General features: G+C 69.6%; 52 protein-coding genes and 2 tRNA genes (2 of these 54 running past the window's edge). 10 read left to right on the top strand and 44 right to left on the bottom strand.

Features of this window, described 5'->3' with window-relative positions; translation table 11 throughout:
- The 6 genes from ppk1 to VFE82_RS07005 all read right to left on the bottom strand — a co-directional run.
- Positions 1–260 carry the 5' portion of a polyphosphate kinase 1 gene (gene ppk1 / locus VFE82_RS07030; RefSeq protein WP_324999543.1) on the bottom strand. The gene continues 1,846 nt to the left of window position 1, outside the view, so only the first 260 of its 2,106 coding nucleotides appear in the window; its start codon is at positions 258–260; its stop codon lies off the left edge, out of view.
- A gap of 33 nt (positions 261–293) precedes the next feature.
- On the bottom strand, positions 294–1,388 hold the full coding sequence (locus tag VFE82_RS07025) for a glycosyltransferase family 1 protein (RefSeq protein WP_324999542.1): 1,095 nt from the start codon (positions 1,386–1,388) through the stop codon (positions 294–296).
- Positions 1,385–2,254, bottom strand: coding sequence for a UDP-2,3-diacylglucosamine diphosphatase (locus VFE82_RS07020; RefSeq protein ID WP_324999541.1), 870 nt, complete (start codon positions 2,252–2,254; stop codon positions 1,385–1,387). The genes VFE82_RS07025 and VFE82_RS07020 overlap by 4 nt, the downstream gene beginning before the upstream one ends.
- 7 nt (positions 2,255–2,261) lie before the next feature.
- On the bottom strand, positions 2,262–3,083 hold the full coding sequence (locus VFE82_RS07015; RefSeq protein ID WP_324999540.1) for a GNAT family N-acetyltransferase: 822 nt from the start codon (positions 3,081–3,083) through the stop codon (positions 2,262–2,264).
- A 94-nt stretch (positions 3,084–3,177) separates the two neighbouring features.
- Entirely contained in the window at positions 3,178–3,933 is a 756-nt protein-coding gene (locus VFE82_RS07010) for an alpha/beta hydrolase (protein WP_324999539.1), read from the bottom strand.
- Positions 3,930–4,952 carry a M14 family zinc carboxypeptidase gene (locus tag VFE82_RS07005; RefSeq protein ID WP_324999538.1) on the bottom strand — a complete coding sequence of 341 codons (1,023 nt, stop codon included), beginning with the start codon at positions 4,950–4,952 and terminating at the stop codon, positions 3,930–3,932. Before VFE82_RS07005 ends, VFE82_RS07010 begins: the two co-directional genes overlap by 4 nt.
- A 75-nt stretch (positions 4,953–5,027) precedes the next feature.
- Here VFE82_RS07005 and VFE82_RS07000 point away from each other — a divergent pair, with 75 nt between their 5' ends.
- On the top strand, positions 5,028–5,162 hold the full coding sequence (locus VFE82_RS07000) for a hypothetical protein (RefSeq protein WP_324999537.1): 135 nt from the start codon (positions 5,028–5,030) through the stop codon (positions 5,160–5,162).
- Here the strand turns inward: VFE82_RS07000 and VFE82_RS06995 are convergent.
- From VFE82_RS06995 to VFE82_RS06975, 5 genes are all read right to left on the bottom strand, one after another.
- On the bottom strand, positions 5,159–5,704 hold the full coding sequence (locus tag VFE82_RS06995; RefSeq protein WP_324999536.1) for an MOSC domain-containing protein: 546 nt from the start codon (positions 5,702–5,704) through the stop codon (positions 5,159–5,161). The genes VFE82_RS07000 and VFE82_RS06995 overlap by 4 nt on opposite strands.
- Positions 5,704–7,038, bottom strand: coding sequence for a phosphoglucosamine mutase (glmM, locus tag VFE82_RS06990; RefSeq protein ID WP_324999535.1), 1,335 nt, complete (start codon positions 7,036–7,038; stop codon positions 5,704–5,706). The genes VFE82_RS06995 and glmM overlap by 1 nt, the downstream gene beginning before the upstream one ends.
- Positions 7,035–7,892, bottom strand: a complete 858-nt coding sequence (gene folP / locus VFE82_RS06985) for a dihydropteroate synthase (RefSeq protein ID WP_324999534.1) — start codon at positions 7,890–7,892, stop codon at positions 7,035–7,037. The genes glmM and folP overlap by 4 nt, the downstream gene beginning before the upstream one ends.
- Positions 7,893–7,969: 77 nt before the next feature.
- On the bottom strand, positions 7,970–9,880 hold the full coding sequence (ftsH, locus tag VFE82_RS06980; protein ID WP_324999533.1) for an ATP-dependent zinc metalloprotease FtsH: 1,911 nt from the start codon (positions 9,878–9,880) through the stop codon (positions 7,970–7,972).
- A gap of 142 nt (positions 9,881–10,022) precedes the next feature.
- A complete protein-coding gene (locus VFE82_RS06975; RefSeq protein WP_324999532.1) occupies positions 10,023–10,697 on the bottom strand; it encodes an RlmE family RNA methyltransferase in 675 nt (224 codons plus the stop codon).
- Positions 10,698–10,733: 36 nt separating this feature from the next.
- Between VFE82_RS06975 and VFE82_RS06970 the strand changes: the two genes are divergently transcribed.
- Positions 10,734–11,207: a YhbY family RNA-binding protein gene (locus tag VFE82_RS06970; RefSeq protein ID WP_324999531.1), complete on the top strand. Its 474-nt coding sequence runs from the start codon at positions 10,734–10,736 to the stop codon at positions 11,205–11,207.
- A 3-nt stretch (positions 11,208–11,210) separates the two neighbouring features.
- On the opposite strand, the gene VFE82_RS06965 is transcribed toward VFE82_RS06970, so the two are convergent.
- The 20 genes from VFE82_RS06965 to rpsB all read right to left on the bottom strand — a co-directional run bounded on the left by VFE82_RS06965 (position 11,211) and on the right by rpsB (position 31,936).
- Positions 11,211–11,660, bottom strand: coding sequence for a DUF4149 domain-containing protein (locus tag VFE82_RS06965; RefSeq protein WP_324999530.1), 450 nt, complete (start codon positions 11,658–11,660; stop codon positions 11,211–11,213).
- A 2-nt stretch (positions 11,661–11,662) separates the two neighbouring features.
- Positions 11,663–12,145, bottom strand: coding sequence for a transcription elongation factor GreA (gene greA / locus VFE82_RS06960; protein ID WP_324999529.1), 483 nt, complete (start codon positions 12,143–12,145; stop codon positions 11,663–11,665).
- 119 nt (positions 12,146–12,264) lie between these two features.
- Positions 12,265–15,516, bottom strand: a complete 3,252-nt coding sequence (gene carB, locus VFE82_RS06955) for a carbamoyl-phosphate synthase large subunit (RefSeq protein ID WP_324999528.1) — start codon at positions 15,514–15,516, stop codon at positions 12,265–12,267.
- A gap of 2 nt (positions 15,517–15,518) precedes the next feature.
- Complete coding sequence (gene carA / locus VFE82_RS06950; protein WP_324999527.1) at positions 15,519–16,688, bottom strand: glutamine-hydrolyzing carbamoyl-phosphate synthase small subunit; 1,170 nt, start codon at positions 16,686–16,688, stop codon at positions 15,519–15,521.
- Between the two features lie 178 nt (positions 16,689–16,866).
- Entirely contained in the window at positions 16,867–17,631 is a 765-nt protein-coding gene (locus VFE82_RS06945; protein ID WP_324999526.1) for an RNA methyltransferase, read from the bottom strand.
- Complete coding sequence (gene rnhB / locus VFE82_RS06940) at positions 17,628–18,218, bottom strand: ribonuclease HII (protein ID WP_324999525.1); 591 nt, start codon at positions 18,216–18,218, stop codon at positions 17,628–17,630. Before rnhB ends, VFE82_RS06945 begins: the two co-directional genes overlap by 4 nt.
- A 73-nt stretch (positions 18,219–18,291) precedes the next feature.
- Complete coding sequence (gene lpxB / locus VFE82_RS06935; protein ID WP_324999524.1) at positions 18,292–19,428, bottom strand: lipid-A-disaccharide synthase; 1,137 nt, start codon at positions 19,426–19,428, stop codon at positions 18,292–18,294.
- 5 nt (positions 19,429–19,433) lie between these two features.
- Complete coding sequence (gene lpxA, locus VFE82_RS06930) at positions 19,434–20,225, bottom strand: acyl-ACP--UDP-N-acetylglucosamine O-acyltransferase (protein WP_324999523.1); 792 nt, start codon at positions 20,223–20,225, stop codon at positions 19,434–19,436.
- Positions 20,226–20,230: 5 nt separating this feature from the next.
- Positions 20,231–20,668, bottom strand: a complete 438-nt coding sequence (gene fabZ / locus VFE82_RS06925; RefSeq protein WP_324999924.1) for a 3-hydroxyacyl-ACP dehydratase FabZ — start codon at positions 20,666–20,668, stop codon at positions 20,231–20,233.
- 68 nt (positions 20,669–20,736) lie between these two features.
- Positions 20,737–21,705, bottom strand: a complete 969-nt coding sequence (lpxD, locus tag VFE82_RS06920) for a UDP-3-O-(3-hydroxymyristoyl)glucosamine N-acyltransferase (RefSeq protein WP_324999522.1) — start codon at positions 21,703–21,705, stop codon at positions 20,737–20,739.
- Positions 21,706–21,711: 6 nt separating this feature from the next.
- A complete protein-coding gene (locus VFE82_RS06915; RefSeq protein WP_324999521.1) occupies positions 21,712–22,221 on the bottom strand; it encodes an OmpH family outer membrane protein in 510 nt (169 codons plus the stop codon).
- Positions 22,221–24,515, bottom strand: a complete 2,295-nt coding sequence (gene bamA, locus VFE82_RS06910) for an outer membrane protein assembly factor BamA (protein WP_324999520.1) — start codon at positions 24,513–24,515, stop codon at positions 22,221–22,223. The genes VFE82_RS06915 and bamA overlap by 1 nt, the downstream gene beginning before the upstream one ends.
- 57 nt (positions 24,516–24,572) lie before the next feature.
- Entirely contained in the window at positions 24,573–25,946 is a 1,374-nt protein-coding gene (gene rseP, locus VFE82_RS06905) for an RIP metalloprotease RseP (RefSeq protein ID WP_324999519.1), read from the bottom strand.
- A 19-nt stretch (positions 25,947–25,965) separates the two neighbouring features.
- Positions 25,966–27,156 carry a 1-deoxy-D-xylulose-5-phosphate reductoisomerase gene (dxr, locus tag VFE82_RS06900; RefSeq protein WP_324999518.1) on the bottom strand — a complete coding sequence of 397 codons (1,191 nt, stop codon included), beginning with the start codon at positions 27,154–27,156 and terminating at the stop codon, positions 25,966–25,968.
- A complete protein-coding gene (locus VFE82_RS06895) occupies positions 27,153–28,007 on the bottom strand; it encodes a phosphatidate cytidylyltransferase (protein WP_324999517.1) in 855 nt (284 codons plus the stop codon). The genes dxr and VFE82_RS06895 overlap by 4 nt, the downstream gene beginning before the upstream one ends.
- Before the next feature lie 5 nt (positions 28,008–28,012).
- A complete protein-coding gene (gene uppS, locus VFE82_RS06890; protein WP_324999516.1) occupies positions 28,013–28,729 on the bottom strand; it encodes a polyprenyl diphosphate synthase in 717 nt (238 codons plus the stop codon).
- 46 nt (positions 28,730–28,775) lie between these two features.
- A complete protein-coding gene (gene frr / locus VFE82_RS06885; RefSeq protein WP_324999515.1) occupies positions 28,776–29,339 on the bottom strand; it encodes a ribosome recycling factor in 564 nt (187 codons plus the stop codon).
- 18 nt (positions 29,340–29,357) lie between these two features.
- Positions 29,358–30,077, bottom strand: coding sequence for a UMP kinase (gene pyrH, locus VFE82_RS06880; protein ID WP_324999514.1), 720 nt, complete (start codon positions 30,075–30,077; stop codon positions 29,358–29,360).
- Between the two features lie 101 nt (positions 30,078–30,178).
- Positions 30,179–31,099 carry a translation elongation factor Ts gene (tsf, locus tag VFE82_RS06875; RefSeq protein WP_324999513.1) on the bottom strand — a complete coding sequence of 307 codons (921 nt, stop codon included), beginning with the start codon at positions 31,097–31,099 and terminating at the stop codon, positions 30,179–30,181.
- 84 nt (positions 31,100–31,183) lie between these two features.
- Positions 31,184–31,936, bottom strand: coding sequence for a 30S ribosomal protein S2 (rpsB, locus tag VFE82_RS06870; protein WP_324999512.1), 753 nt, complete (start codon positions 31,934–31,936; stop codon positions 31,184–31,186).
- Positions 31,937–32,117: 181 nt separating this feature from the next.
- On the opposite strand from rpsB, the gene VFE82_RS06865 reads away from it, so the two are divergent.
- Genes VFE82_RS06865 through VFE82_RS06855 form a run of 3 tightly spaced genes read left to right on the top strand, consistent with a single transcriptional unit; the run spans position 32,118 to position 36,186 of the window.
- Positions 32,118–33,455, top strand: coding sequence for an amidase (locus VFE82_RS06865; protein ID WP_324999511.1), 1,338 nt, complete (start codon positions 32,118–32,120; stop codon positions 33,453–33,455).
- Between the two features lie 21 nt (positions 33,456–33,476).
- Positions 33,477–34,748, top strand: a complete 1,272-nt coding sequence (locus tag VFE82_RS06860; RefSeq protein ID WP_324999510.1) for a D-amino acid dehydrogenase — start codon at positions 33,477–33,479, stop codon at positions 34,746–34,748.
- A 16-nt stretch (positions 34,749–34,764) separates the two neighbouring features.
- A complete protein-coding gene (locus tag VFE82_RS06855; RefSeq protein WP_324999509.1) occupies positions 34,765–36,186 on the top strand; it encodes an NAD(P)H-hydrate dehydratase in 1,422 nt (473 codons plus the stop codon).
- On the opposite strand, the gene VFE82_RS06850 is transcribed toward VFE82_RS06855, so the two are convergent.
- Together VFE82_RS06850 and rnr are read right to left on the bottom strand one after the other, a co-directional pair.
- Positions 36,183–36,950, bottom strand: a complete 768-nt coding sequence (locus tag VFE82_RS06850) for an SDR family oxidoreductase (RefSeq protein WP_324999508.1) — start codon at positions 36,948–36,950, stop codon at positions 36,183–36,185. The two genes, VFE82_RS06855 and VFE82_RS06850, sit on opposite strands and share 4 nt — an antisense overlap.
- Positions 36,951–36,969: 19 nt before the next feature.
- Positions 36,970–39,186 (bottom strand): ribonuclease R, encoded by a 2,217-nt coding sequence (gene rnr, locus VFE82_RS06845; RefSeq protein ID WP_414708745.1) that lies wholly within the window; start codon positions 39,184–39,186, stop codon positions 36,970–36,972.
- Between the two features lie 56 nt (positions 39,187–39,242).
- Here rnr and VFE82_RS06840 point away from each other — a divergent pair.
- Positions 39,243–39,327, top strand: a tRNA-Leu gene (locus VFE82_RS06840).
- Between the two features lie 81 nt (positions 39,328–39,408).
- On the opposite strand, the gene rimO is transcribed toward VFE82_RS06840, so the two are convergent.
- From rimO to VFE82_RS06815, 5 genes are all read right to left on the bottom strand, one after another.
- Entirely contained in the window at positions 39,409–40,791 is a 1,383-nt protein-coding gene (gene rimO, locus VFE82_RS06835) for a 30S ribosomal protein S12 methylthiotransferase RimO (RefSeq protein ID WP_324999507.1), read from the bottom strand.
- A 126-nt stretch (positions 40,792–40,917) separates the two neighbouring features.
- Positions 40,918–41,457 (bottom strand): polyhydroxyalkanoate synthesis repressor PhaR, encoded by a 540-nt coding sequence (phaR, locus tag VFE82_RS06830; RefSeq protein ID WP_324999506.1) that lies wholly within the window; start codon positions 41,455–41,457, stop codon positions 40,918–40,920.
- A 209-nt stretch (positions 41,458–41,666) separates the two neighbouring features.
- Positions 41,667–41,743: transfer RNA gene (locus VFE82_RS06825), tRNA-Val, on the bottom strand.
- Between the two features lie 56 nt (positions 41,744–41,799).
- A complete protein-coding gene (locus VFE82_RS06820; RefSeq protein WP_324999505.1) occupies positions 41,800–44,004 on the bottom strand; it encodes a bifunctional (p)ppGpp synthetase/guanosine-3',5'-bis(diphosphate) 3'-pyrophosphohydrolase in 2,205 nt (734 codons plus the stop codon).
- On the bottom strand, positions 44,001–44,903 hold the full coding sequence (locus tag VFE82_RS06815; protein ID WP_324999504.1) for an alpha/beta hydrolase: 903 nt from the start codon (positions 44,901–44,903) through the stop codon (positions 44,001–44,003). Before VFE82_RS06815 ends, VFE82_RS06820 begins: the two co-directional genes overlap by 4 nt.
- A 79-nt stretch (positions 44,904–44,982) precedes the next feature.
- On the opposite strand from VFE82_RS06815, the gene VFE82_RS06810 reads away from it, so the two are divergent.
- On the top strand, positions 44,983–45,753 hold the full coding sequence (locus VFE82_RS06810) for a 3-hydroxybutyrate dehydrogenase (protein ID WP_324999503.1): 771 nt from the start codon (positions 44,983–44,985) through the stop codon (positions 45,751–45,753).
- A 4-nt stretch (positions 45,754–45,757) separates the two neighbouring features.
- On the opposite strand, the gene VFE82_RS06805 is transcribed toward VFE82_RS06810, so the two are convergent.
- The 3 genes from VFE82_RS06805 to VFE82_RS06795 are packed head-to-tail and all read right to left on the bottom strand — an operon-like array spanning position 45,758 to position 48,341.
- Complete coding sequence (locus VFE82_RS06805; RefSeq protein WP_324999502.1) at positions 45,758–46,570, bottom strand: metallophosphoesterase; 813 nt, start codon at positions 46,568–46,570, stop codon at positions 45,758–45,760.
- 28 nt (positions 46,571–46,598) lie between these two features.
- Positions 46,599–47,582: a diacylglycerol/lipid kinase family protein gene (locus VFE82_RS06800; RefSeq protein WP_324999501.1), complete on the bottom strand. Its 984-nt coding sequence runs from the start codon at positions 47,580–47,582 to the stop codon at positions 46,599–46,601.
- A gap of 48 nt (positions 47,583–47,630) precedes the next feature.
- Positions 47,631–48,341, bottom strand: a complete 711-nt coding sequence (locus VFE82_RS06795; protein ID WP_324999500.1) for an SIMPL domain-containing protein — start codon at positions 48,339–48,341, stop codon at positions 47,631–47,633.
- 164 nt (positions 48,342–48,505) lie between these two features.
- On the opposite strand from VFE82_RS06795, the gene ompR reads away from it, so the two are divergent.
- A complete protein-coding gene (gene ompR / locus VFE82_RS06790; protein ID WP_324999499.1) occupies positions 48,506–49,237 on the top strand; it encodes a two-component system response regulator OmpR in 732 nt (243 codons plus the stop codon).
- A gap of 116 nt (positions 49,238–49,353) precedes the next feature.
- Positions 49,354–50,808: a sensor histidine kinase gene (locus tag VFE82_RS06785; RefSeq protein ID WP_324999498.1), complete on the top strand. Its 1,455-nt coding sequence runs from the start codon at positions 49,354–49,356 to the stop codon at positions 50,806–50,808.
- Between the two features lie 90 nt (positions 50,809–50,898).
- Here VFE82_RS06785 and ispF read toward each other — a convergent pair whose 3' ends face one another.
- Both ispF and ispD read right to left on the bottom strand, forming a co-directional pair.
- On the bottom strand, positions 50,899–51,390 hold the full coding sequence (gene ispF / locus VFE82_RS06780) for a 2-C-methyl-D-erythritol 2,4-cyclodiphosphate synthase (RefSeq protein ID WP_324999497.1): 492 nt from the start codon (positions 51,388–51,390) through the stop codon (positions 50,899–50,901).
- Positions 51,387–52,085, bottom strand: a complete 699-nt coding sequence (ispD, locus tag VFE82_RS06775) for a 2-C-methyl-D-erythritol 4-phosphate cytidylyltransferase (RefSeq protein ID WP_324999496.1) — start codon at positions 52,083–52,085, stop codon at positions 51,387–51,389. Before ispD ends, ispF begins: the two co-directional genes overlap by 4 nt.
- Positions 52,086–52,155: 70 nt before the next feature.
- Here ispD and mfd point away from each other — a divergent pair, with 70 nt between their 5' ends.
- Positions 52,156–55,626 (top strand): transcription-repair coupling factor, encoded by a 3,471-nt coding sequence (mfd, locus tag VFE82_RS06770; RefSeq protein ID WP_324999495.1) that lies wholly within the window; start codon positions 52,156–52,158, stop codon positions 55,624–55,626.
- A 73-nt stretch (positions 55,627–55,699) separates the two neighbouring features.
- On the opposite strand, the gene VFE82_RS06765 is transcribed toward mfd, so the two are convergent.
- Positions 55,700–56,516, bottom strand: the end of a protein-coding gene (locus tag VFE82_RS06765) for a carboxylesterase/lipase family protein (RefSeq protein ID WP_324999494.1). It continues 965 nt past the right edge of the window; 817 of the gene's 1,782 nt are visible here — the last part of the coding sequence; its start codon lies beyond the right edge, outside the window — the gene reads right to left on this strand; it ends in the stop codon at positions 55,700–55,702.

Genomic DNA, 56,516 nt, shown 5'->3' with positions numbered 1-56,516 from the left:
GACAGCGCCTCGAAGCTCTGCACGGTGCAGGGGCCCTTGCGTTCGCCGCCTTGCATCGCGGTGAGGTGCGGCGCCATCCGGACCTCGAAGAACTCGTCCAGGTTGCTGGACACGATGCACAGGAAGCGCAGGCGCTCGAGCAGCGGCACGTCTTCGCGCCGGGCCCAGTCGAGCACGCGCTCGTTGAACGCCAGGATGCTGTGGTCGCGATCCAGGAAGGGAATCGTCACCGGATCGGCACTGGTCAGGGGCGGGGTCATCAGACGGTCATGTGACGCAACGATGACAAGTGTTCACTGTCCGGATGACAGCGTCGTGACAGACTGCGCCGCATCCCGGGGCACCGCCTGCCCGGTGCGCGCGGGCACCAGGAAGCCGGCGAACAGGCGCGCAGCCTCCTTCCAGCTGAAGTCTTCCGCCCGCTCGCGCGCCTCGGTCCGCGGCACGCCGAGCGCCCGCAGCGCCGCCTGTTGCAGGTCCTCGTCCAGCACCCCGCCCATCGGCCGGCTGCCGTCCGGATGGGACCGGCCCAGCACCTCCAGCGGTCCGTCGACGGGGAAGGCGGCGACCGGCGCGCCGGTCGCCATCGCCTCGACCATCACCAGGCCGAAGGTGTCGGCGCGGCTCGGGAAGACGAACACGTCGGCGGCCGCATACAGGGTGGCCAGCTCGGGCCGCGGCAGCAGGCCGACCCAGCGCACCTCGGGATGGCGGGCCTTGAGCGCCGCCTCGACCGGCCCCACGCCGCAGACGACCTTGGTGCCGGGCAGCGCCGTCGCCAGGAAGGCGCCGATGTTCTTCTCGTACGAGACCCGGCCGACGAACAACCACACGGGCCGGGGCAGCCGGCCCAGCGCCGCGAACTCGCCCGGCTCGGCAGCGAAGCGGAACAGGTCGGTGTCCACGCCGTGGGTCCACGCCCGCAGGTTGCGCAGCCCGCGTCGCTGCAGCATCTGCAGCACGCCTTCGGTGGGCACCATGACGCCGGACGACGGCCGGTGGAAGTGCCGCATCAGGGCATAGCCCCAGCCCACGGGGATCCGGGTGGCCGCGTGCACGATCTCGGGGAACTTGGTGTGGAACGCGGTCGTGAACGCCAGGCCGGCGCGCAGGCAATGGCGGCGGCCGGCCCACCCGAGCGGCCCCTCGGTGGCCAGGTGGACCGCGTCCGGCGCCCAGGCGTCCAGCCGCGCCGCGAGCTGCCGTCCGGGCGACACGGCCAGCTCGATGCCCGGGTACCCCGGGCAGGGACGGGTGCGGAACTGTCCCGGCTCGATCACCAGGACCTCGTGCCCGGCCTCGCCCAGTTCCCGCACCAGCTCGATCAGGGTCGTGACCACTCCGTTCACCTGCGGCAGCCAGGCGTCGGTGACGAGCGCGATCTTCATGCGTACGACTCCTGCTCCCGGGCGGCGCCGGCCTCGTGTCCGGCGGCACCCCAGTGCACCAGCTCCAGCCGCCCATCCTGGTGCTCGACCAGCGCCGTCCGGCTTTCGACCCAGTCGCCGTCGTTGCAATAGAGCACGCCGCCGATGTCGCGCATCTCGGCGCGGTGGATGTGGCCGCAGACCACGCCCGCCATGCCGCGCCGCCGGGCCTCCTGGGCCACGGCGGCCTCGAAGCTGGTGACGTAGTTCAGGGCCCGCTTCACCTTGTGCTTGAGGTACGCGGACAGCGACCAGTACGGCAGGCCGAGGCGCGCCCGAGCACTGTTGAGATGGCGGTTCAGGCGCAGCGTGAACTCGTACAGGTTGTCGCCGAGGTAGGCCAGCCAGCGCGCGCACTGCACGACACCGTCGAACGCATCGCCATGGATGACCCAGAGACGCCGACCGTCGGCCGTCACGTGCACGGCCTCCTGCAGGACCTCCACGCCGCCGAAGGCATGGCCGGCGAACTGCCGCGCGAACTCGTCGTGGTTGCCGGGGATGTAGACCACCCGGCAGCCCTTGCGGGCCCGGCGCAGCAGCTTCTGCACCACGTCGTTGTGCGCCTGGGGCCAGAACCAGCGGCGGCGCAGCTGCCAGCCATCGACGATGTCGCCGACCAGGTACAGCTGCTCGCTCGGATGGTGCTTGAGGAAGTCCAGCAGGGCCGCCGCCTGGCAGCCGGGGGTGCCGAGATGGAGGTCGGACACGAACACGGCGCGCAGCATCGGGCGGGGCGGATCGTCGTCGACCTCGGCGGCGGGCGGGATCGCGCCCGGGATCCCGGCGCCGTGCAGCCCCGCGAACGCATCGAAGGCGGTCCGCATCCGGGCCTCAGCGTCCGAGGAAGTGCTTGCGGTAGCGCGCCGGCAGGTCGGCGATGCGCATCAGCATGGGAAGGTCCGCCGTGTTGAAGTCCGGATCCCAGGCCGGTGCGCCCAGCACCTTGGCGCCCAGCCGCAGGTAGCCGCGGATCAGCGCGGGCGGCTCCACCGCCAGGCTGCCGTCGAGCTGCTCGACGGGCAGCGGCAGCCGCGGCCGCACCTGGTACTCGATCGGGGCCAGGTGCGTCTGCTGCAGCTGTTGCCAGATGCTGGCGGCCGCATGGCCACTGACCGTGCCGTTGTGCAGCATCGGGATGCTGGCGCAGCCGATCATGGTGTCGAGGCTGTTGCGCACCATGAATTCGGCCAGCGCGCCCCACAGCGCCAGGATGACGCCGCCGTGCCGGTGGTCCGGATGGACGCAGCTGCGCCCCAGTTCCACCATCCGTTCTCGCAGGTGCCGCAGGCGCGTGAGGTCGAACTCGGTGTCGCTGTAGGTGCTGCCGACCCGGCGGGCCTGGGCCGGGGTGAGCACGCGGTAGGTGCCGACCACCTGCCCGGTGGCGGCGTCGCGCACCAGCAGGTGCTCGCAATAGTCGTCGAACAGGTCGACGTCATGTCCGGCCAGCGGCGTGTCCAGGCGAGCGCCCATCTCGCCGGCGAACACCTCGTACCTCAGGCGTTGCGCCTGCCGGACCTCGTCTTGGTGTTCCGCCCAGGCGACCACCACCGCCCCAGTTCCTGCATCAGCAGCAGAAGACGGTCGGTGAAGCGACCCCCGGGGCAGGGAGACGGGGGACAGCGGCAGGGTCGGATTCGGCAGTTCGTTCACGGCAGGCCTCCTGTTCGGTTGGCCGCAGTGTGGAGACGCGCCGTGACTCGACTGTTTCAGTCCTGTGGCAGTTCGATGACGCGTGGCCAGGACATCACGTCCGGCCGCGCACGCGTGTCCACCACGACAGCGCCTCCTGCGCCACCCATGCGGGATCGTCGAGTGCGAGGTCGTGGCCGGCCCAGGGGTGCAGCCGCAGCGGTGCCTGCCACTGCGCCGCCAGCCGTCGCGAGCAGTCCACGTGCACCAGCCGGTCGGCCTCGGAGGCCAGCAGCAGCACCGGCACGGAGGGTGCCTGCGGAGCGGCCCGGTAGCGGGCGGCGGCCCAGAGCTGCCGCACCGCATTGCCGGCACGCACCGGGTGCCGGCGCGCGATCGCGGCCCACTGCGCCGGCGCCGAGGGGTGCAGGCGGGGATTCCCGCTCGTCATGCGCAGGACCGCCTGCTCGCGTGCCTGCACGTCCCGGCCGGGCAGCAGAGCGCCCAGCAAGATCGGCCAGCTGGCAGGCCGCAAGCGCTGCCAGGGCGGACTGCCGCCACCGGCGCTGGTGTTGATCAGCACGCAACCGGCGATGTCGGGCGCAGCCGCACGGCACCACTCGACGGCCACCATTCCACCGAGCGACATGGCCAGCAGCACGGTCGGGCCGGCAACGGGCGGCAGCGCGGCGCGGCAGTCGGCCGCCATCGCGCGCACGTCCGCCGGACTGCGTTCGCCCCAGCGCCGCCCGTTGCCCGGCAGGTCCAGCGGCACCACCCGGCCGCCGCTGCGGCGGGCGAGCAGGTCGGCGAACGCACCCCAGTGTCCGGCCTCCCGCGTCAGGCCGCGCAGCAGCACCCAGCGCGTCATGGGGCCGCGCGGTACCACCGCTCGATGCCGGCACGCCGATGCCGGTCGCGCGCTGCACCGGCGGGCATCCAGCACCCGTGCCCGATGGCGGCACGCACCAGGAAGTCCAGCAGCGGCAGGTGGCGCCGCAGCACCCGCTCCTGTCGATGCGCCAGCTGCGGATTGAAGATGCCGTCGCGGGAGAAGATCTGGCGCGGGTTCTTCTTGACCCACAACCACGAGCCCATCTCCAGCGTGAGCGGCAGCAAGATGCCGGCAGCCCTGTCGAGCGAGCGCAGGTACAGGTGGTCCCAGAGATCGCCGTGCGTGAGGTACTGGCGGCTCTGCGGTTCGATCACGTACGGATGGTGCGGGTGCGACTCGCCGAGGATGCCCGCCAGCGCGTGCAGTTCGGCCAGGTGGGCGATCGGCCGGCGCGTGTGCGCGTACGGAAACCAGAGCCGGTCGCGCAGGCCGAAGCCGGAGTGGCAGTCCAGCACCAGCGCCAGCGGCCGCCCGAGCAGTTCGCGCCCCGCCACCTCGCACAGCGCTGCACTCTCCGGCTCCATGGGCGCGCCCCGGCGGCCCCGAAACCACGGCAGGCCGGCGCTCAGGCGCTGGCCGCCCACCAGCATCGGCACCTGGTCCACTGCCTCGACTGGCGCATTGCGCATCAGGTCGACGCCGGCCGGATTGGCGCGGGTGCCGCGCAGCATGCCGCCGGGGTTCACCAGGGGCATGAAGACCAGCCGTACCTGCTCCAGCTGGAACCGCAGCGTGGTGTCCCAGGGCAGCCGTGCGACCAGGCTGTGCAGCCATGCGATCACCACCTGCGCGCCGATGCGCTCCAGGCCGTGGACGCCGCCGAAGAACCCCACCGCCGGCACGTCGGGCGAGGGATTGCCCAGCGCGATGCTGTAGACCGGGAGCGCCCGGGGGCCCGCCGCCGGCGAGCGGGTGACCTGGAGGTGCGCTCCGCCCGCCTCGATGGCGCGTTCGAGGTCGGCAAGCTCCGGCAGGACGGGGGAAGGCGCGGTCACGGCGCGGCCAGCATACGGCAGGCCTCCTGCCGAGCCTGACACACGATTGCCACACGAGCCGGCTAGCGTGCCGGCATGCGATCGGCCCTGCTCCTCCTGCCGCGCGCCCTGGCCCTGGGCGTGGTCCTGCTCGGCGGCGTGGGCGAACTGGTGACCCTGCAGGCCTGGCGCCTGCGCGACCGGCTCGGCAGCGGACGGCTGCGCGACTAGACCGGCTCGAGCGGCCGCGGCTCCCCGGCCGGCAGTTCGATGGCGATCGCATCACCGGCCGCGACCGGCCCGCCCTGCACCACCACCGCCATGACACCGGCCTTGCGCACCAGGCGGCCCAGCGCATCGCGGTCCAGCACTGCGGCCATCAGGCCGGCCTGGAACCGGTCCAGTTGCGAGCAGGGATTGCGCAAACCGGTCAGTTCGACCACGGCCGCACCGCCCAAACGCAGCCGGGTGCCGGCCGGAAGCGCCAGCAGCTCGACCCCCCGCGTGGTGACGTTCTCCCCCAGATCGCCCGGCCACACGGCGAAGCCTGCCGCCATCAGCTCCTCGAACAACTCGGCGTGCAGCAGGTGCACCTGGCGCAGGTTGGGAGCGCCGGGGTCGCGCCGCACCCGCGATCGGTGGCGCACGGTCGCGCCGGCATGGGCGTCGCCCTCGACCCCCAGGCCTTCGACCAGCGTGATGGCGTCTTCCGCGTGCTTGCTGAAACTGTGGCTGCTGCTGCGGTGGACCGCGGCCACCTGCGGTGCGGGCATCAGCCCGCCCGGATGGCGTCGGCGAGCGACTGCGCGCCGGTGCGCGACAGTGCCTCGTCGTCGGCCTCGACCATCACCCGCACCACCGGCTCGGTGCCGCTCGGGCGGATCAGGATGCGCCCGCGGCCGCCGAGCTGGTGCTCCAGTGCCATCTGCGCCTGCGGCAGGCCGCGGCTCTGCTTCCAGTCCTGGCCGGGCTGCAGCCGCACGTTGACCAGGGTCTGCGGGAACAGCGACACGCCCTCGAGCAGATCGGCCATGTTGCTGCCGCTGCGCACGCACGCCCTGAGCACCTGCAGCGCGGAGATCAGGCCGTCGCCGGTGGTGTGCTTGTCCAGCGCGAGCAGGTGACCCGAGCCTTCGCCGCCCAGCAGCCAGCCGCGCATCTCCAGTTCCTCGAGCACGTAGCGGTCGCCCACCTTGGCCCGCACGAACTCGACGTCGCGGCTGCGCAGCGCCAGCTCCACCGCCATGTTGGTCATCAGCGTGCCGACGGCGCCGGGCACGCGCTCGCCGCCGCGCTGCCGGTCGGCCACCATCAGGTACAGCAGTTCGTCGCCGTTGTAGAGGCGACCGGAGCCATCCACCACCTGCAGCCGGTCGGCATCGCCGTCCAGCGCGATGCCGAAGTCGGCGCCCTGTTCGCGCACGGCCTTGACCAGCGACTCGGGGTGGGTCGCGCCGCAGCCGCGGTTGATGTTCAGGCCATCCGGCGAGCAGCCGATGCAGTGCACCTCGGCCCCCAGCTCGTGGAACACCTTGGGGGCGATGTGGTAGGCCGCGCCATTGGCGGCATCGACGACGATGGACAGGCCCCGCAGGGTCAGGTCGCTGGCGAACGTGCTCTTGCAGAACTCGATGTACCGGCCGGCCGCATCGTCCAGACGCCGGGCCTTGCCGAGGTTGGCCGAATCGGCCCAGGCCGGCGCTTCGTCCAGCGCCGCCTCGACCGCCTGTTCCCAGGCGTCGGGCAGTTTGGTCCCTTGCGCGCTGAAGAACTTGATGCCGTTGTCCGCGTACGGGTTGTGGCTCGCGCTGATCACCACGCCCAGGCTCGCGCGCTGCGCACGCGTGAGGTAGGCCACCCCGGGGGTGGGCAGCGGGCCGAGCAGCACGACGTCGACGCCGGCCGAGTTGAAGCCGGACTCCAGCGCGCTCTCCAGCATGTAGCCGGAGATGCGGGTGTCCTTGCCGATCAGCACCGTGGGCTTTTCCTCGGTGCGCTTGAGGACGCGGCCGACGGCATGCGCCAGGCGCAGCACGAAGTCGGGCGTGATGGGAGGCTGGCCGACCGTGCCGCGGATGCCGTCGGTGCCGAAGTAGCTTCTGTTCATGGTGTGTTCTTCCCTGTCTTGTCCTGTTCCGCGCTGGCCGTCGCCGCCAGCACCTTCAATGCCGCGACCGTCTCGCGCACGTCGTGCACGCGCACGATGCGTGCGCCCCGCTCGACCGACAGCAAGGCCGCGGCGACGCTGGGCACCAGCCGCTCCTGCACCGGCAGCCCGGTCACCTGCCCGAGTGACGACTTGCGGGACCAGCCCGCCAGCCACGCATGGCCGCCACCGAGCAACTCGTGCTGGCGCGCCAGCAGCGCGAAGTTCTGCGCGACCGTCTTGCCGAAGCCGATGCCCGGGTCGAGGACGACGCGCTCACGACCGATCCCCGCGGCGGCGAGCTTGCCCGCCCGCTCCGCGAGGAAGGCCTGCACCTGCGGGACGGCATCGCCTTCCATCGGCGCGCGGTGCATCGTCTGCGGCTCGCCGTGCATGTGCATGAGGCAGACCCCGCAAGACGGATGCCGGGCCACCGCGTCCAGCGCACCCGGCTGCCGAAGCGCCCAGATGTCGTTGACGATGTCCGCGCCAAGGTCGAGCGCGCGGCGCATCACCTCGGGCTTGTACGTGTCGACCGAGACCGGCACGCCAAGGCCGACCGCCTCGCGCAACACCGGGAGCAGCCGTTCGAGCTCCTCGTCCAGCGGCACCGGCGGCGTGCCGGGGCGGGTGGATTCCGCGCCGAGGTCCAGGATGTCCGCCCCCTGCGCCACGAGCTGCTCGCAATGGCGCAGCGCTGCCGAAGCTCCCTGGTAGCGGCCACCATCGGAGAAGGAGTCCGGCGTGACGTTGACGATGCCCATCACCCGGGGCTGCGCCAGGTCGATGCGGAATCGCGCGGTCTGCCAGTGCATGGGCTTGGATTGTGCGTCAGCCCGACAAGCGAAAAGGGCCCGCGAGGGGCCCTTTTGGATCATCGGGAGTGGCTCTTTCAGGCCGCCGTGGGGGACGGGTCCGTCACCACCGGGCTGCCGCCCGAGCCGCCGCCGGAGGACGGCGTGCGCGGGGTGAAATCCTTGGGCGGACGCGGATCCTTGCCGGCCATGATGTCGTCGAGCTGCTCGGAGTCGATGGTTTCCCACTCGAGGAGCGCCTTGGCCATGGCGTGCATCTTGTCCTTGTTGTCCTCGATGAGCTTGCGCGCCAGGGCGTACTGGTCGTCGATGATGCGGCGCACCTCGGCATCGACCTTCTGCATGGTCTGCTCGCTCATGTTGGTGGTCTTGGTCACCGAGCGGCCCAGGAACACCTCGCCCTCGTTCTCGGCGTAGACCATCGGGCCAAGCGCGTCGGTCATGCCGTAGCGCATCACCATGTCGCGGGCCAGGTGGGTCGCACGCTCGAAGTCGTTGCTGGCGCCGGTGGTCATCTGGTTCATGAACACCTCCTCCGCGATGCGGCCACCGAACAGCATGCTGATCTGGTTGAGCATGTACTCGCGGTCGTAGCTGTAGCGGTCCTGCGAGGGCAGGCTCATGGTCACACCCAGGGCACGGCCGCGCGGGATGATGGTGACCTTGTGCACCGGGTCGCACTTGGGCAGCAGCTTGCCGATGAGTGCGTGGCCGGACTCGTGGTACGCCGTGTTGCGGCGCTCTTCCTCGGGCATGACCATGCTCTTGCGCTCGGGGCCCATGAAGATCTTGTCCTTGGCCTTCTCGAAGTCCTGCATCTCGACCACGCGCGCGTTGCGGCGGGCGGCCATCAGGGCTGCTTCGTTGCACAGGTTGGCCAGGTCGGCGCCCGACATGCCGGGCGTGCCGCGGGCGATGATGCTCGCGTTGACGTCCTGGCCGATCGGGATCTTGCGCATGTGGACGTTCAGGATCTGCTCGCGGCCACGGATGTCCGGCAGCTGCACGTAGACCTGGCGGTCGAAGCGGCCCGGGCGCAGCAGCGCGGCGTCCAGGATGTCCGGACGGTTGGTGGCCGCCACCACGATCACGCCGAGGTTGGTCTCGAAGCCATCCATCTCGACCAGCATCTGGTTGAGGGTCTGCTCGCGCTCGTCGTTGCCGCCGCCCAGGCCGGCGCCACGCTGGCGGCCGACCGCATCGATCTCGTCGATGAAGATGATGCAGGGCGCATTCTTCTTGGCGTTCTCGAACATGTCGCGCACGCGGGCCGCGCCCACGCCGACGAACATCTCGACGAAGTCGGAGCCGGAAATCGAGAAGAACGGGACCTTGGCCTCGCCGGCGATGCCCTTGGCCAGCAGCGTCTTGCCGGTGCCGGGGGGGCCGACCAGCAGCAGGCCACGCGGGATGCGGCCGCCCAGCTTCTGGAACTTCTGCGGGTCCTTCAGGAAGTCGACGACTTCCTTGACTTCCTCTTTCGCCTCGTCGCAACCGGCGACGTCGGCGAAGGTGATCTGGTTGTTGTTCTCGTCGAGCATGCGCGCCTTGCTCTTGCCGAACGAGAACGCGCCGCCCTTGCCGCCGCCCTGCATCTGCCGCATGAAGTAGATCCACACGCCGATCAGCAGCAGCATCGGCCCCCAGCTCACGAGCAGCGTCATGAGCAGCGAGCCTTCCTCGCGTGGCTTGACGTCGAACTTGACGCCGTTGTTGATCAGGTCGCCGACCAGCCCGCGGTCGAGGTAGGTGGCGGTGGTGCGCACCTTGCGGTCATCGGTCGTGATGGCCACGATCTCGGTGCCGCCCTGGCCTTCCTGGATGACCGCATTCTTGATGCGGCGGCCGCGGACTTCCTCCAGGAAATCGGAGTAGCCCATGACGCTGGCCCCCGCCGCGCCGCGCGTGTCGAACTGCTTGAAGACAGTGAACAGCACGAGGGCGATGACGAGCCAGACGGCGATTTTCGAGAACCACTGATTGTTCAACTCAGACTCCGAGGAAGAGTGCTTGGGCTAGTTACGGCCCATTCTAGGGGTTTCAAGTCGTGGAATGATGCGGTTTCGCTACGGAAACCGTAGGAAAAAAGGTGACATCCGGTAGTGCCGAGTGCGGAGTCACGCGTCTTCATCACTCGACTGGCGAGGCGGCCTGCTTCAGGCCGATGCCCACCAGGAAGGTCTCCGAGGACTTGTCGCGGGAGGCTTTGGGTTTTAGAGGCTTGACGACCCGGAAAGTTTCCTTGAACAGTTTGACCAGCTGGCTGTAGCCGCTGCCGTGGAAGACCTTGGCCACCAGCGCACCCTCCGGCTTGAGGTGCCCCCGGGCGAACTCCACCGCCAGTTCGACCAGATGGCTGATGCGCGCGGCATCCGCCGATTCGATGCCCGACAGGTTGGGTGCCATGTCCGAGACCACGGCGTCGGCCTTGCGCCCCGCCACCACCTGCTCGAGGCGGGCGAGCACCTCGGGCTCGCGGAAGTCGCCCTGCAGGAACACGACACCCTCGACCGGCTCCATCGGGAGGATGTCGAGCGCGATGATCGTGCCGTCCAGCTGGCCGACGGCCGCGCCCTGCGGCGACAGCTTGCGTCGCACGTACTGGCTCCAGGCGCCCGGCGTCGAGCCCAGGTCCACCACCAGGTGGCCGGGCTTGATGAGGCCCAGGGCATCGTCGATCTCCTTGAGCTTGTAGGCCGCCCGCGCGCGGTAGCCCTCCTTGGCGGCGAGCTTCACGTACGGATCGTTGACGTGGTCGTTCAGCCAGGCCTTGTTGACCTTCTTGCTCTTGGTCTTGACTTTCACGGGGACCCCCTCCGGGTGCGCTGGATAATAGCGGCCATGCCCGCTCTCGAACTCACCATCGCCGAACGCAAGGCGCACCGCGCCGACGCCCACCACCTCGATCCGGTGGTGATGATCGGCAGCGACGGGCTGACGCCGGCCGTCCTCAAGGAAACGAACGCCGCGCTCGACGCCCACGGCCTGATCAAGATCCGCGTGCTCGGCGACGACCGGGCGCAGCGCGAAGCCGTGTACCAGCAGCTGGCCGACCAGCTCGGGGCCGCGCCGATCCAGCACATCGGCAAGCTGCTTGTGCTGTGGCGGCCGATGCCGCGCAAGGTCAAGGAAGCCGACGAGGACCGCAAGCCGGGTCCCCGGGACATCAAGGTGCTCAAGTACAGCAAGCGGGGTGGCCAGCGGCCGGAAGTGAAGACATTGCGTGTGCTGGGCAACCAGCGCCTGACGCCCGGCGGGCAGGTCAAGCGGGCCAAGCCCAAGCAGAAATCGGTCAAGAAGGGCCGCCTGGACTGAGTCCTAGGCATCCTGGCTGGAGATCGCGTCCGGCACAGCAGCCGCGCCCGCGACCTTCCAGAGCACGACCAGGGCGCACACCCACTGCGCGGCGTAGGCCGCGCTGCCCACGCCATGCCACAGGCGAAGGTTCTCGCGGGCCATGATCCGGGGCGCGACCGCGAACTCGGCCAGCAGCGCCAGCAGCACACCCGCGAGCACGAAGCCGATGGCGCCGCGTGCCCAGTCGAGCCGGGGCGCGCCGCCGCGCGGTCTGGACGACAGCAGCAGCAGGACGCCGCAGGCGAGGCTGACCCAGGTCTGCGCGGAGAACAGCTTCGCGGCGGTCTGGCCGGCCAGCGCCGGCGTCGGCAAATGCTTGAACAGCAGCGGCACCACCAGAGACCCGATCGCACTCAGGCTGCCCCACCACAGCGCGGCTGCCAGCACGGGGAACCGCTGCCGCCAGGCCACGATCAGGCCGCGTAGCGGACGGCGACGATCTCGTAGCGCTTGACGCCGCCCGGCGCCTGCACTTCGGCGGTGTCGCCCTCTTCCTTGCCGATCAGCGCACGTGCGATCGGGCTCGAGATGTTGATCAGGCCTTCCTTGAGGTTGGCTTCGTCCTCGCCGACGATCTGGTACTTGACGGTGTCGCCGGATTCCTCTTCTTCCAGTTCGACCGTGGCGCCGAAGACGACCTTGCCGCCCGCGTCGAGCTGGGAGGGGTCGATGATCTGGGCGGCGGCCAGCTTGCCTTCCAGCTCGCGGATGCGGCCTTCGATGAAGCCCTGGCGGTCCTTGGCGGCGTCGTACTCCGCGTTCTCGGACAGGTCGCCCTGCGCGCGCGCCTCCGCGATCGCGTTGATCACGGATGGCCGCTGCACGGTCTTGAGTTCGTGCAGCTCGGCCTTGAGCTTCTCCGCGCCGCGTTTGGTGATGGGGATGGTCGTGGCCATGGTGTTTGTCGCCTCGCGATGAAAAAAGCAACACCGCCGACCGTTGCCGACCGGCGGTGCTCTCGTGGGTGCCGATTATGCCGCGAAGCCCAGCGCGACCGTGCGCGCCGGGGCGGCCTTCAGGCCAGCTGCGCGTGCAGCTCCTGCACCGAATAGACGTCCAGGTTGTCCATGTACTTCATGCCCTCGACGGCGGCCTCGGCGCCTGCAATGGTGGTGAAGGTGGTCACCCGGGCCAGCAGCGAGGAGGTGCGGATCGCGCGCGAGTCGGCGATCGCGTTGCGGCGCTCCTCGACCGTGTTGATCACCATGCAGATCTTGTTGTTCTTGATCATGTCGACCACGTGCGGACGGCCCTCCGCCACCTTGTTCACGCTCTGGCAGGCGATGCCCGCCGCGCCGATGGCGGCGGCCGTGCCCTTGGTGGCGACGATCTCGAAGCCCATCGCGGCAAGCTGGCGCGCAACCTCCACCGCCCGCGGCTTGTCGCTGTTCTTGACGGTGAGGAAGACCTTTTTTGCCGCTTCGCTCGACCGGGGCAGCCGGGTGCCGGCGCCCAGCTGGCTCTTGACGAACGCCTCGCCGAAGGTCTTGCCCACGCCCATCACCTCTCCCGTGGATTTCATCTCGGGGCCGAGGATGGTGTCCACGCCCGGGAACTTGACGAACGGGAACACGGCTTCCTTCACGCTGAAGTACGGCGGGGTCACCTCCTCGCGGATGCCCTGCGAGTCCAGCGTCTGACCGACCATGCAGCGCGCCGCCACCTTGGCCAGCTGGATGCCCGTCGCCTTGCTGACGTACGGCACGGTGCGCGAGGCGCGCGGGTTGACCTCCAGCACGAAGATCACGTCCTGGCCGTCCTTCTCCTGGATCGCGAACTGCACGTTCATCAGGCCGACCACCTTCAGCGCCTTGGCCATCGCGGCCGTCTGGCGCTTGAGCTCGTCGACCGTGGCCTTGCTCAGCGAGTACGGCGGCAGCGAGCAGGCGGAGTCGCCCGAGTGCACGCCGGCCTGCTCGATGTGCTCCATCACGCCGCCGATGAAGGTGCGCTGGCCGTCGGACAGGCAGTCCACGTCGCATTCGATCGCGTCGTTCAGGAATCGGTCCAGCAGCACCGGCGAGTCGTTGGAGACCTTCACCGCCTCGCGCATGTAGCGCTCGAGGTCGCGCTGCTCGTGCACGATCTCCATCGCACGGCCGCCCAGCACGTAACTGGGCCGCACCACCAGCGGATAGCCCAGCGCCTGGGCCTTCTCCAGCGCCTCGGCTTCGGTGCGGGCCGTCGCGTTGGGCGGCTGGCGCAGGCCCAGCTCGTGGATCAGCTTCTGGAACCGCTCGCGGTCCTCCGCGGCGTCGATCATGTCGGGCGAGGTGCCGATGATCGGCACGCCTTCGGCCTCTAGGCCGAGCGCCAGCTTCAGCGGCGTCTGCCCGCCGTACTGCACGATCACGCCGACCGGCTTTTCCTTGTCGACGATCTCCAGCACGTCCTCGAGGGTCAGCGGCTCGAAGTACAGCCGGTCGGACGTGTCGTAGTCGGTGGAGACGGTCTCCGGGTTGCAGTTGACCATGATGGTCTCGTAGCCGTCCTCGCGCAGGGCGAGGGCCGCATGGACGCAGCAGTAGTCGAACTCGATGCCCTGGCCGATCCGGTTCGGCCCGCCGCCCAGCACCATGATCTTCTTGCGGTCGGTCGGCTCGGCCTCGCACTCGTCCTCGTAGGTCGAGTACATGTAGGCCGTGTTGGTGGCGAACTCGGCCGCGCAGGTGTCCACGCGCTTGTAGACCGGACGCACGCCCAGCTTCTTGCGCGTCTCGCGCACGGCCTTGTCGGTGGTCTTGAGCAGCTTGGCCAGGCGGCGGTCGGAGAAGCCCTTGCGCTTGAGCATGCGCAGCGTGCGCACGTCCAGCGACCCCAGGGCGCCCTGTCCCTTGTCGGCCGCCAGCTTGTCCAGCTCGAGCTCGATCCTGACGATCTCCTCGATCTGCACCAGGAACCACTTGTCGATCTTCGTCAGGTCGTAGACCTCGTCGACCGACAGGCCCATGGCGAACGCGTCGCCCACGTACCAGATGCGCTCGGGGCCGGGCTCGCCCAGCTCCTTCTCGAGGACCTCGCGGTCCTGGGTCTTCTCGTTCAGGCCGTCGACGCCCACTTCCAGGCCGCGCAGGGCCTTCTGGAACGACTCCTGGAACGTGCGGCCCATGGCCATGACCTCGCCGACCGACTTCATCTGCGTGGTCAGGCGCGAGTCCGCCTGCGGGAACTTCTCGAAGGCGAAGCGGGGAATCTTGGTGACGACGTAGTCGATCGACGGCTCGAAGCTGGCCGGCGTGGCGCCGCCGGTGATGTCGTTGCGCAGCTCGTCGAGCGTGTAGCCGACGGCGAGCTTGGCCGCCACCTTGGCGATCGGGAAACCGGTGGCCTTGGAGGCCAGCGCCGACGAGCGCGACACGCGCGGGTTCATCTCGATCACGACCATGCGGCCGTCCTTCGGATTGATCGAGAACTGCACGTTGGAGCCGCCGGTGTCGACACCGATCTCGCGCAGCACCGCCAGCGAGGCGTTGCGCATGATCTGGTATTCCTTGTCGGTCAGCGTCTGCGCCGGCGCCACCGTGATGGAGTCGCCGGTGTGCACGCCCATCGGGTCGAGGTTCTCGATCGAGCACACGATGATGCAGTTGTCCGCCTTGTCGCGGACCACTTCCATCTCGAACTCCTTCCAGCCGAGCAGCGATTCCTCGATCAGCAGCTCGTTGGTGGGCGAGGCTTCCAGGCCGCGCTTGCAGATGACCTCGAATTCCTCGGCGTTGTAGGCGATGCCGCCGCCGGTGCCGCCGAGCGTGAAGCTGGGGCGGATCACGGTCGGGAAGCCGACCTGCTTTTGCACCGCCCAGGCCTCGTCCATCGAATGCGCGATGCCTGAGCGCGCCGAGCCGAGGCCGATCTTGGTCATGGCCTCCTTGAACTTCTGGCGGTCCTCGGCCTTGTCGATGGCCTCCGGCGTGGCACCGATCAGCTCGACGCCGTGCTTGTCGAGCACCCCGTGGCGCCAGAGGTCGAGCGCGCAGTTCAGCGCGGTCTGGCCGCCCATGGTCGGCAGGATCGCGTCGGGCTTTTCCTTGGCGATGATCTTCTCGACCGTCTGCCAGGTGATCGGCTCGATGTAGGTGACGTCGGCCGTCGCCGGGTCGGTCATGATCGTCGCCGGGTTGCTGTTGATCAGGATGACCTTGAAGCCCTCCTCCCGCAGCGCCTTGCAGGCCTGCACGCCGGAGTAGTCGAACTCGCAGGCCTGGCCGATGATGATCGGGCCGGCACCGATGATGAGGATGCTCTTGATGTCAGTGCGCTTGGGCATGTTTACTTCTTCTTCTCGTCCATCAGGCCGGTGAACTTGTCGAACAGGTAGCCGATGTCGTGCGGGCCGGGCGACGCTTCGGGGTGGCCCTGGAAGCAGAACGCCGGCTTGTCGGTGCGGGCCAGGCCCTGCAGCGTGCCGTCGAAGAGCGAGACGTGGGTGGGCCGCAGGTTGTCCGGCAGCGTGCTCTCGTCGACCGCGAAGCCGTGGTTCTGGCTGGTGATGGAGACCCGGCCGTTGTCCAGGTCCTTGACCGGGTGGTTCGCGCCGTGGTGGCCGAACTTCATTTTGAAGGTCTTGGCACCGGAAGCCAGGGCCAGGATCTGGTGGCCCAGGCAGATGCCGAAGGTCGGATAGCCGTCCTCGACCAGCTCGCGGGTGGCCTCGATGGCGTAGTCGCAGGGCTGCGGGTCGCCGGGCCCGTTCGAGAGGAAGACGCCGTCGGGGTTGAGCTTGCGGACCTCGGCTGCCGGCGTCTTGGCCGGCACGACGGTGACCTTGCAGCCGCGCTCGGCCAGCATCCGCAGGATGTTCTTCTTGACGCCGTAGTCGAAGGCCACCACGTGGTAGCGCGGCTTGTCGAGCTCGCCGTAGCCGCTGCCCAGGTGCCACTCGGTCTCGGTCCAGTCGTAGGGCTTGCCCACGGAGACGTCCTTGGCCAGGTCCTGGCCCGCCATCTCCGGCGCCTTGCGCGCCTCGGCCACCGCCTGGTCCACCAGCGCGGGGGTGACCTCCTGGCCCGGTTGCAGCGCCAGGATGCAGCCGTTCTGGGCGCCCTTGCTGCGCAGCAGGCGGGTGAGCTTGCGCGTGTCGATGTCGGCGATGCCGACCGTGTTCTCGCGGCGCAGATATTCTGAGAGCGTGACGCTCTTGCGGAAGTTCGAGGCGACCAGCGGAAGGTCGCGGATGATCAGCCCGGCGGCGTGGACCTTGCTGGCTTCGACGTCCTCCTCGTTGACGCCATAGTTGCCGATGTGCGGATACGTCAGCGTGACGATCTGCCGGCAATAGCTGGGGTCGGTGAGGATTTCCTGGTAGCCGGTGATGGCCGTGTTGAACACGACCTCGCCGCTGGTGGAGCCGGGAGCCCCGATCGAAGTGCCAAGAAAGACCGTGCCGTCTGCGAGCGCCAGGATGGCGGGAGGATGGGCTCCCTGTTGAGACAAAAGCACTGGGTTCTCCGAAATGGTGTCGGGTACGCCCAAAACGCGGCCGAAAGCGGATCACTCTCGGTGTTGCTTTTGTTCAGGGGAGGAGCTTGGCGGCGCTAGGCGTACGGGTTTGCGGGAAAGCCTCTGATTATAGCCCGCGGCAGCCGCGAACTCCACGATGCGCGGGCAGCGCCCGTGCTCAGCCGGGCGCGGATGCGGCGCTCGCGTGCAGGCAGATCGCCGCCGCCGCCGCGACATTCAGCGATTCCTCGCCGCCGGGCTGCGCGATGCGCACCAAGAGCGTTGCGCGGTCGGCGATCTCGGCCGAGACGCCCTGCCCTTCATGTCCCAGGATCCAGCCGCAAGGCCACGGCAGCGGCGCCCGGTGCAGCAGTTCGCCGCCATGCGAACTGGTGGCCAGCAGCGGCACGGACAGCCCGTCCAGCAGCACCGGCTCGGCCGCGTCGAACAGCCGCAGCCCGAAATGGGCGCCCATGCCGGCGCGCACCACCTTGGGCGACCACAGCGCCGCCGTCCCCTTGAGCGCGATGACCTGCCGGAACCCGAACGCCGCGGCACTGCGCAGGATCGACCCCACGTTGCCGGCGTCCTGGAGCCGGTCGAGGACGACCGTGGCGGCCAGCGGCTCCACCTCGGCCGGGGCGGGCACGGGGATCACGAATCCCATGCGCGCCGCCGACTCCAGCCCGCTCAGTTCGCGGAACAGCGGATCGGCCAGCACCAGCACCTGCGGCGCAGGCAGGACCTGGGAGGCCGGGCACGACTCGGCCTGCACCGCCAGCAGCGGCTGCACGCCCCGCGCGAGGGCCGCCCGGCAGAGATGATCGCCTTCGATCCACATGCGCGCCTGCTTGCGCCAAGCCGTGCTGTCCTGCGCGAGCTGGCGCAGGGCCTTGAACTGAGGATTGGCGGCCGAACGGATGACGGCTGCGGCGGACGTCACAGCCGCGTGACGGTCACGCCGCCATCGGGCGCCAGCGTCATCGTGGCGGCCACCGGGCTGAAGAACCGGCGGTGATGGCGGCAGGCGCCGTGCGTCTTCAATGCCTGCAGGTGCTCGGGCGTGCTGTAGCCCTTGTGCGCGGCGAATCCGTACTGCGGGAACTCCTCGTGCAGCGTCTTGCAGAGCCGGTCGCGGTGGACCTTCGCCAGGATCGATGCGGCGGAGATCGACTTGATCTTGGCGTCGCCCCCCACCACGGCCTCGGCCAGCACGTCGATGCGCGGAAGCGCGTTGCCGTCCACCAGGACCTTGGCCGGCCTCAGACGCAGCCCCTCGACGGCGCGCTTCATCGCCAGCATGGTGGCGTGGTAGATGTTGAGGGTGTCGATCTCGGCCACGCTGGCTTCGGCGACCGAGACGCACAGCGCCTTCTCGCAGATCTGGTCGTACAGCCGTTCGCGCTGCAGCGGGCTGAGCACCTTCGAGTCGGCCAGGCCGCGGATGCGCCTGCTGTCGTCGAGGATCACGGCGGCGGCCACCACGGGACCGGCCAGCGGACCGCGGCCGGCTTCGTCGACACCGGCCATGAGGCCGAGCGGATCCCAGGCCAGCGTGCCCTGGACCGCGCGGGCGGCTCTGGCGCGGGGGCGGCTCCCCGCCTCAGGAGTGGATGACGGTTTCGATGGCATCGGTCGCGAGTCTTGCAGTGTCGCGCCGCAGCTGGTGGTGCAGCACGGCGAACTTGGCCTGGACGGCGGCCATTCTGGCAGGAGCGCGCAGCCATTCCAACACGGCGCCGGCCAGGGCTTCGGGCGTCGCGTCGTTCTGCAGCAACTCGGGCACCACGAAATCCTCGCTGAGGATGTTGGGCAGGCCGATCCAGGGCTGCAGCGCCTGCCGCCGCATGATCTGCCAGCTGATCGCGTTCATGCGGTAGGCGATGACCATCGGCCGCTTGAACAGCGCGGCCTCCAGCGTGGCCGTGCCGCTGGCGATCAGCGTGAGGTCGCATGCCGCCAGCGCCAGATGGGACTGGCCTTCCAGGATGAGCAGGCCGTCGCGCAGCCCGGCGCGGGCCGCGGCGGCCTCGATGCGGCCGCGCAAGGCCGGCAGCGCCGGCACGACCAGGCGCAGCCCCGGCCGTTCGCGCTGCAGCAGGGCGGCGGCCGCGAAGAACGGGCCGGCAAGCGCCTGCACCTCGGACTGCCGGCTGCCGGGCAGGACCGCCAGCACTTCGTCACCCGGCTGCAGGCCGAGCGTCGCGCGGGCGGCCGCCCGGTCGGGCTCCATCGGGATCACGCCGGCCAGTGGATGGCCGACATAGGTGGCCGCCACGCCACGGCCGTGCAACAGCGCCGGCTCGAACGGGAAGATGCACAGGACATGGTCGCAGGCCCGGCGGATCTTCTCGATGCGCTCGGGACGCCACGCCCAGATCGAGGGGCAGACGAAGTGGACGGTCTTCACGCCCCGGCTGCGCAGCGCCAGCTCGAGGTCGAGATTGAAATCCGGCGCGTCGATGCCGATGAAGGCCTGCGGCGGCGTGGACAGCAACCGCTCGCGCAGCCGGCGGCGGATCCCGACGATCTCCCGGTAGTGGCGCAGCACCTCGACGTAGCCGCGCACGGCGAGCTTGTCGTGCGGCCACCAGGCGTCGAACCCGAGCCTGGCCATGTGGGGGCCTCCGATGCCGAACGCCCGCAGCTGCGGCCAGCGCAACTGCATGCCTCCCAGCAGCAGGCCGGCCAGCAGGTCCCCGGAGGCCTCGCCGGCCACCATCCCGAACGCGGGCGTCATCGCTGTCAGCGCACGATGCCGCGCTGCGGCGACACGCGTCCGAGGAAGTCGAGCATGAGCTGCACGTCGCCGGCGGCATCCGGTGTCGCCTGGGCCAGCGTGCCGATCCGGCCCTTGGCCTCGTCGAATGTCAGTCCGTCGCGGTACAGGGCCTTGTGCATCGCCTTGACCGCGGCGATGCGTGCCGGCGAGAAGCCGCGGCGCCGCAGCCCTTCGAAGTTCATCGAGCGTGCCTGCGCGGGCTGGCCCTGGCTCATCACGAATGGTGGCTGGTCGGCGAACAGCAGCGAGCACATCGCCGTCATGGCGTGCGCGCCGATGCGCACGAACTGGTGCACCACCGTGAAGCCGCCGAGGATCACCCAGTCGCCCACCTCCACATGGCCCGCCAGTTGCGAGTTGTTGGCAAAGATGGTGTTGTTGCCGACGATGCAGTCGTGCGCCAGGTGCACGTAGGCCATCAGCCAGTTGTCGTTCCCCACCCGGGTCACGCCGCCGCCGCCGGGCGAGCCGATGTTGAAGGTGGTGAACTCGCGGATGGTGTTGCGATCGCCGATCACCAGTTCGCAGGGCTCGCCGGCGTACTTCTTGTCCTGGGGAATGCCGCCCAGCGAGGCGAACTGGAAGATGCGGTTGTCGCGGCCGATCGTGGTGTGGCCCTCGATCACGGCATGCGGCCCGACCGTCGTGCCCGCGCCGATGCGCACGTGCGGCCCGATGACGGCATAGGGCCCGATCTCCACCGAGCCGTCGATCTCGGCCCCGGGGTCGACGATGGCGGTCGGATGGATCGCCATGGCCGTCAGCCCACCGTCCGCATGGTGCACATCAGCTCGGCTTCGCAGGCGATCTCCTCGCCGACGCGGCTGACGCCCTTGAACTTGTAGATGCCGGCCTTCGCGCGTTCGAGCGTGACGTCCATCACCAGCTGGTCGCCCGGCTCGACGGGGCGCTTGAAGCGCGCGCCGTCGATGCCCGCGAAGTAGTAGACGGTCTTGTCGTCGGGCGTCACGCCCTGGCTGGCGAACGACAGCAGTGCCGCCGCCTGGGCCATCGCCTCCAGCATCAGCACGCCCGGCATGACCGGGCGGTGGGGGAAGTGGCCGGTGAAGAACGGTTCGTTGATGGTCACGTTCTTGACGGCCCGGATGCTCTTGCCGAGCTCGACCTCCAGCACGCGATCGACCAGCAGGATCGGATAACGGTGCGGGAGGAGCTTGAGGATCTGGTGGATGTCCATCGTCATGGTGTGGGTCGCCGCGGAAGCCGTCCCGGGCGCCGAAGGCGCCCGCGGGAACGGCGTGGGGGTCATGTCTTCTTTTCGAGGGCGCGGATGCGCTCGCGCAGCGTGTGCAGCTGCTTCAGGGATGCCGCGTTCTTCTCCCAGGCCGCATTGTCGTCCAGGGGGAAGACCCCCGTGTAATGGCCCGGCTTGGAGATGGACCGGGTGACGAGCGAGAACGAGGAGATGTGCACGTGGTCGGCGATCGTCAGGTGGCCCAGAATGCCGGCGCTGCCGCCGATCGTGCAGTGGGCTCCGATGGTGGCGCTGCCGGCGATGCCGGCACAGCCTGCGATGGCGGTGTGGCGGCCGATGCGCACGTTGTGGCCGACCTGGATCAGGTTGTCCAGCTTGACGCCGTCCTCGATGACGGTGTCGGCCAGCGCGCCCCGGTCGATGCAGGTGTTGGCGCCGATCTCGACGTCGTCGCCGATGCGCACCGCGCCCAGCTGCTCGATCTTCTCCCAGGCGCCTTGGTTCGGCGCGAAGCCGAAACCGTCGGCACCGATCACGACACCGGGGTGGAGGATGCAGCGCGCACCGATCACGCAGTGCTCGCCGACGCTGACCCGCGACTTGAGCACGGTGCCGGGCCCGATGCGGGCGCCGCGTTCCACCACGCACAGCGGGCCGATCCGGGCGGTCGGGTCGACCACGGCGTCCGGGTCGACGACGGCGCTCGGATGGATCGCCGCGTCGGCGGCTGGTGCGCTCCGGCGCTTCCAGAGCTGCGTGGCGCGCGCGAAATAGAGGTACGGATCGTCGGCCAGGATGGCAGGTCCACGGGCCAGCGCTGCGTCGCGCATGGCAGGCGCCGCGATCACGCACCCGGCGCGCGAGGCGGCCAGCTGCTGCTGGTAGCGCGGATTGCTCAGGAAGCTCAGCTGCGTCGGGCCGGCCGACTCCAGCGGAGCGAGGCCGTCGATGCAGGCCTCGCGATCGCCGTGAAGCTCGCCGCCGAGCGAGTCAACCAGATCGCCCAGACGAAGCTGCACGGGATCTCACTTGGCGGCGTTGAGCGCCTTGATCACCTTCTCGGTGATGTCGTGCTTCGGGTTGATGTAGACGGCCTCCTGCAGGATCAGGTCGTACTTCTCCTGCTCGGCGACCTGCTTGACCACCCGGTTGGCCCGCTCGAGAACCTGCTGCAATTCCTCGTTCTTGCGGGCGTTCAAGTCTTCCTGGAATTCGCGGCGCTTGCGCTGGAACTCGCGATCCTGGTCGATCAGCTGCTTTTGCCGCTGCTGGCGCTGGCTCTCCGACAGCGTGGGGGCCTCGCGCTCGAACTTCTCGGACATCCCCTTGAGCGAGGTGCCCATGTCATTGAGCTCCTTTTCGCGCCGGGAGAACTCCTGCTCGAGCTTGGACTGGGCGGCGCGGGCGCTGTTGGCCTCGCGGAAGATGCGGTCGGTGTTGACGAAGCCGACGCGGAACTCCTGCGCGAACGCGGGAGCGGCCAGAGCCAGCGCGCTCACCAGGGCCCACAGGGAAGGACGGCTCAGGGACTTCATTAGAAGGAGGTTCCGATCTGAAACTGGAATCGCTGGATTCTATCGCCAGCAAACTTGCGGATGGGCTGGGCGACCGCCAGCCGCAGCGGACCGAGCGGCGACAGCCAGGACACGCCGACGCCGGCCGAGGCGCGCAGGTCGGCTGCGCGCACCGGATCGTTCTCACCGAACACGTTGCCGACGTCGGTGAAGGCGAACAGGCGCAGGCTGCGGTCGTTGCCGACCCCCGGGAAGGGCGTGAGCACCTCGGCATTCAGGGTGATCTTCCGCGGGCCGCCGACGCTGGAGCCGGTGACATCGCGCGGGCCCAGCGTGCCCTGCTCGAAGCCACGCACCGAACCCAGGCCACCGGAGTAGAAGTGCTTGAAGATCGGGAAGGGCTTGCCGTTCAGGCCCGCGCCCCAGCCCAGTTCGCCGTTGAAGGCGATCGTGAACGCCTTGCTGAGCGGAACATAGTGCTGGTACTGGTAGTTGCTGCGCCAGTAGTTGGTGTCGCCGATGAGGCCCAATTCGCCGCTCAGGCGCTGCAGCCTGCCCCGCGTGGGCGACAGGGCGCTGTCGCGGTCGTCGCGCGACCAGCCGAGCGTGAACGGCACGAGCGTGCTGGTGTAGCCGACGCTGTCGCCATATGCGAGGTACAGCGCCGGGATGTTGGTGCCCGGGCGGATCTCGGTGCGCTCCAGCCCGGCGCCGAAGAAGACCGTGTCGAATTCGCTGAACGGCACGCCGAACCGCAGGCCAGCGCCGGTGGTGGCCAGCGAGTAGTTGCCGCCCTGCTCGGTGTACGGCCGCGAGTTGCGGTGGTACAGGTCGATCGTGCGGGAGATGCCGTCCTTGGTGAAGTACGGGTCGACCGTGTTGAACACGATCGCGCGGTTGAACTTGCTGGTGTTGAGTTCGGCACCCAGGTACTGCCCGGAGCCGAACGCGTTCTCCTGCCGCACGGAAAAGCCCAGGGCCAGCCGCTCCGCGCTGGAGAACCCGGCCGACAGCTGCAGCGAGCCGGTGGGCTTCTCGGCGACGTTCACGTTGAGGTCGACCTGGTCGGGCGCGCCCGGCACGTCGACGGTCTCGATGTTCACGTCGCGGAAGAAGCCGAGCCGGTCGATCCGGTCGCGCGAGAGCTTGATCTTGTCGCCGTCGTACCAGCTCGACTCGAACTGGCGGAACTCGCGCCGGACGACTTCATCGCGGGTGCGGTTGTTGCCACCCACGTTCACGCGGCGCACGTAGGCACGGCGCGACGGGTCGGCGACCAGGTTGACCGTCACGCGGTTGTTGGTGCGGTCGATGTCCGGCCGCGCCTCCACCTGGGCGAACGCATAGCCGAAGCTGCCGAAATAGTCGGTGAATGCCTTGGTGGTCTCGGCGACCTGGTCCGCGTTGTAGGCCTCCCCCGCATTGATGCGGATCAGGGACTTGAACTCCTCCTCGCGGCCGAGGTAGTTGCCCTCGAGCCGGACGCCGCTCACCACGAAGCGCTCACCCTCGGTGACGTTGATGGTGATGCTGATGTCCTGCTTGTTCGGCGAGATCGCGACCTGGGTGGAGTCGATGCGGAACTCGAGGTAGCCGCGGCTCAGGTAGTAGGAGCGCAGCGTCTCGATGTCCGCATTGAGCTTGGCACGCGAGTAGCGGTCGGCCTTGGTGTACCAGGTCATGAACCCGCCGGTGTCCAGGTCGAGCAGCCCGCGCAGGGTGCTCTCGCTGAACGCCTTGTTGCCCACGATGCGGATGTCGCGGATGCGGGCCGGTTCGCCCTCGGTCACCGTGAACGTCAGGTTCACCCGGTTGCGCTCGATCGGGGTGACGGTGGTGACCACCTCGGCGCCGTACAGGCTTCGGTTGATGTACTGGCGCCGCAGCTCCTGCTCGGCGCGGTCGGCCAGTGCCTGGTCGTACGGGCGGCCTTCGGTCAGGCCGATGTCGCGCAGCGCCTTCTTCAGGTTGTCCTTGTCGAATTCACGGGTGCCGACGAAGTCGACTTCGGCCACGGTGGGACGCTCCTCCACCACCACCACCAGCACGCTCCCCGAGACCTCGAGACGGACGTCCTTGAACAGCCCCAGCGCGAACAGTGCGCGGATCGCGGCCGAGCCCTTGTCGTCGTTGTACTGGTCGCCGACCCGGAACGGCAGCGAGGCGAACACGGTGCCGGGCTCCACCCGCTGCAGGCCCTCGATCCGGATGTCGCGCACCGTGAAGGGATCCACCGCCCACGCATTGACCGCGAATGCCGCGGCCACGACGCCCGAGAACGTGCGCGCGCGCAAGCGCTTGAACTGTTTTTTCATCGATCGAAGGGTGCCCGCGCTGGCCCGGGGCTGGCTGCGGCAAAGCCGTTGTTGTCGTTAACCGAAGAGACGCGTCACGTCGTTGAACAGCGCGATCGTCATCATCACGAGGAGCACCGCCACTCCGCCGCGCTGCAGCCTCTCCATCCATGCGTCCGAGACACTGCGCCCCGTCACCGCCTCCCAAAGATAATACATCAGGTGCCCACCGTCCAAGACGGGCAGCGGCAGCAGGTTCAGCACCCCCAGGCTCACGCTGATCATCGCGAGGAACACCAGGTACTGCACCAGCCCCAGGCTCGCGGATTTGCCCGCATAGTCGGCGATCGTGAGGGGCCCGCTCAGGTTCTTGAGCGAGGCTTCGCCCACCACCATGCGGCCCATCATGCGCAACGTGAGCAGCGACACGTCCCAGGTCTTCACGGCGCCTTGCCACAGCCCCTGCAACGGGCCATGGCGCACTTCCACCATCTCGGGCGCCGCACCCACGTAGGCGCCCACGCGACCGATGCGCCGGTTGCCGTCGGTGGCGACGTCGGGGGTCACATCCAGCTGCAGCGTCGCGCCGCCACGCTCGATGCGCCAGGTCACGGGCGCAGGGTTGCCCCGCTCGGCCTGGGTCCGGATCCATTCGCGCAACTGCTGGCCGTCGGTGACCGGAAGGTCGCCCACGCGGAGCACGAGGTCGCCCTGGCGCAGGCCGGCCCGGTCGGCAGCCCCGCCCGGCACGACATCGCCCAGCACCGGCCGGGTCAGGGGCCCCAGCACGCCGATGCGGCGGAACAGCTGCGCATCGGCGTCGGGCGACTTCACTGCGCTCAGGGGCAGCACCACCTCACGGCCCGAACTGCGCCCCGGCTCCACCACCTCGAGCCGGACGTCGCGGCCATCGAGGGCGCCGCGCGTCAGCAGCCAGCGCACCGACTCGAACGAATCCACCCCGGCCAGCGGCTCGCCATCGAAGGCGGCACGCTCCACGCGCTCGCCACCGGACAGGCCGGCCTGCTGCGCGACGGACCCGGCCACCGGGGGCGCGAGCACGGCCACCGGCTCCTGCACGCCCCACCAGTTGACGGCGGCGTAGAGCAGCACGGCCATCACCAGGTTGGCGGCAGGTCCGGCGGCGACGATGGCCGCACGCGATCGGAGCGGCTGCGTGTTGAAGGCCAGGTGCCGCTCTTGCGCAGGCACGGGCGCCTCCCGCTCGTCGAGCATCTTCACGTAGCCGCCCAGCGGAAACGCGCCGATCACGAACTCGGTGTCCTGCCCGGGGCGCTGCCGCCGGGGCTTCCATCGGTACAGGGTGTGGCCGAAACCGACCGAGAAGCGAAGCACCTTCACCCCGCAGGCGACCGCGACGCGGTAGTGACCCCACTCGTGGACCGCGATCAGCAGTCCGAGTGCAACGACGAAGGCAACGACTGTGAGCATGGCGGCGGCTCCTGTGGACTCAGCCGACCCGGTCGATCGCATCCCTTGCGGCGGCGCGGGCCCGGGCATCCAGCGCCAGCAGGTCCGCGAGCGCCTGGGGTTTGGAGGGCATCACCCCCTCCAAAGTTGCAAGGTTCACGGCATGGATGTGGTCGAAGCGGATCCGACGGTCGAGAAAGGCGGCCACCGCCTCCTCGTTGGCGGCATTGAGGACCGCCGTCGTGCCGGGGGGCGCGCGCAGCGCATCCCAGGCCAGCTGCAGGCCCGGAAAACGTTCCCGGTGGCCGTTGCTGTCCAGCGACTCGAAGCTCATGTCGGCCAGGCTGGAAAAATCCAGCGCGGACGCACCGGATGCGATCCGCTCCGGCCAGGCCAGGCCGTACGCGATGGGCACGCGCATGTCGGGCGTCCCCAGCTGCGCCACCACCGAATGGTCGCGGTACTGGACCATCGAATGGATGACGCTCTGCGGATGGATCACCACCTCGAGCCGCTCGGGCGGCAGGCCGAAGAGGTAGCGCGCCTCGATCACCTCGAGCGCCTTGTTCATCATGGTCGCCGAGTCGACCGAGATCTTGCGGCCCATCACCCAGTTCGGGTGGGCGCACGCTTCCTCCGGCGTCACGTCGCGCAGGCTGGCCGGCGCGCGCTTGCGGAAGGGGCCACCGGAGGCGGTCAGGATGATCCGGTCGACCCGCTCCGTCCAGGTCGCCGGATCCTGCGGCAGCGACTGGAAGATGGCCGAATGCTCGCTGTCGATCGGCAGCAGCGTGGCGCCGCCTGCCCGCACGGCTCCGAGGAACAACTCGCCGCCGACCACCAGGGCCTCCTTGTTGGCGAGCAGGAGGCGCTTGCCGGCGCGGGCGGCAGCCAGGCACGAGGACAGGCCTGCCGCGCCGACGATCGCCGCCATCACCGTGTCGACATCCTCGCCGGCCACCAGGGAGTCCAGCGCCTGAGGCCCGGACAGCACACGCGTGGGCAGCGACTCGGCGCGCACCCGGTCAGCCAGCTCGCGTGCCGCGCCCGGGTCCGACATGACGGCGTGGCGGGGGCGGAACTGCGCGACCTGCGCCAGCAGGGGCTCGACCCGCGAACCCGCACTGAGGGCGGCGACCTCGAAGCGGTCGGGATGCCGGGCGATCACGTCCAGCGTGTTGGCTCCGATCGATCCGGTGGAGCCGAGGACGGCGACGCGTTGGCGGGTCATCGCGTGGCCCAGGTGGCGAGCAGCATTGCAAGCGGCAGCGCCGGCAGCAGCGCATCGACGCGATCGAGCACGCCACCATGCCCGGGCAGCAGTCCGCTCGAGTCCTTCGCCCCGGCGCTGCGCTTGACCAGCGACTCGACCAGGTCGCCGACGACGCTCATGGCCGACAGGAAGGCGACGCCCGCCACCACCAGCCACCAGCCCGTCGCCGCCAGACGGCTGTACAGGCTCGGCACCTGGGCGTCCCAGTGCCGGTCCCCGGCGATCCAGCCGGCGGCGAGCAGCAGCACGCCCAGCATGCCGCCCCACACGCCTTCCCAGCTCTTGCCGGGACTGATGGAAGGGGCCAGCTTGCCGCGGGTGAACTTGAGGCCGAACGTCCGGCCGGCGAAGTAGGCCCCGATGTCGGCCACCCAGACCAGGACCAGCACCGACAGCAGGAAGTTGATGCCCGTGACCCGCGCCTGGGCGACCGCGAGCCAGGCCAGGCACAGGGCAGCGAGCCCGCCAGCCAGCCGCAGGGCACGCGGCACGCGCGGCCAGCCCGTCACGCCCAGACGCAGCAGCATGGCGCCCAGCACCACCCAGGCCACGCCGACGACGCCCCACAGCAGCGGCAGGGTGCGATCCACCCAACCCAGGGCCCAGGCCGCCGCGCACAGCGCTGCGCAAACCAGCCCGAGCGCCACCGAGCCGACCGAGCCGCTGCCGTTGAGGCGGGCGAACTCCCAGGCGCCCGCGGCGATCGCGATCAGTGTGACCGCGATGAAGGGGTGCGGAGTCCGCCAGAACAGGGCGGGCAACAGGATGGCCAGCAGCACGACGGCCGTGATCACGCGCTGCTTGAGCATGCGCGTCAGGCCGCCTTCTTGGCTGGCGGCTGGACCTGCTGGGACGTCTTGCCGAAGCGCCGCTCGCGCTGGCCGAAGTCGGCGATGGCTTCGTCGAGCGCGGCGGCATCGAACTCGGGCCAGAGCTTGTCGCTGAAGTAGAGCTCCGAGTACGCTGCCTGCCACAGCAGGAAATTGCTGATGCGTTTCTCGCCGCCGGTGCGGATCAGCAGGTCAGGGTCCGGCACGTGCGACAGCGCCATGGCCCGGTCGAGCGCCTGCTCGGTGATGGGCTCGCCGCGCTCGGCCAGCCGCGCCGCCGCCTGGGCGATGTCCCAGCGGCCGCCGTAGTTGAAGCAGACGTTGAACGTCAGGCGCGTGTTCCCGGCCGTCGCAGCCTCGGCCTGGGTCAGTCCGGCCCGCACCTTGTCGGACAGGGCCGAGCGGTCCCCGACGAAATGGATGCGCACGCCTTCGGACTTCAGGTGCGGCACCTCGCGGGAGAGCGCCACGGCGAGCAGTTCCATGAGGCCGGAGACTTCCTCGGGCGGCCGGTTCCAGTTCTCGGACGAGAAGGCGAACACGGTGAGCACCTTCACGCCGCGCTCGCCGCAGTGGCGCACGCACGCGCGCAACGCGTCGACACCCTTCTTGTGGCCCGCCACCCGGGGCAGGTAGCGGCGCGTGGCCCAGCGGCCATTGCCATCCATGACGATGGCGATGTGGTGGGGGACTGGTTTCACTGGTGTCGGGCGTTGGTGGAGGTCAGGCGGTCGTGCGCTGCGCGCATCAGACTGCCATGATCTCCTGCTCCTTGGCCTCGACCATCTTGTCGATCTCGGCGATGTGCCGGTCGGTGACCTTCTGGATGTCGGCCTCCGACCGCTTCTGGTCGTCCTCGGATGCCAGCTTGTCCTTGACCAGCTTCTTGACGTGATCGTTGGCGTCGCGGCGCAGGTTGCGCACCGCGATCTTGGCGTTCTCGCCCTCGTGGCGGACCAGCTTGGTCATCTCCTTGCGGCGTTCCTCGCTCATCGGCGGCATCGGCACGCGGATCAGGTCGCCCATGGAGGCCGGATTCAGGCCGAGGTCGCTTTCGCGGATGGCCTTCTCGATCTTCGCGCCCATGCCCTTCTCCCAGGGCTGGACGCTGATGGTGCGCGCGTCGAGCAGGGCCACGTTGGCCACCTGGCTGATCGGCATCATCGAGCCATAGTAGTCGACCTGCACCGTGTCGAGCAGCGCGGGATTGGCGCGACCGGTGCGGATCTTGGTGAGGTTGTTCTTGAAGGCGGCGATGGACTGGTCCATCTTGCCTTCCATGGTCTTGCGGATGTCGGCGATGCTGCTCATGGATCTCTCCTCTTGTCCTTATGCGTAGACGAGCGTGCCTTCGTCCTCGCCCATCACCACGCGCTTGAGCGCGCCATGCTTGAAGATGGAGAAGACCTTGATCGGCAGCTTCTGGTCGCGGCACAACGCGAAAGCCGTGGCATCCATGATGCCCAGGTTCTGCGACATCGCGTCGTCGAACGTGATCTTGCCGTAGCGCGTGGCCGACGGATCCTTCTTCGGATCGGCCGAGTACACGCCGTCGACCTTGGTCGCCTTGAGCACCAGCTCGGCGCCGATCTCGGCGCCGCGCAGCGCGGCGGCGGTGTCGGTCGTGAAGAAGGGGTTGCCCGTGCCAGCCGCGAAGATGACCACCTTGCCCTCTTCCAGGTACTGCAGCGCCTTCGGGCGGACATAGGGTTCGACGACCTGCTCGATGGCGATGGCGGACATGACGCGGGCCACCAGGCCCTGCTTGTTCATCGTGTCGGCCAGCGCGAGCGCGTTCATCACGGTCGCCAGCATGCCCATGTAGTCGGCCGTGGCCCGGTCCATCCCGACCGAGCCGCCCGCCACGCCGCGAAAGATGTTGCCGCCGCCGATCACCACGGCGACCTGGACGCCGGTGTGCACCACGTCGGCGATCTCCTCGACCATCCGCACGATGGTGGCGCGGTTGATGCCGAACGCGTCATCCCCCATCAGCGCCTCCCCGGACAGCTTGAGCAGGATGCGCTTGTGGGCAGGGGCGGCGGGCATGCGGGGACTCCTTGGCGTGACGGATCGAGTTTAGCCGCCCGTCACACGGACGGGCAGGCCGGCGGGGGCGGGAAAGCCCGCGCCGGCGCGGGCTCCGGGCGTCAGGCGCCCTTGGCGGCGGCCACCTGGGCGGCCACTTCGGCGGCGAAGTCGTCGACCTTCTTCTCGATGCCTTCGCCCACCACGTAGAGGGTGAAACCCTTCACCTGGGTGTTGGCGGCCTTGAGCATCTGCTCCACCGTCTGCTTGTCGTTCTTGACGAACGGCTGGTTGAACAGCGACACCTCCTTGAGGTACTTCTGGACACCGCCCTCGATGCGCTTGGCGACGATCTCCTCGGACTGCACCGGCTTGCCGGCGGCCTCGGCGGCCTTGCGGTCCTCGGCGGCCTTGCCCACCGCGACCGCACGCTCCTTCTCGATCAGCTCGGCCGGCACATCGGCGCTGGTCAGCGCGACCGGCTTCATGGCCGCCACGTGCATCGCGACGTCCTTGGCGGCCGCGTCGTCGCCCTGGTACTCGACCACCACGCCGATGCGGGTGCCGTGCAGGTACGCGGCCAGCTTGTTCTCGCCCGTGAAGCGCTTGAAGCGGCGGAAGCTCATGTTCTCGCCGATCTTGCCGATCAGGCCCTTGCGCACGTTTTCCAGGGTCGGGCCGAAGCCGTCCTGACTGTAGGGCAGTGTGCCCAGCGCAGTCACATCGGCGGGGTTGTGCTTGGCGATCAGGGAGGCGGCCGCGTTCGCGAGCGCGATGAAGCTGTCGTTCTTGGTAACGAAGTCGGTCTCGCAGTTGACCTCGAGCAGCGCGCCGGTGGTGCCTTCGATGCTGGCGGCGACCACACCTTCGGCGGTGATGCGGCTGGCGGCCTTGCCGGCCTTGTTGCCGAGCTTGACGCGCAGCAGCTCCTCGGCCTTGTCCATGTTGCCGTCGGCCTCGGTGAGCGCCTTCTTGCACTCCATCATCGGGGCGTCGGTCTTGGCGCGCAGTTCGGCGACCATGCTTGCGGTGATTGCTGCCATGTTGCGGATCCTTTCGGGGAATTCGGGGAAGTTCGGACGGTAAAAAGGGGCCCGAGAGCCCCTTCCTTCAGACGAGGGTGGCGGTCAGGCGTTGGCGCCTTCTTCGACCTCGACGAACTCGTCGCCGCCTTCGGACACGGCGCGGGCGACGTCATTGACGGCGCTCGAGCGGCCTTCCAGCACGGCGTCGGCGATGCCGCGCGCGTACAGCGTCACGGCCTTGGCCGAATCGTCGTTGCCCGGGATCACGTAGTCGATGCCCTCGGGCGAGTGGTTGGAGTCGACCACGCCCACCAGCGGGATGCCCAGCTTCTTGGCTTCGGACACGGCGATCTTGTGGAAGCCCACGTCGATCACGAAGATGGCGTCCGGCAGGCTGTTCATGTCCTGGATGCCGCCGATGTCCTTCTCGAGCTTTTCCATCTCGCGCTGAAACATCAGCTGTTCCTTCTTGCTCATGGACTCGAGGCCGGCTTCCTGCTGGGCCTTCATGTCCTTCAGGCGCTTGATGGAGGTCTTGACCGTCTTGAAGTTGGTCAGCATGCCGCCTAGCCAGCGCTGGTCGACGAAAGGCACGCCGGCGCGGCGGGCCTCGGCAGAGACGATGTCGCGCGCCTGGCGCTTCGTGCCCACCATCAGGATGGTGCCGCGGTTGGCGGAGAGCTGCTTCACGAACTTCATCGCATCCTGGAACATCGGAAGCGACTTTTCCAGGTTGATGATGTGGATCTTGTTGCGATGGCCGAAGATGAACGGGGCCATCTTGGGGTTCCAGAAGCGCGTCTGGTGCCCGAAATGGACACCGGCTTCCAGCATTTCACGCATGGAGACTGCCATGAGATTTCCTGAGGTTGGGTCTAAAATCCGCCCCGAAATCGAGAGGCCCTGACGGGCCGCCGCGACACCTGGTTGAGACGGATTCGCGATTCGTCTTGCCGGTCAGACTGGCGGCGCACCGTGCATCCGCGAGCCCAGCAAAACCGCAAGATTGTAGCACAGGCCCCTCCCTCCTCCCCCCATGAACGACCTCATCGCCACCCGCGAACTGCTCGTGCGCGGCCGTGCCGGCAGCCTCGACGAGCTGGAACGCGCGCTCGACATCGCCCGCTCGCCCGCCTGTGCCCGGGCCTTCGTCGCGCTCACACCCGAGCCTGCCCGGGCAGTCGCCCGGCAGCCGGGCATCGCATCGCAACCGCTGGCCGGCCTGGCCGTGTCGGTCAAGGACCTGTTCGACGTCGCGGGCGACGTCACGACGGCCGGCTCGACGGTGCTGGCCGACGCAGCGCCCGCCAGCCAGGACAGCACCGCCGTCGCCCGGCTGCGGGCAGCCGGCGCGAGCCTGATCGGCCGCACCAACATGACGGAGTTCGCGTTCTCGGGCGTCGGCGTCAACCCGCACCACGGAACGCCGTCCAACCCCGCCGACCCGCAGACGCCCAGGATCCCGGGCGGCTCGTCGTCGGGCGCCGCGGTGTCGGTCGCCACCGGCGCGGCATTCATCGGCCTGGGGTCCGACACCGGCGGATCGATCCGCATTCCTGCTGCGTTGTGCGGCATCGTCGGCTTCAAGAACACCGCCCGTCTGACGTCGCTGGAAGGCGCCTTGCCGCTGTCGTCCACGCTCGACACCGTCTGCGCCATGACCCGTTCGGTGCGCGACGCCGTGCTGGCGCACGAGATCCTCGCCAACCGCAGGGTCGCCCTGCCCGGCAAGCCCCTGCAGCAGTGCCGCTTCGCCGTGGCCCGCACGCAGCTGCTCGACGGCCTCGACCTGCCGGTGGCGCAGGCCTTCGAGACGGCGCTGCGGATCCTGCGCAACGCGGGCGCCCGCATCGACGAGATCGGCCTGGAGTCCGTGCGCGACCTGGGCACCATCCAGTCGACCGGCGGGTTCTCGGCCGCCGAGAGCTACGCCTGGCACCGGGCACTGCTGGCGGACAAGGGCGACGGTTACGACCCGCGGGTGCGCATCCGCATCGAACGCGGCGCCGCCATGAAGGCCTGGGAGTACGTGGACCTGGTGCGCGCCCGTGCCGAATGGATCCGCCGGGTGGATGCCGCGATCGGCGGCTACGACGCGGTGCTCTCGCCGACCGTTCCCATCGTCGCGCCCCCGATCGCCGAAGTGGCGCCGGGTGCCGAGCGCGACGAGGCCTTCTTCCGCGTCAACACCCTGCTGCTGCGCAACACCAGCGTGGTCAACATGCTCGACGGCTGCGCGCTGTCCGTTCCCTGCCAGGCGCCGGGCAGTCTGCCGGTCGGGCTGATGCTGTGGCACGGCGCGCTGCGGGACGACGCGGTCCTCGACGCGGGCCTCGCCGTCGAAGCCGCGCTGGCAGGCACGCGCCGTACCTGACGGCGGCCGCAGGAGTCCCACTTGAAAGTCGCCGTCATCGGCGCCGGCATCGTCGGCGTCACCACTGCGTATGAGCTGGCGTCGGACGGCCACGACGTCACCGTGTTCGAACGGCACGGCGCGGCCGCGGAGGAATCGAGCTTCGCCAACGCGGGCGTCGTCGCGCCTGGCTACGTCACGCCGTGGGCCGCGCCGGGGATGCCGGGCAAGGTGCTTCGCCACCTGCTCGGACGCCATGCGCCGGTCCGGGTCAGCCTGCCGCTCTCGACCCAGGAGCTGGGTTGGATGTGGCGCTGGTGGCGCGCCTGCAACCTCGAGACCTACCGGGCGAACCGGGCACGCCTGCAGCGCCTGGCCTTCTACAGCCGCGAGCGGCTGCACTGGCTGACCGATTCGCTCCAGCTCGAGTACGACCGCAGTCCCGGCTACCTGGTGCTGCTGCGCTCCGAGAAGGACCAGCGGCTGGTCCAGCCCGGCCTGGAGGTCCTGCGCGAGGCCGGCGTGAGCTTCCACGAGATCGATGCCGAGACCACGCGCGCCGTCGAGCCGGCGTTGAATCCGGACACCCGGTTCCTGGGCGCCATCCACCTGCCGGAGGATGGCGCCGCGAACTGCCGCCAGTTCGCACTGCTGCTCAAGGACGCAGCCCGCGCGGCAGGTGCGCGCTTCGAGTTCAACACCACCGTCCAGCCGCTCGACCGGGCGTCGCCGGCCCAGCTCGTGGTGCGACGGGGCGACGGCGGCCCGCAGCAGGTCGGCTTCCACGCCGTGGTGGTCTGCGGGGGTGCCGAGTCGGCCGACCTGCTGCGCCCCCTCGGGCTGCGGCTGCCGCTGGCGCGCGTGCACGGCTACTCGATCAGCGCGCCGATCCGCGAGCCGCTGAACGCGCCGCGCAGCGCGTTGATGGACGAACGCTTCAAGGTCGCGATCACCCGGCTCGGGCAGCGCGTGCGGGTGGCCGGCAGCGCCGAGATCGGCGGGAGTGCCGGCCGCAAGCGCAAGGCCGCGTTGCAGACGCTCTACAAGGTGCTGCACGACTGGTTTCCGGGTGCCGCCCAGTTGTCCAACAGCTGCACCGCGGTCCAGGAATGGAAGGGTGCCCGGCCGATGCTGCCCGACGGACCTCCCGTGCTGGGTGCGTCCGGCGTTCCCGGCGTGTGGGTCAACCTCGGCCACGGCTCCAGCGGCTGGACCCTGGCCTGCGGCAGCGCCCGCGTGGTGGCCGACCTCATGGCCGGCCACGAACCGCTGCTGGACATCGAAGGGCTGGGCATGGAACGGCTGCTCGGCTGAGCGGCACAATCGCCGCATGCAACGGGTCACGGCCGATCGTCGGTGGCCGCTGTTCGACGTCGCTGCCACGCGGCGCCTCGAGCACGCGGCCGCTGCCTCCCTCCCCGCCCACACGCTGATGCAGCGCGCCGGACTCGCCACGGCCCGGCTCGCGCTGGCCGTCGCCCCACACGCGCGCCATGTGTGGCTGGCCTGCGGCCCCGGCAACAATGGCGGTGACGGCCTGGAGGCCGCCCTCCATCTGCGGCAATGGGGCAAGCAGGTGACGGTGACCCTCGCCAGTGCGCCGGAAGCCTTCCCGCCGGACGCCGCCATGGCCTGGCGACGTGCGCGGCAGGCCGGCGTTCCGGTCGCGCGCGATCCACCCGCCGACTGGGACCTCTGTGTCGATGCGCTGCTCGGAATCGGCACCGCGCGTCCCCTGCAGGGACCGATCGCGGCGCTCGTGGCAAGGATCAACGTGGCATGCCGGCCCGTCCTGGCGGTCGATGTGCCGACCGGCCTGGCGGCCGACACCGGCGACGGAGAAGCCGTCCGCGCGAGCCACACGCTCAGCCTGCTGACACTGAAGCCCGGACTCTTCACCGGCGGCGGCCGGGATGCCGCGGGACAGGTGTGGTTCGACGGCCTCGGCGTTGCAGCGCCTGCCGACACGGCCTCTGCCTGGTGCAGTGGTCCCCCGCTGGCGACGCCCCGGGCGCACGCGAGCCACAAGGGCACCTGGGGCGACGTCGCGGTGATCGGCGGTGCGCCCGGCATGGAAGGCGCCGCCGCGCTCGCCGCGACGGCCGCGCTTCACGCCGGCGCCGGCCGCGTGTTCCTGGGCGCCCTCTCCGATGCGCGCGGCCCCGCCGCGGCCGAAGTGATGCTCCGGGACTGGTCGACGCTGCCGTTGGAGTCGCTGGCCGTGGCTTGCGGCTGTGGCGGCGGCGCCGCCGTGGCCAGCGTGCTGCCCCAGGTGCTGACGCGCGCGAAGTCCCTGGTGCTCGATGCCGACGGGCTCAATGCCGTCGCCGCGGAGCCTGCGCTGCAGGCGCAGCTGCGGGCGCGCGAGGGCAGCACCGTCCTCACGCCCCACCCGCTCGAAGCCGCACGGCTACTGGGCGCGACCACCCGCGAGGTGCAGTCGGACCGCTTGGGCAGCGCGCGAGAGCTGGCGCAGCGGTTCCGCTGCACCGTGCTGCTGAAGGGATCCGGCTCCGTGGCGGCGGCCCCCGGCCGCCCACCGGCGCTCAACCCGACCGGCAACGCCCGGTTGGCCACCGGCGGCACCGGCGACGTGCTGGCGGGCTGGGTGGCGGCCGCCCTGGCAGCCGGCACACCGGCGTTCGAGGCGGCGTGCGGCGTCGCCTACCGCCACGGCCAGGTGGCCGATGGCTGGATCTCGCCACGCACGCTGACGGCGGGCGACCTCGCCCGCGCCGCGACGCCGCTCTAGCCGCGGCCCACGAAAGGCATCTTCGTGGCCATGACGGTGTGGAACAGCACGTTCGCCTCGAGCGGCAGATTGGCCATGTAGAGCACCGACTGGCCGACGATGTTCACGTCCATCAGCGGCTCGACCGCGATCTCGCCGTTGGCCTGCGGCACGCCCTTGGCCATGCGCATTGCCATCTCGGTGGCGGCGTTGCCGATGTCGATCTGCCCGACCGCGATGTCGTACTTGCGACCGTCGAGCGAAGCGGTCTTGGTCAGCCCACTGACCGCGTGCTTGGTCGCCGTGTAGGCGATCGAGCCAGGCCGCGGCGCATGCGCCGAGATCGACCCGTTGTTGATGATGCGGCCGCCGCGCGGCGACTGCGCCTTCATCACGCGGAACGCACACTGGATGGCATAGAACATGCCGTTCAGATTGGTGTCCACCACCTCGCGCCACTTCTCGACCGGGAGGTCCTCCAGCGGCACGCCGGGCGCGTTCACGCCGGCGTTGTTGAACAGCAGGTCGACGCGCCCCCACTGCCGGACCGTTCGATCGAACAGGACCTGCACGGATGCCGGATCGGCCACGTTCGTGGGGACGGCCAAGCCCTCGCCACCCGCCGCCTCGGCAAGGGTGGCGCGCAACGGGTCCTCCCGGCGGCCCGCCACGGCCACGCGCCAGCCGGCGCCCAGCAAGGCCAGCGCCGCAGCCTTGCCGACGCCGCTGCCGCCGCCGGTGACGATGGCCACCCGGCCGCCCTGGTTCTCCTGGTTGTTCTGCATCCTGATCTCCTCCTGTGGTTCAGCGCCGGCTCTTGCGGCTCTTGCCCTTGGACGCAGCGGCCTTCTTCACCGCCGCCGTGAGCGACTGGATCGGCGACCGGTCGCCTGCCTTGACGGCCTTCTTGGCGGCCCGCTTGGCCGTGCCCTTGGCCGCGGCACCGGCCGACGCGCCCTTGTCGCGCATTGCACGCAACTCCAGGTCGTCGCCCTCGCGCACCAGCCGGAAGTCGATCTTGCGGCCATCCAGGTCGACACGGCTCACCTGCACCCGCACCCGCGTGCCGATGGCGTAGCGGATGCCCGTGCGTTCGCCGCGCAGTTCCTGGCGCGTCTCGTCGAACTTGAAGTACTCGCCGCCCAGCTCGGTGATGTGCACCAGACCTTCGACGTAGAGCGCGTCGAGCGTGACGAAGATGCCGAAGGTGGTGGCCGCACTGACCACGCCGCCGTATTCCTCGCCGAGATGCTCGCGCATGTACTTGCACTTGAGCCAAGCCTCGACGTCGCGACTGGCCTCGTCGGCGCGCCGCTCGTTGGCGCTGCAGTGCAGGCCGGCCGCTTCCCAGGCCTGCACCTCGCGGCTGTTGACGACCGGCTTCTTCGGCTTCTGCCCGGGCGCGGCCACGCGGCTGGCCAGACGGCGGGCCAGCTTCTCGTGCGCCTCGCCCGGCGTCGGCAGCGCGGGCAGCGTGTAGTGCCCCTTGGCGAGGATGGCCTTGATGACGCGGTGGACCAGCAGGTCGGGGTAGCGCCGGATCGGGCTGGTGAAGTGCGTGTAGGCGTCGTAAGCCAGCCCGAAGTGGCCGCTGTTGATCGGCGTGTAGATCGCCTGCTGCATCGAGCGCAGCAGCATCGTGTGGATCTGCTGCGAATCGGGCCGTTCCTTGGTCGCCAGGGCAATCTTCTGGAACTCACCGGGCATCGGCTCGTCGCTGATGGTCAGGCCGACGCCCATGGCCTTCAGGTAGTTGCGCAGGATCTCCTTCTTCTCCGGCGTCGGGCCTTCGTGCACCCGGTACAGCCCGGGATGCTTGCCCTCCTGGATGAAGTCGGCCGCGCACACGTTCGCCGCGAGCATGGCTTCCTCGATCAACCGATGCGCGTCGTTGCGCGTGCGCGGCACGATCTTCTCGATGCGGCCGTTCTCGTCGCAGACGATCTGGGTCTCGGTCGTCTCGAAGTCCACGGCCCCGCGCACCTCGCGCGCCTTGAGCAGCGCCCGGTACACGTCGTGCAGGTTGATCAGGTCGCCCACCCGCTCCTTGCGACGCTGGGCCTCCGGTCCCCGGGTGTTGGCCAGGATCGCCGCCACCTCGGTGTACGTGAGGCGTGCATGGCTCCACATCACCGCCGGGTAGAACTGGTAGGCCTGGATCTCGCCGGTCGAGGCGATGAGCATGTCGCACACCATGCACAGGCGATCGACTTCGGGGTTCAACGAGCACAGGCCGTTGGACAGCTTCTCCGGCAGCATCGGGATCACCCGCCGCGGGAAGTACACGCTGGTGGCGCGGTCGTAGGCGTCGATGTCGATCGCACTGCCCGTCTCGACGTAGTGGCTGACGTCGGCGATGGCCACCAGCAGACGCCAGCCCTTGCCACGGCCGACCTTGGCGGGCTCGCAGTAGACGGCATCGTCGAAGTCGCGCGCGTCCTCGCCGTCGATCGTGACCAGCGGAACGTCCGTCAGGTCCACCCGGTGCTTGCGGTCAGCAGGCCGCACCTTGTCGGGCAGCGTGCGGGCCATCGCGATGCACGCCTCGGAGAACTCGTGCGGCACGCCGTACTTGCGCACCGCGATCTCGATCTCCATGCCGGGGTCGTCGATCTCGCCCAGCACTTCCTTGATGCGGCCGACCGGCTGTCCGTAAAGACTGGGCGGTTCGGTGAGTTCGACCACCACCACCTGGCCCGGCTTGGCCGTGCCGGTGGCGCCCTTGGGAATCAGCACGTCCTGGCCGTAGCGCTTGTCCTCGGGGGCGACCAGCCAGACACCGCTCTCGTGCAGCAGCCTGCCGATGATCGGCTGCGGCGGCCGCTCGACGATCTCGACGACCCGCCCCTCCGGCCGACCGCGACGGTCGTGCCGGACGATGCGGGCGCGCACCCGGTCCTTGTGCAACACCGCCCGCATCTCGTTGGGCGGGAGGTAGAGATCGGTCTCGCCATCGTCGCGAACCACGTAGCCGTGGCCGTCGCGATGCCCCTGGATCACGCCTTCGATTTCATCGAGCAGGCCTGCCGTTTGTTGTCCGTTATTTTTGATGCTAGAATCCTTTTCTTTCCTGAAATGCCCAGGTGGCGGAATTGGTAGACGCACTAGTTTCAGGTACTAGCGAGTAACATCGTGGGGGTTCGAGTCCCTTCCTGGGCACCAGACAGATGATAAAGCCGGCCACGCCGGCTTTGTCTTTGATGACAGGCCGCTTGCAATGCAGGCGGCCTTTTTTTTGGCCGGTCAGACCGGCACCCCCACCAGATCGTGTCCTTCGGCCGCCACGATGCGCGCCCTGGTGAACTCGCCGGCCCGCAGTTGCTTGCTCAGCTTTTCGGGTGGCAGCAACCGGACCGTGCCGTCGATCTCCGGGGCGTCCGCGTAGCTTCGGCCGACACCGCCCTTGCGGCCCAGGCCCGGGGCGGAGTCCACCAGCACCTGCATCGTCGCCCCGATGCGGCGGCGCAGCCGCTCGGCCGACACCTGCTCGGCCACCGCCATGAAGCGCGTCCGGCGCTCCTCGCGGAGTTCGGCCGGCACCATGCCGGGCAGTTCGTTGGCGGCCGCCCCCACGACCGGGCTGTAGGCAAAGCAGCCCGCCCGATCGATCTGCGCCTCACGCACGAAGTCCAGCAGGTGCTGGAACTCCGCCTCCGTCTCGCCCGGGAAGCCGGCGATGAACGTGCTGCGCACCACCAGCTCGGGGCAGGCTTCGCGCCAGCGCTGGATCCGCTCCAGGTTGCGCTCGCCACTGGCCGGGCGCTTCATGCGACGCAGCACGTCGGGGTGGCTGTGCTGGAACGGCACGTCCAGGTACGGAAGCACCGCGCCGCCGGCCATCAACGGCATCACGTCGTCCACCGACGGGTAAGGGTAGACGTAGTGCAGCCGCACCCACGCGCCGAAAGGCTGCGCCAGTTCGCCCAGCGCCTGCACCAGCTCCAGCAGGCGCGTCTTCACCGGACGCCCATCGAAGAAGCCGGTGCGGTACTTGACATCGACGCCGTAGGCCGACGTGTCCTGGCTGACGACCAGCAGCTCCTTGACGCCGCCCTCGAAGAGCGCGCGCGCCTCCTTCAGCACGTCGCCGATCGGTCGGCTGACCAGGTCGCCGCGCATCGACGGGATGATGCAGAAGGTGCAGCGGTGGTTGCAGCCCTCGCTGATCTTGAGATAGGCGTAGTGCTTCGGTGTCAGCTTGATGCCAGCGGCCGGCACCAGGTCGATGAACGGGTCGTGCGGCTTGGGCAGGTGCGTGTGCACCGCGTCCATCACCTCCTGGGTGGCATGCGGGCCCGTCACGGCCAGCACCGACGGATGCATCTGCCGCACCAGGTTGCCGCCGCCGTCGCCTTCGCGGGCGCCCAGACAACCGGTGACGATGACGCGCCCGTTGCCCGACAGCGCTTCGCCGATGGTGTCCAGGCTCTCCTTGACGGCGTCGTCGATGAACCCGCAGGTGTTGACGATCACCAGATCGGCGCCCTCGAACGTCTTGGAGGTCTGGTAGCCCTCGGCGCTCAGCTGGGTCAGGATCAGCTCGGAGTCGGTCAGCGCCTTCGGGCAGCCGAGGCTGACGAAGCCGACCTTCGGGGAACGGGCCTCGCCCGCGGAAACTTCACTCATGTTGCGTATTGTCCCTCGGGCCGGTCGAAGACCTTCCAGCAGGGATGTGGGGGTTGCGCGGCGGGAGGAGCACGCCCGCGGCGGGGAGCACGGGCGCGCCGGCCGATGGCCGGCACCCGTGCGAACTCAGCGCTTGACGCCGAAGGCGCCGAGCATCTGCTCGGTCTGCTTCTGCATCTGCTCCTGCATCTTCTCGAACATGGCCTTGGACTGCTCGACGTAGGTGCCCATCATCGGGTTCTGCATGTTCACGAACTGGGCCCACATCTCGGGGGTCAGCTGCTTGGACTGCTGCGCCAGCTGGGCCTGCAGGTCGGTGAACGCCTGGACGTTCTTCTCGATGTAGCTGCCCATGAAGCCCTGCGCGGCATGACCGTAGAACCGGATGATGTTGGCCAGCGCGGCCTCGCTGAACATCGGCGCGCCACCTGCCTCCTCCTCCAGGATGACCTGCAGCAGGATGCTGCGGGTGAGGTCCTCGTTCGTCTTGGCGTCGCGCACCACGAACGGCTCGCTGTCCATGACCAGCCGCTTGATCTCGGCCAGCGTGATGTAGGTCGAGGTGTCGGTGTCGTAGAGCCGCCGGTTGGGATACTTCTTGATGACGCGCTGCGCCGGCGGGGCGGCACTGGCTTTCTTGCTTTGCACGGGGGCGACTCCTGGCATGTGCGGCGGGCGACGCGCGCCGCATGATGTGTTTGCGCAGTGCAACAGATTCTAGGAGGCGGCCATCGACGCATCCCCAAGGTTTACCCGGAGCCCGGCCGCGGCGGTCGTGGCCGCCGTGCCGACGCATGCAAGCCCCTCAGGGCTGCATGGAACGGGATGGAAGACTGCCGGACCCCGAAGGGTCTTGCCGATGGCCGGCAAGGCAGTGGTAGGCGCGATTGGACTCGAACCAACGACCCCCACCATGTCAAGGTGGTGCTCTAACCAGCTGAGCTACGCGCCTGGGGTGTTGAAGCCCACGATTGTAGCAGACCGCGAACGCACGTCTCCTGGAAGTGCTCAGCGCCGGCGCGCGGTGCGCACGCCGGGCACCTCGGCCACCATTCCCAGCACCCGTCCGAGTCGCGCCGAATCGCCGATCTCCACCGTGAACGTCATCCAGGCGGTGCCCTTGACCGACTGCGTCTGCACACCCACGACGTTCATCTTTTCCTTGGCGAACACTTCCGAGATGTCGCGCAGCAGGCCCTGCCGGTCGGCGGCCTCGACCGACACGTCGACCGGGTAGACGGCTGCGCCGTCCGACTTGGGGCGGCCCCACTCCACCTCGATCACGCGTTCGCCGTGGCGCGAAGCGAGCTCGCGGAAGTTGCTGCAGTCGTTGCGGTGGATGCTCACGCCCTTGCCGCGCGTGACGAAGCCGGCGATCGCGTCGGGCGGAGCTGGCTTGCAGCAGCGCGCCAGCTGGGTCATCAGCGAATCGATGCCGACCACCAGCACGCCGCCCTTGGCCACCTTCTCGGGAGCCCTCGCCTTCTTCAGCAGCAGGTACTCGTCGGGCGGGAGCGGTGCCTCGGGCGGGTTGAGCAGCGTCTCGATGTTGCGCAGCGAGAACTCGTCCTTCCCCACCACGAAGAACAGGTCGTCGGCCGTCTTGAACCCCAGCTGTGCGGCCAGGTCGGCCTGCTTCATGGCCGTGCGTCCCTCGCGCTGCAGCAGCTTCTCCACCGCTTCCCGGCCGCGGGAGATCGTCTCGTGGCGCAGCTGTTCGTTGAACCAGGCGCGCACCTTGGCCTTGGCACGATGGCTGGCCAGGAACTTCAGCTCGGCGTTCAGCCAGTCGCGCGACGGGCCGCCTTCCTTGACCGTGATGATCTCGACCGTCTGGCCGTTCTGCAGCACGGTGTTCAGCGGCACCATCGCGCCGTCGACGCGGGCCCCGCGGCAGCGGTGCCCGAGGTTGGTGTGCACGCTGTAGGCAAAGTCCACGGGCGTGGCGCCCTGCGGCAGCTCCACGATCGCGGCGTCGGGCGTGAGCACGTAGATCCGGTCCTCGAACAGCCCTTGCGTCGCCCCGGCGAGGTCGCGCTCCCATGCCAGGAGCTGGCGCAGCACGGCGATCTTCGCGTCGTACTCGCCCGCCGCCGCCACGCCGGCGTAGCCCTTCGCCCCCGCCTCCTTGTACGCCCAGTGCGCAGCGACGCCGTGCTCGGCATGCTCGTGCATGGCCTGGGTGCGGATCTGGATCTCGATCGGCCGCCCGGACCCGTCGCGCACCACGGTGTGCAGCGACTGGTAGCCGTTCGGCTTGGGCTTGGCGATGTAGTCGTCGAACTCCGACACGATCGGCTCGAAGCGCTGGTGCACCCACGACAGCGCGGCGTAGCAGTCGGCGACGCGCGGCACGATCACGCGCAGCGCGCGCACATCGAACACGCGCTCGAAGTCCAGCGACTTGCCGCGCATCTTCTTGACGATGCTGTAGATGTGCTTGGGCCGGCCCTGCACCTGGGCGGCGATGTCCTGCCGCTGGAGCTCCGCCTCCAGTTCGTGGCGCAGCTGCTCGACGTAGACCTCCCGCTCGGCCCGCTTCTCGTCCAGGAGCCGCGCGACCTGCTTGTAGGTTTCGGGTTCCAGGAAGCGGAACGCGAGGTCCTCCATCTCCCACTTGACCTGCCAGATCCCCAGGCGATTGGCCAGGGGCGCGAACACGTGCAGCGACTCGCGCGCGATGCTCGGCGGCGCCACGCTCTTCTGCGATGCGTGCCAGCGCAGCGTCTGCAGTCGCGAAGCCAGGCGCAGCATGACGACCCGCAGGTCGCGCGAGAACGCCAGCAGCATCTTGCGCACGTTCTCGGTCTGCACGCGCGGATCGTCGAGCGGGCGCCCGGCGTCCTGTGCCGAGCGGGCCTGCCGCTGCACGCGCACCAGCTCGGTGGTCTCCCTGGCCAGCGCGGCATAGCTGTCGCCGAAGGCCTTGGCGATCACCTCCTGCGGCCGGGCCAGGTGCGGCCAGGCATAGACAAGGTAGCTGGCCGCCTGCATCGCCTCGGCACCGCCCATGGACCGCAGGATGCCGGCGACCGCGTCGGCATGCGCCAGCGTGTTCTCGCCCGTGTCCAGCGTCTCGCTCGCGATGAACGGCTCGGCGAAGGCGCGGGCGCGCGCCAGCGCATGCGCCTGCCGCGGCAGCGCATGCTCCGTCGCGGCGATCAGTTCGGGAACCGTGCCGCTGTCCGGTGGCTCGGCCAGCAGGGTCTTCATGGCCGCAGCAGGAACGATGCGACGGCGTCCACCTGGTCCGGCGCGACCAGGGTCGGGGCGTGGCCCACGGCTTCGAATTCGACGACCTGCGCGCAGGGGCCACGCGCGGCCATGGCCTGCGCGGTGTCCCGCGCGAGCAGGTCCGAGTCGCCGCCGCGCAGCAGCAGCGTGGGCGCCTCGATCGCGTCGTAGAGCGCCCACAGCGCGGCCTGCCCCTCGGCCGCCGAAGCTTCCGTGACGCTGCGGAAGGGCACCGCGATGGCCGGGTCGTAGTGCAGCGTCCAGCCGCCCTCCGGCAGCGGGCGCACCATGGGCTCGGAGAGCTCCAGCCACTGCGCCGCCGTGTGCGGTCCGAAACTGCGCGAGATCTGCCACAGCGCGTCCGCGGCCTGCTGCACCGTGTCGAAGCGCCCGGTGTTGCCGAGGTAGGTGCCGATGCGCTGCAGCGCCTGCCACTGGATGACCGGGCCGACATCGTTCAGGACCAGGCGTGCCACGGGCACCGGCAGCGGCAGCTTGGGGGTGCCGGCGATCGCCATGCCGATCAGTCCGCCCATGCTGGTGCCCACCCAGGACAGCTCGGCCAACGGCGCCTGCGCCTGCAGCGCCCCGATCAGGGCCAGCATGTCGGCCACGTAGGTCCGCAGGTCGTAGCCCTGCGGATCCTTCAGCCACTCGCTGCGGCCGCGCCCGACGACGTCGGGACAGACCACGCGCACTCGCCCGCCGGCCCGTTCGACCAGCGCCCGCGCGAGCACGTCGAAGTCGCGGCCCTGCCGGGCCAGGCCATGCACACAGACCACCGCCCGCGGCGCCGCCGCATCACCCCAGGCCCAGTACGCCATGCGGTGCCCACCCGAGGCGTCGGCGCAGGGTACGTAGTTCAGCGTAGGGGGCATGGCGAGGGAAACGTCCGATACTCGCGGGCTCGGCTCGCGCCCGCGTTGCGCATCGTACCAATCACACGGAGACAGCCACATGCTCAAAGGCAAGACCGCCCTCGTCACGGGCTCCACCAGCGGCATCGGATTGGGCATCGCCCTGGCCCTGGCCCGGCAGGGCGCGAACATCGTGCTCAACGGTTTCGGCGACACCGAGGGCCCCAAGGCCGAGGTGGCCCGGCTGGGCGTGCGCGTCGGCTACCACGGCGCGGACATGAGCAAGCCCGCGGAGATCGAGGCCATGATGCAGTACGCCGCCGCGCAGTTCGGCCGCGTCGACATTCTGATCAACAACGCCGGCATCCAGCACGTGGCAAAGGTCGAGGATTTCCCGCCGGAGCGCTGGGATGCCGTCATCGCCATCAACCTGTCCAGTGCGTTCCACGCCACCCGGCTCGCCCTCCCCGCGATGAAGGCGGCCAACTGGGGCCGCATCATCAACGTCGCCTCGGTGCACGGCCTGGTCGCCTCGGCCGAGAAGGTGGCCTACGTGGCCGCCAAGCACGGCATCGTCGGCATGACCAAGGTGGTCGCACTCGAGACCGCCACGACCGGCGTCACCTGCAACGCCATCTGCCCGGGCTGGGTGCTCACGCCGCTGGTGCAGAAGCAGGTGGACGCGAAGGCCGCCGCGAACGGATGGACGAACGAGGAAGCCACGCGCCGCCTGCTCGGCGAGAAGGAGCCCTCCATGCAGTTCACCACCCCCGAGGAGCTGGGCGAGCTGGCCGTGTTCTTCTGTTCGGCGGCCGCCAACAACGTGCGCGGCGTGGCCTGGAACATGGACGGCGGCTGGGCCGCGCAGTGACCGTTCAGGCCAGCGGCAGGATCCGCCGCTCGGCCGTTTCGAAGCCGCCGGCCTTGGCGGAGTAGTCCCATCGTTCCACGGCGCAGCGGCGCGGTTCACCCGCCCGCGGCGTGCTCCACTCGATCAGGTTGACCGAATTGCACGTGCCGTGGCGCACGCGCTCCGAGACGGCCGTGCCGGCTTGCACGCACCACATCGGCCGGGCCACGGCCTGCGGCCCCGTCGCCAGGTCCAGCACGTAAGGCAGGTGGATGTGACCGCCCAGCACGAGGTCTGCGCCCGCGACCGACCAGGCCTGCAGCGCGGGCCCCGCGCCGCGCAGGCGGTCATGCTCGTCCTCGGGCCTCGACACGGCGGCGGGCTGGTGCGTGACCACGATCCGCAGCTGTCCGCGGCGCGCCTGGCGCAGCTGGCTGGACACGCGTGCCACCTGCTCGGCGGACACCACGCCGTTCTTGTGGCGGTTCGGGCGGGTGGTGTTCACGCCAACCACGAACAGGTCCTGGGTTTCCACGAACGGTTCCAGCCGCGGCCCGAAGGCCTCGAGGTAGCCTGCGTACGGCCGGAACAGGCGGCCGACCACGTCGAACAGCGGGATGTCGTGGTTGCCCGGCAGCGCCAGCATCCTGGCGATCCCGAGCTCCCGGCAGAAGTCGGCGGCGGCGGCGAACTCGGACTGGCGCGCCCGCTGCGTCACGTCACCGCTGAAGACCAGCACGTCGGGTCGCCGCTCGCGCGCCAGCGCCACGAGGGCGGCGACGACAGGCGGTTTCTCGGTCCCGAAATGGGTGTCGGAGATGTGGATTAGCAGGCTCAATGCCGCTCCCAGCCGGACTGCCACGACGTCATTCGATGGGCACCTTGTCCTGCGGCGCTGGCTGCAGCAGGGTCAGCGGGCGTGACGCGACCGCGAACCGCAGCGGCGGACGCATCACGCCCACCTCGCCGTCGGCTGCGACCTTCAGCTTGCGCATGCCGAGCACGTTCACCTTGAGCGAGCGGAACGCGAAGCTGTGCACCTGCTCGGCCTCGCCGAGGCGCCCGAACGCCCCGCGCAGCATCAGCCACACCATCGTCAGGGTGCCGATCGGCTTGGGCATGACCGCGGCAAGTCGCTCCTGTCCCACCCGCCCCACCACCTCCGGCGCGATGCCGATGCGTCCGAGTTGCAGCCGGTTGTTGCCGACGAACAGCGTGGGCGTCGTGACGCGGGTGCGTTCGCCGTCCATTTCGATCTCCAGCGACAGCTGGCGCCGCCACTCAAACAGCGTGACCAGCCCCGACAGGATGGCCACCCAGCGGTGCCGCCCGAACTGCCGCTTGAAGGTTTCGCGGTCCTGCAGCAGCTGCGGGTACAGGCCCAGGCTCGCGTTGACCAGGAACAGCCGGTCGTTGACCTCGCCGACCTGCACCGGCCCGGGACGCGCATTCAGCAGTGCGCGGGCGGCCGCTTCGAGCTCCTGGGCGATCCCGTGGTCGCGCCCGAACAGATTGAACGTGCCTTGCGGCAGCACGCCCAGCATGCACCCGTGGCGCCATGCCGCCTGCGCCACGGTGTTGATGGTGCCGTCGCCGCCGACCGCCACGATGGCGCCGCCGCAACCGCGCGCCTGCTGCGCCGCCCGGTCGGCGGCCTGGGCGAGGTCTGACGGACCGGACACGGCCACGAACCGGTGCCGGCGGCCGGCCTCGTCGAACACCCGCGCCAGGGTGTCCCGCGTTTGCTGCGAGTCGTGTTCGCCGGAGCCGGGGTTGATCACCACGAACAGCTCGGGGCCCGAGGCGGGAGTCGCATCGGTCGCGAGATCGTCTGTTTGCGCGGCAAGCATGGCAGCCCAGCTTAGGGGCGAGGCCGCTGGTGCAGCGTCGGACGTTGCCTACCGCAGCTGTACGGAACCCGACACGTTCACCAGCACGGAGGCACGGCCTGCCTCGACGGGAACGGCTGCGTCGGCCGCAGCCGACTTGGCCTCCATGGCGAGCATCCGCGGCCGCGGCGGCATGCCCTGGTCGGCCGCCTGGACGGAGACTTCGCGCAGCGTGTAGCCGCCGAAGCCGAAGCCCCGCGCCAGCTCGCCGGCCTTGGCGCGGAAGCTGGCAACGGCCTGTGCCTGCGCATCCCGCTCAGCCAGTTCCCGCTGCCCCCGGCTCAGCCGGAAAGCAGCCTGGGACACTGCCATGCCCGGGATCCGGCCTGCGGCCTGGCTGATCCGTGCGAAATCGGTGCCCTCCAGCAGCAGCTCGGCAGTTCCCTGCCAGGCGGTGATGCGGCCATCCCGGCCGTAGCGCGGCGACACGGTGAAATTGCCGGTGCGCACATCCAGCTGGCCCGGCTGGGCGACCTTGCGCGCCTCGACCAGGGCGGCGTCGAGCACGCCCTTGAGATGGGTCTGGACTTGGGCCGCGTCCGTGCCTTCACGGGTGACCTGGAGCTGCAAAGCCAAGAGGTCCTGCGGGACTTCGACGGTCGCGCTGGCGGACAGCTGGAGCACGTTCTCGGGCACCGGCTGGATCTGGGCCCAGGCGCCGGTTGAGGCCAGCAGAACGGTGAGCGGGAGAATCCGGATGCGTTGGGAAAATGGTGTCATGTGTGCTCAACGTGCGTTGCGACGCTCGGTTCACCGTACCAAAGTGATTCGTTCCCAGGCGGGGCAACTTATGTAACAGTATGTCAGTCACCCCCGGAAAACGCCGCACGGGGGCTGGCGGGGCCTTCAGAATCGCCGCTGTTACAAATACGATTTGGAGCATCATGACACAAGCCGCAGCCCGCACTGACAAGATCCTGGTGGTCGACGACGATGCGCGTATCCGCGACCTGCTCAGGCGCTACCTGACCCAGGAAGGCTTCGAAGTCATCCTCGCCGAGGACGGCAAGGCCCTCAACCGGCTGATGCTCCGGGAGACCGCCGACCTGATCGTGCTCGACCTGATGATGCCCGGCGAGGACGGGCTCTCCATCTGCCGCCGTCTGCGCGCCGCCAACGACCGCACGCCCATCATCATGCTGACCGCCAAGGGCGAGGACGTCGACCGGATCGTCGGGCTGGAAGTGGGCGCCGACGACTACCTCGGCAAGCCGTTCAACCCGCGCGAACTGCTGGCCCGTGTGCACGCCGTCCTGCGCCGCCGGCCCGCCCAGGAAGCGCCCGGCGCGCCCTCCAGCGAGAACGAAGTGGTCACCTTTGGCCCCTTCGCCTTCGATCTGGGCGCCCGCACGCTGCGCAAGAACGGCGACGAACTGCCGCTGACGACCGGCGAATTCGCCATGCTCAAGGCGCTGGTGCGCCACCCCCGCCAGCCGCTGTCGCGCGAGAAGCTGGCGCAGCTGGCCCGTGGCCGCGAATTCGAGCCGTTCGACCGCAGCCTGGACGTGCAGGTCTCCCGCCTGCGCAAGCTGGTCGAGCTGGATCCGGCCGCGCCGCGCTACATCCAGACCGTGTGGGGTGTCGGCTACGTCTTCGTGCCGGACGGCGCGGGCTGAGCCCCCGCCCGGGCGCGGCAATGCCAGAATGGCTGCGCCGCATCCATTGACGAGATGACACTCGCAGTTCAACCAGCCGGGCGCGGCCCGCGTCATTTCGTCTTGCGCACGTTCACATGATCCGAGGGGTTTCCACCAGCATCGACGCCACCGGCCCGGCGCCGCTCGAGACGGCGCCCGCGCCGCTCGAGATGCGCCCGCGCGTCGGCCTGTCGCTGTTCTGGCGCACGTTCTTCCTGCTGTCGCTGCTGCTGATCGGCTCGATCGTGGCCTGGCTGCAGACCTTCCGCGCGCTCGAGTTCGAGCCGCGCGCGGTGCAGACCGCGCAGCAGATCGCGTCCCTGGTGAACCTGAGCAGGGCCGCGCTGCGCTACTCCGATGCGATCGCCCGGGTCTCGCTCATCAAGACCCTGGCCGAGCAGGAAGGCGTGCGCATCCTGCCCAGCAAGCCGACCGACGTGTACATGCTGTTCGATTCGAGCGCGCTCGACCAGCGCATTGCCGACGAACTGGTCGGCCGGCTCGGGCCGGGTACCGTCCTGGCGTCCACCGTCAACGGCGAGAAGGGCTTCTGGGTCGGCTTCAAGATCGACGCCGATGCCTACTGGCTGCTGATGGACCGCAACCGCTTCACGCAGGTCGGCGGCAAGACCTGGCTGATCTGGCTGATCACGGCGGCGGGGCTGTCACTGGCCGGCGCCGCTTTGATCGCCCGGCTGATCAACCGGCCGCTCAAGCAGCTGTCGTTCGCCGCCAGCCGGGTGCGCGACGGCGATTTCGACGCCAGCCGCCTCGACGAGCGTGCCGTCACCAGCGAGATCCGCGAGGTGAACATCGGCTTCAACCGCATGGCGCAGCAGCTGGCCAAGATCGAGCAGGACCGGGCCGTGATGCTGGCCGGCATCTCGCACGACCTGCGCACCCCGCTGGCGCGGCTGCGGCTGGAAACGGAGATGAGCGTCGCCGATGCCGACGCCCGCGAGCACATGGCGGCCGACATCGACCAGCTCGACGCCATCATCGACAAGTTCCTCGACTACGCCCGCCCCGACCATGCCGAGCTCAAGCCGGTGTGCCTGCGCGACGTGGTCGACGCCTGCGTCTATGCGGTCCAGGACCATGGCGACATGCGCATCAACGTCGACGTGTCCAGGAGCCTGTACGTCCTGGCCGACGAGGTGGAACTCGCCCGCGTGATCTCCAACCTGCTGGAGAACGCGCGCCGTTACGGCAAGACGCCGGAGACCGGCATCGCGGTGGTCGATCTGGCCGCCAAGTCCCGCAACGAGTGGGTGCTGCTGAAGGTGCGCGACCACGGCATGGGCGTGGCACCGGAGGCCATCCCCAACCTGATCAAGCCGTTCTTCCGCGGCGATGCCGCGCGCACGGCGGCCACGGGCGCCGGCCTGGGCCTGGCCATCGTCGACAAGACGGTGCAGCGCATGGGCGGCATCTTCGCCCTGGCCAACACCACCTCGGGCGGGCTGGCCGCGCACATCAAGCTGCAAAAGCCCCGGGCGCCGCTGGAAGGCGACGCGGCCCCGCAGGACCGCACCGAAGCAATCAGCTGAAGCCGCGGGGTCCGGGCACCCGCGGGGCCCCAGGTGGCAGGCGGCCCCTGGCCGTCCGCGCGGCGCGGTGGCGAAGCGCCGCGCCGCTGGTCAGGCCTGGCCTGCGGCGCCCGTGAGCAGCACCACTGCGCGCGCCTCGATGCTCTGGCCCTGCCCCACCGGACCGAGCTTCTCGGCGGTCTTGGCCTTCACGTTCACCTGCGACGTCGCCACGCCGAGGACCCGGGCGATCTGCGTCCGCATGGCGTCGATGTGGGGCGCCAGCTTCGGCGCCTGCGCGACCACGGTGCTGTCGACGTTGCCGATCGCGTAACCGGCCGCCGCCACCCGGCGCGCCGCCTCGGCGAGCAGGACGCTCGAATCGGCGCCCCGGAACTGCGGATCGGTGTCCGGGAAATGCCGGCCGATGTCGCCCAGGCCGGCGGCCCCCAGCAACGCGTCGGTGATCGCGTGCAGCAGCACGTCCGCGTCCGAATGCCCGAGCAGGCCGCGATCGAACGGGATGGTCACCCCGCCGATCACGAGCAGCCGGCCGGGCACCAGTGCATGCACGTCCCAACCTTCACCGATGCGCAGCGTCATGTCGCCCTGCTCCTGAGAACGGCCTCGGCCAGGGCGAAATCCTCCGGCCAGGTCACCTTGAAATTGGCCGCGCTGCCGGCCACCAGCAGCGGCCGCAGGCCCAGCGCCTCGATCGCGGAGGCTTCGTCCGTGACCTGGGTGCCAGCCTGCGCGAGCGCGCGGCGCAGCATCGCGATGCGGAACATCTGCGGCGTCTGGGCCAGCCACTTGCCCTGCCGCGGCAGCGTGACGCCCACGCGGCCGCCCTCCTCCGCCTTGAGCGTGTCGGCCAGCGGCTGGGCCAGCAGCCCTCCGACGTCGTCATCCTGGCAAGCGTCGATCAGGCGGTCGACCAGGTCCGGCGTGACCAGACAGCGTGCCGCATCGTGCACCAGCACCCAGTCGTGGTCCGCCGCGCCCAGGCGCTGCAGCTCGCCCAGGCCGTTGGCGACGCTGGCGGCGCGCGTGTCACCGCCGCAGCCGGCCACGGTGTAGCCATCGCCTGGCGGCATGCGGCGGTCGTCCGGCGCGACGACCACCAGCACCGTCGCGAGACGCCCGACCTTGGCCAGCGCTCCCAGCGTGTGCAGCACCAGCGGAGTGCCCGCCAGCGGCTGGTACTGCTTGGGCGCGGCGGTGCCGGCGCGGCTGCCCGTGCCGGCGCAGGGCAGCAGCGCGTGGCAGCGCGCAGGGAGATTGGTCGGATGAGCAGGCATGGAGTCGGGGGCCATTCTAGAATCGACCCACCACCCGTCACCTCGCCGTGCCGGGTGTTTTGCATTCCTCATGGATCTTCCCAAGCTGTCTCCCGGCAAGCGCTTCGGCCTGCCCCGCCCGCCCGGTTCGGCGGACGCCCTGCTCCTGGCCCGCGTGGCCCTGCGCGAGAAGGACGCCGGCCATCCCACTGGCATCGTCACCAGCGGCGCGGCCGATGCGCAGCGACTGCTGGACGAACTCGCGTTCTTCGCGCCCGACCTGCGGGTGGCCCTGTTCCCCGACTGGGAGACGCTGCCCTACGACACCTTCTCGCCGCACCAGGACCTGATCAGCGAGCGGCTCGCCACGCTCTGGCGCATCTCGCAGGGCGAAGCCGACGTGGTGATCGTCCCCGCCACCACCGCCCTCTACCGGGTGGCGCCGCCTTCCTTCCTGGCCGGCTACACCTTCGCGTTCAAGGTCAGGCAGAAGCTGGAGGAGGCGCGGCTGAAGGCGCAGCTGACGCTGGCCGGCTACAACCATGTCACGCAGGTGGTGAGCCCGGGCGAGTACGCGGTGCGCGGGGGGCTGATCGACCTGTTCCCCATGGGCTCGCCCGTGCCCTACCGAGTGGACCTGTTCGACGACGAGATCGACTCGATCCGCACCTTCGACCCGGACAGCCAGCGCAGCCTGTACCCGGTGCCCGAAGTGCGCCTGCTGCCCGGTCGCGAGTTCCCGATGGACGACGACGCCCGGGCCAGGTTCCGCAGCCGCTGGCGCGAGCTCCTGGAAGGCGACCCCACCAAGAGCCGCATCTACAAGGACATCGGCAACGGGGTGGCCACCGCCGGCATCGAGTACTACCTGCCGCTGTTCTTCGACGACACCGCGACGGTGTTCGACTACCTCGGCCCGCAGGCCACGCTGGTCCTGCACGGCGATCTCGAACCGGCGTTCCAGCGCTTCTGGCAGGACACCCGCGACCGCCACCGGCTGCTGCAGGGCGATCCCGAGCGTCCGCTGCTGCCGCCCGAATCGCTGTTCCTGACCATCGAGCAGTTCTATGCCCGCGCCAACGAGCACGCGCAGCTGGGCGTGCGCCCCGGCGTCCAAGACGTGGCGGACAGCGCGTTGTTCCAGAAGCTGCCCGACCTGTCGGTGGTGCGCGGGGCGGAAGATCCGCTGGCCCGCCTGAAGCAGCACATCGCCGCGACCGCGCACCGCGTGCTGCTGCTGGCCGAGAGCGCCGGCCGGCGCGAGAGCCTGCTCGATTTCCTGCGCGCCAGCCAGGTGTCGCCGCCGGCGTTCGACTCGCTGGAGGAGTTCGAGGGCAGCGACGAGAAGGTCGGCATCGCGACCGCGGCCCTCACCGAGGGCTTCTCCTGGACGGCGCAGGGCCTGGACTTCGTCACCGAGACCGAGCTGTTCGCCACCGGACCGACCACGCGCCGGCGCCGCAAGCAGGAGCAGGTCAGCGACGTCGAGTCGCTGATCAAGGACCTGTCCGAACTGAACGTGGGCGATCCCGTGGTGCACACGCAGCACGGCATCGGCCGCTACCGGGGCCTGGTCAACATGGATCTGGGCCAGGGCACGAATGCGGATGGCTCGCCGGCGATGCAGGAGTTCCTGCACCTCGAGTACGCCGACAAGGCCACCCTCTACGTGCCGGTCAGCCAGCTGCACCAGATCAGCCGCTACACGGGCGTGTCTGCCGACGAGGCGCCGCTGCACAAGCTGGGGTCCGGCCAGTGGGAGAAGGCCCGGCGCAAGGCGGCCGAGCAGGTGCGCGACACCGCCGCCGAGCTGCTGAACATCTACGCGCGGCGCGCCGCGCGGGAAGGCCACGCGTTCCGCTTCTCGCCCCAGGACTACGAGACCTTCGCCAACGATTTCGGTTTCGAGGAGACGGCCGACCAGAACGCCGCCATCCACGCGGTGATCCAGGACATGGTGTCGCCCCGTCCGATGGACCGGCTGGTGTGCGGCGACGTCGGCTTCGGCAAGACCGAGGTGGCGCTGCGCGCCGCGTTCATCGCGGTCACGGGCGGCAAGCAGGTGGCGTTCCTGGCGCCCACCACGCTGCTGGCGGAGCAGCATTACCAGACGCTGGTGGACCGCTTCTCCAAGTGGCCCGTGAAGGTGGCCGAGATGAGCCGGTTCCGCTCGCAGAAGGAGGTCACCGCGGCCGCCAAGGGTCTGGCTGACGGCAGCGTGGACATCGTGGTCGGCACGCACAAGCTGCTCTCGGGCAGCACCAGGTTCAAGAACCTGGGTCTGCTCATCATCGACGAGGAGCACCGCTTCGGCGTGCGCCACAAGGAGGCGATGAAGGCGCTGCGCGCCGAGGTCGACGTGCTGACCCTCACGGCCACCCCGATCCCGCGCACGCTGGGCATGGCGCTGGAGGGCCTGCGGGACCTGTCGGTCATCGCCACGGCGCCGCAGCGGCGGCTGGCGATCAAGACCTTCGTGCGCAGCGAGAGCAACGGCGTGATCCGCGAGGCCGTGCTGCGCGAGCTCAAGCGCGGTGGCCAGGTCTACTTCCTGCACAACGAAGTGGAGACCATCGAGAACCGCCGCGAGCGGCTGGAGGCGCTGCTGCCCGAGGCACGCATTGCGGTCGCCCACGGCCAGATGCCCGAGCGCGAGCTGGAACGCGTGATGCGCGAATTCGTGCAGCAGCGCTACAACGTGCTGCTGTGCTCGACCATCATCGAGACCGGCATCGACGTGCCCACGGCCAACACCATCGTGATCAGCCGCGCCGACAAGTTCGGGCTGGCGCAGCTGCACCAGCTGCGCGGCCGGGTGGGCCGCAGCCACCACCAGGCTTATGCGTACCTGATGGTTCCCGACCTCGAGAGCCTCACGCGGCAGGCTTCGCAACGGCTCGAGGCGATCCAGCAGATGGAGGAACTGGGCTCGGGCTTCTACCTGGCGATGCACGACCTGGAGATCCGCGGGGCCGGCGAGGTCCTGGGCGAGAACCAGAGCGGCAACATGCTGGAGGTCGGCTTCCAGATGTACAACGAGATGCTGTCCGAGGCGGTGCGCTCGCTCAAGGCGGGCAAGGAGCCGGACCTGCTGTCTCCGCTCTCGGCCACGACCGAGATCAACCTGCACGCGCCCGCCCTGCTGCCCGACGACTATTGCGGCGACGTGCACCTGCGGCTGTCGTTCTACAAGAAGCTGGCCACGGCCAAGACCACCGACCAGGTGGACGGACTGCTCGAGGAGATCGTCGACCGCTTCGGCAAGCTGCCGCCGCAGGCGCAGACTTTGATCGACGTGCACCGGCTGCGCGTGCTGGCCCGTCCTTACGGCGTGGCCAAGGTGGACGCGGCGCCCGGCGTGACGCACATCACCTTCAAGCCCAATCCGCCGATCGACTCGATGCGCATCATCGAGCTGGTGCAGAAGAACCGCCACATCAAGCTGGCCGGCAACGAGAAGCTGCGCATCGAGCGCGAACTCAAGGAGCCCAAGGACCGGGCCCAGATGGTGCGCGACGTGCTGCGCTCGCTGGGGCAGCCGAAGGTGGCCGAGCCGGTCTGACCCCGCCGGCGCGGGGTGCGACCGGCGGCCCGTGCCGGCCCCCGCCGCCGGCACGGGCGCGGCGCTCGGGTCCTCAGAACGTGAGGCCGCTCCAGGTCGACGAGCACTGGTGGTCCTGCTCGAAGCTGGCTAGCGGCTGGATCCCGCCGCCCGAGGCGACGTCCAGGCCGAGCACCGTGGCGGCCGACGTGAACGCGGGCCAGCGGGCCGGCACCGCAGCGCCCCGGTTGGGGTTGCCCGTCTGCGCGAAGTTGGTCCAGTAGGTGCTCATCGCCTCCTGCAGGGCGCGCCGCTCGTGGTTGGGCAGCTCGCGCAGATTGAACAGGTACTGGATCTCGTACGAGTGCGCCGCGCGCTGCGGCGTCGCGACCGTCGGGTTGCCTGCCGCGTCGGCCCCGATCGAGGGCAGCGCCGTCTGGTCGCGGAACTCGTACATCCAGACCGGGGTGGACTGCTGCGCCGCGCGCTTCGACAGATTCAGCGCCGGGCAGGCGAAGATGAAGTCCGTGCCTTGTGCGGTCGCGCCGCGCACGGGCGCCAGCGGGTCGGCCGCGCCACCGTAGTGGGCCAGCGGGTAGGCCGCGAGCAGAGCCGCCGCCGTGGTGCCGCTGCCGGCCGCCTGGCCCGCCAGCGTCGGACCGTAGGTCGCGGCGGTGGGTGCCACGAACGCGAGGTTGGCCGGGTCCGTGTTGCCGCCCGCCGCCGCACGCCGGCCGAGCTCGCCGATGGCCAGGAACAGCGACCATTCGTCCTGGTTCGAGCCGTTGAGCAGCGGCACTCTGTTGTTCTGCCCGGCGGCGAAGGTGGCCTTGATCGACTGCGGCAGCACGTGGCCGTCGATCGAGGGGACCGGGCTCGACTGCGACGCGTTGAAGGCGGCGGCGAGCTGC

Source organism: Ramlibacter sp. (genome assembly GCF_035655895.1).
Taxonomy (GTDB): domain Bacteria; phylum Pseudomonadota; class Gammaproteobacteria; order Burkholderiales; family Burkholderiaceae_C; genus Ramlibacter.
Note: the sequence above shows the minus strand (reverse complement) of the source record. Positions and strands in the feature narration are given on the sequence as shown.

Bases quoted from the DNA above. Each gene is read 5' to 3' on its own strand.
- VFE82_RS07025 (WP_324999542.1), bottom strand. From the start codon at position 1,388: ATGAAGATCGCGCTCGTCACCGACGCCTGGCTGCCGCAGGTGAACGGA.
- VFE82_RS07020 (WP_324999541.1), bottom strand. From the start codon at position 2,254: ATGCGGACCGCCTTCGATGCGTTCGCGGGGCTGCACGGCGCCGGGATC.
- VFE82_RS07010 (WP_324999539.1), bottom strand. From the start codon at position 3,933: ATGACGCGCTGGGTGCTGCTGCGCGGCCTGACGCGGGAGGCCGGACAC.
- VFE82_RS07000 (WP_324999537.1), top strand. From the start codon at position 5,028: ATGCGATCGGCCCTGCTCCTCCTGCCGCGCGCCCTGGCCCTGGGCGTG.
- VFE82_RS06995 (WP_324999536.1), bottom strand. From the start codon at position 5,704: ATGCCCGCACCGCAGGTGGCCGCGGTCCACCGCAGCAGCAGCCACAGT.
- glmM (WP_324999535.1), bottom strand. From the start codon at position 7,038: ATGAACAGAAGCTACTTCGGCACCGACGGCATCCGCGGCACGGTCGGC.
- folP (WP_324999534.1), bottom strand. From the start codon at position 7,892: ATGCACTGGCAGACCGCGCGATTCCGCATCGACCTGGCGCAGCCCCGG.
- VFE82_RS06970 (WP_324999531.1), top strand. From the start codon at position 10,734: ATGCCCGCTCTCGAACTCACCATCGCCGAACGCAAGGCGCACCGCGCC.
- greA (WP_324999529.1), bottom strand. From the start codon at position 12,145: ATGGCCACGACCATCCCCATCACCAAACGCGGCGCGGAGAAGCTCAAG.
- carB (WP_324999528.1), bottom strand. From the start codon at position 15,516: ATGCCCAAGCGCACTGACATCAAGAGCATCCTCATCATCGGTGCCGGC.
- rnhB (WP_324999525.1), bottom strand. From the start codon at position 18,218: ATGGCCGGTGTCGACGAAGCCGGCCGCGGTCCGCTGGCCGGTCCCGTG.
- lpxB (WP_324999524.1), bottom strand. From the start codon at position 19,428: ATGACGCCCGCGTTCGGGATGGTGGCCGGCGAGGCCTCCGGGGACCTG.
- lpxA (WP_324999523.1), bottom strand. From the start codon at position 20,225: ATGGCGATCCATCCGACCGCCATCGTCGACCCCGGGGCCGAGATCGAC.
- fabZ (WP_324999924.1), bottom strand. From the start codon at position 20,668: ATGGACATCCACCAGATCCTCAAGCTCCTCCCGCACCGTTATCCGATC.
- VFE82_RS06915 (WP_324999521.1), bottom strand. From the start codon at position 22,221: ATGAAGTCCCTGAGCCGTCCTTCCCTGTGGGCCCTGGTGAGCGCGCTG.
- bamA (WP_324999520.1), bottom strand. From the start codon at position 24,515: ATGAAAAAACAGTTCAAGCGCTTGCGCGCGCGCACGTTCTCGGGCGTC.
- rseP (WP_324999519.1), bottom strand. From the start codon at position 25,946: ATGCTCACAGTCGTTGCCTTCGTCGTTGCACTCGGACTGCTGATCGCG.
- dxr (WP_324999518.1), bottom strand. From the start codon at position 27,156: ATGACCCGCCAACGCGTCGCCGTCCTCGGCTCCACCGGATCGATCGGA.
- VFE82_RS06895 (WP_324999517.1), bottom strand. From the start codon at position 28,007: ATGCTCAAGCAGCGCGTGATCACGGCCGTCGTGCTGCTGGCCATCCTG.
- frr (WP_324999515.1), bottom strand. From the start codon at position 29,339: ATGAGCAGCATCGCCGACATCCGCAAGACCATGGAAGGCAAGATGGAC.
- pyrH (WP_324999514.1), bottom strand. From the start codon at position 30,077: ATGCCCGCCGCCCCTGCCCACAAGCGCATCCTGCTCAAGCTGTCCGGG.
- tsf (WP_324999513.1), bottom strand. From the start codon at position 31,099: ATGGCAGCAATCACCGCAAGCATGGTCGCCGAACTGCGCGCCAAGACC.
- rpsB (WP_324999512.1), bottom strand. From the start codon at position 31,936: ATGGCAGTCTCCATGCGTGAAATGCTGGAAGCCGGTGTCCATTTCGGG.
- VFE82_RS06865 (WP_324999511.1), top strand. From the start codon at position 32,118: ATGAACGACCTCATCGCCACCCGCGAACTGCTCGTGCGCGGCCGTGCC.
- VFE82_RS06855 (WP_324999509.1), top strand. From the start codon at position 34,765: ATGCAACGGGTCACGGCCGATCGTCGGTGGCCGCTGTTCGACGTCGCT.
- VFE82_RS06850 (WP_324999508.1), bottom strand. From the start codon at position 36,950: ATGCAGAACAACCAGGAGAACCAGGGCGGCCGGGTGGCCATCGTCACC.
- rimO (WP_324999507.1), bottom strand. From the start codon at position 40,791: ATGAGTGAAGTTTCCGCGGGCGAGGCCCGTTCCCCGAAGGTCGGCTTC.
- phaR (WP_324999506.1), bottom strand. From the start codon at position 41,457: ATGCCAGGAGTCGCCCCCGTGCAAAGCAAGAAAGCCAGTGCCGCCCCG.
- VFE82_RS06820 (WP_324999505.1), bottom strand. From the start codon at position 44,004: ATGAAGACCCTGCTGGCCGAGCCACCGGACAGCGGCACGGTTCCCGAA.
- VFE82_RS06815 (WP_324999504.1), bottom strand. From the start codon at position 44,903: ATGCCCCCTACGCTGAACTACGTACCCTGCGCCGACGCCTCGGGTGGG.
- VFE82_RS06810 (WP_324999503.1), top strand. From the start codon at position 44,983: ATGCTCAAAGGCAAGACCGCCCTCGTCACGGGCTCCACCAGCGGCATC.
- VFE82_RS06800 (WP_324999501.1), bottom strand. From the start codon at position 47,582: ATGCTTGCCGCGCAAACAGACGATCTCGCGACCGATGCGACTCCCGCC.
- VFE82_RS06795 (WP_324999500.1), bottom strand. From the start codon at position 48,341: ATGACACCATTTTCCCAACGCATCCGGATTCTCCCGCTCACCGTTCTG.
- ompR (WP_324999499.1), top strand. From the start codon at position 48,506: ATGACACAAGCCGCAGCCCGCACTGACAAGATCCTGGTGGTCGACGAC.
- VFE82_RS06785 (WP_324999498.1), top strand. From the start codon at position 49,354: ATGATCCGAGGGGTTTCCACCAGCATCGACGCCACCGGCCCGGCGCCG.
- ispF (WP_324999497.1), bottom strand. From the start codon at position 51,390: ATGACGCTGCGCATCGGTGAAGGTTGGGACGTGCATGCACTGGTGCCC.
- ispD (WP_324999496.1), bottom strand. From the start codon at position 52,085: ATGCCTGCTCATCCGACCAATCTCCCTGCGCGCTGCCACGCGCTGCTG.
- mfd (WP_324999495.1), top strand. From the start codon at position 52,156: ATGGATCTTCCCAAGCTGTCTCCCGGCAAGCGCTTCGGCCTGCCCCGC.